This window comes from Roseibium denhamense, from assembly GCF_009711415.1.
Classification (GTDB): domain Bacteria; phylum Pseudomonadota; class Alphaproteobacteria; order Rhizobiales; family Stappiaceae; genus Roseibium; species Roseibium denhamense.
In genome coordinates this window covers 113,280-170,320 of sequence record NZ_SMLZ01000107.1, presented here as the reverse complement: position 1 = coordinate 170,320, position 57,041 = coordinate 113,280, and the positions used below count along the sequence as shown (strand labels likewise).

Sequence of the window (57,041 nt, the reverse complement as noted above, 5' to 3'; positions counted from 1 at the left end):
ACTGGATGTGATGCTTGCCCGCCGGAAAATGCGGTCCAAGGAGCTCTCTGAGCGGATCGGTATTACCGAGCAGAATGTGTCTTTGCTCAAATCGGGCAAAGTAAAGGGTGTCCGGTTTGAAACGCTAGAAAAGATCTGCGAAGTGCTGGAGTGCCAGCCAGGTGACATCCTGATTTACCAGGAAGACAAGGATTAGTGGCTGCAATCGCGTTACCTAGGGTAACGCCTGAAAATCTTGAAATATTTAAACTTTTCATGATCGGCGAAACATCCGCAAAAGTTTTTGGCCTTATGACTCATTGGTCTTTTTGACAATGAGAGCGCACAAGAAAGCCGAGGCCAGAAGCGATGGCAAAGCCGAGAACACTTTTGGAGGCCCGCCCGGCCCCAGCAAGCCGGACCCGTCTGCGCGAGGGGCTTCTGCTCGACCTGAAGGAAGCGGAACTCACCCAGTGTACTTTATATGATCTGGATGACGGCCTTGTTGGTATTGTGCTGCCCGAAGCCAATACCCCTGTTCCGAACACGCTTTTTGTTCAAGACCCCAAAAGCAAGGTTCAAACGCTCGCGCAGATCAAATGGCGCATGGGACCTCATCTGGGGGCTGCCTACATCGACGATCCTATCTTGTTGGCTGGTGCGAAAAAATTCGGGCCCGACCTCAGCCAAATCCCAAGTATTATCTGAGCATTGCGGATTTAGCAGGTTGTCAGCAGCATAGCTGACACATGAAACTGCTCCCGGCGAGCACAATTGACGTCGACATGCCGGCGTTTGCCAGTGATGGACAGATTTTTCCGGCAGAACCAGCCCCAAGTAAGCTCCAGCAGCTACCTAACTGACAATTAATTCAATGTAATTTTTGTCAGCAAGAGGTGCGCATCAAGATGGTCGAACACGCGCTGGGAGACAAACCCATTCCCGCGAACCGGACGCGGATGAGAGCGGGACGTTTCACTGACCTTCGCGGCACACTCATCACCGAAGCAACGCTCTTTGATTTGCAAAATGGCGACCTGGGGTCCGTGATCCCGGATGAGGACATGACACTGCCGGACCTCTTTCTGGTTTGGGACACCCGGGAGGTCACGGTTACAACGGTTAAAATCTACTGGCGCCAAGGCAACTACTTGGGCCTCAGTTATGCTGAAACGCCGCGCCCCCTCCATCTTGCAACGGACTCTCTGTCTGATCCCGGTGAGCAGGAAATGGAAAGCCCCGCAGCAGAAGCTGTCTGACACCGCCATTTGCGCCAATCTGCAGCGGGACGTGGTCTTTATTCTGCGGCTTCCGCAGGACTGTATCCAAGCTGATCGTTCAACTTCCCGATCAGGCCCACAGCCGCCTCGGCAATTACCGTTCCGGGCGGGAAGATGGCAGCCGCGCCCGACCTGTACAGCTCATCATAGTCCTGTGGCGGAACGACCCCGCCAACCACAATCATGATGTCTTCACGCCCCTCTTCGGCCAAGGCCGCTTTCAGCGCCGGGACTAAGGTCAGGTGCCCGGCAGCCAAAGACGACACGCCAACCACGTGCACGTCGTTCTCCACCGCCTGCCGCGCAGCTTCTTCTGGGGTCTGGAACAACGGACCAATGTCCACGTCAAAGCCGAGATCGGCAAAGGCGGACGCGATCACCTTCTGGCCGCGGTCATGGCCATCCTGACCCATCTTCGCAACCAGAAGACGCGGGCGCCGGCCGTCGTTGTCTTCAAAGGCTTCAACGAGTTTTTGAACCTTTTCGATGGTGCCGGACATTGCGCCAGCCTCCCGCTTGTAAACGCCGGAAATCGATTTGATTTCTGCTTTGTGGCGGTCGAAGACCTTTTCCATCGCGAACGAAATTTCGCCGACGGTCGCCATGGCCCGCGCTGCCTTTACCGACAGATCCAGAAGGTTGCCCTCCCCGGTCTTTGCGCACTGTGTGAGTGCGTCGAGTGCGGCTTGGGTCTCGGGCTCGTTGCGCTCTTCGCGCAGGCGTTTCAGCTTGTCGATCTGGGCTGCCCGCACGGTTGCGTTATCGACTTTCAGAACGTCGATGGCTTGTTCACTGTCCGGCTTGAACTTGTTCACTCCGACAACCGTTTGCGCGCCGCTGTCGATCCGGGCCTGGGTTTTTGCCGCCGCCTCTTCGATCCGGAGCTTCGGAATGCCCTTCTCAATAGCCTTGGCCATACCGCCAAGGTCTTCGACCTCGCGAATGTGGGCCATGGCCTTTTCGGCGAGATCCGCAGTCAGTTTCTCGACATAGAAGGAACCGCCCCAAGGGTCGATGACCTTGGTTGTTCCGCTTTCCTGCTGCAGGAAAAGCTGGGTGTTGCGGGCAATTCGGGCAGAAAAATCGGTAGGCAATGCCAGTGCTTCATCAAGCGCATTCGTGTGTAGGGATTGGGTATGGCCCTGCGTTGCCGCCATGGCTTCAACGCAAGTGCGGATCACGTTGTTGAACACATCCTGCGCAGTCAGCGACCATCCCGAAGTCTGCGAATGCGTGCGCAGCGACAAGGATTTCGGATTTTTGGGCTGGAAATTCTCCTCCATCAGGACGGCCCATATCAACCGGGCAGCGCGCAGCTTGGCGACTTCCATGAAGAAGTTCATGCCGATCGCCCAGAAGAAGGAAAGGCGCGGTGCGAACTGGTCAATATCCATGCCGGCGGCCACACCGGCGCGGGCATATTCAATGCCGTCCGCAATCGTATAAGCAAGCTCCAGATCCGCCGTCGCGCCCGCTTCCTGCATGTGGTAGCCGGAAATCGAAATGGAGTTGAACCGCGGCATGTTCTGCGAGGTGTAGGCGAAGATGTCGGAGATGATCTTCATCGACGACTTCGGAGGATAGATATATGTATTGCGGACCATGAACTCCTTCAGAATGTCATTCTGAATGGTTCCGGAAAGATCCTTCTGATCAACGCCCTGCTCCTCGGCCGCCACAATGTAAAGCGCCAGCACCGGCAAAACGGCACCGTTCATGGTCATGGACACACTCATCTTGTCCAGCGGAATGCCGGAGAAAAGCGTGCGCATGTCATAGATCGAATCGATCGCAACACCGGCCATGCCGACATCACCCGAGACACGCGGATGATCGCTATCATAGCCCCGGTGCGTGGCGAGGTCGAAGGCGACAGACAAGCCCTTTTGCCCAGCAGCAAGGTTCCGCCGGTAAAACGCATTTGAATCCTCAGCCGTCGAAAACCCGGCATATTGGCGTACAGTCCAGGGCTGCTGGACATACATGGTTGGATAGGGCCCCCGCATGAACGGTGGTAGACCGGGCCAGGTGCCGGTGTGTTTCAGATCGGCAACGTCATCCGCTGTATAGACAGGGGCAACGTCAATCCCCTCAGGCGTCGTCCAGGGTGCCTGATCCACTTTACCTGCGGCACCGAGGGCGTCCTGAAAGGGGACCTTGGAGAAATTTGGAACCTTGCTCATGCGTGGTCCTCCAGATCTGCTGCACCTTGCGCGATTTCAACCCCCAACCGGGCATGCGTCTCCCGCAGCAGCGCAAGTATATCACAGCCGGCAAACACAAAGGTCCCAATACCGGCGGCTTTATAAGCTGCCTCTTGCGCGCCCGGCTTGCCCGCCAGGTAGATATGCTCGGCGCCAGCATCCAACAGGGCCTTGGCAGCCTCTTCCGCCTGGCCCTCATAAACAGGATCGGACGAGACGATACAGGCAATGCGTGCGCCGCTGTTTTTGAATGCCTCAATCATGTCGCCAAGTGAGCTGTAAACAGCCGCCTCACTTGCCTTAATACCGCCGGCGGCAAACGCATTGGCGATCCAGGTCGCCCGGGCCGTGAACTGTGCCAAGGAACCAAGGCTTGCAAGAAAGAGAGCGGGCGCCCGGCCCGTCACGCTTTCACGGTCATCCGCCGCATCCCGCAAGGCCTCAAAAGGTTCGGCGTAGCGCCATCCGGTTCCGGCAGGCGTTGCGGTGGAAAGAACTGCCACCGGTTTCTCACCGAGATTTGGAAACTCGCTGACACCCGTCACCGGCCGCTTGCGGCGCGCAATGTCGGTTGCCGTTTTGGTCCGCGTTTCCGCGATTTTTTCATCGATCAGGCCAGCCTTACGAGCCTCGAGCAGCCCCCCAGAGGCTTCAATGGCCTGGAAAAACGCCCAAGCGGACTCACACAACTGATCTGTTCGTGCTTCTATCGCACCAGCCCCTGTGGATGGGTCCATCACCTTGGCAAGACTGCTTTCTTCCAGCAGCATCGACTGCGTGTTGCGTGCAAGACGGCGGGCAAACCCATCCGGCAAGCCGATTGCCTGGGTGTGTGGCAGCACACAGACACCGTCAGCACCGCCAATACCAGCTGCAAAAGAAGCAACCGTATTGCGCAAGAGGTTCACCCACGGGTCCCGGCGGGTCAGCATGCGCTGTGATGTCACCATATGAAGATCGGCAGGGTCTTGCGGCAAACCAGCACCTGCCAGAACCGACGCCCACAGTTTGCGGACTGCGCGGGCCTTGGAAATGGTGCCAAACTGGTCTGCATCGGCAGCAAGGCTAAGTGATATACGGCCAGCCCAGGTTTCAGGCGCCAAGCCAGCCTTTTCCAGCATCCGCAAGTGCGCAACGCCGGAGGCCAAAACAAGTGCAAGCTCCTGCGCCTCGCTGGCGCCGGAATTGTGCCAAAAGGTACCGTCGGCTGTTAGCAACCGCGCCTGAGGACCGATCGCTTCGCACAAGCTGGCCAAAACCTGAGGCATCGTTTCCAGTGTACCCGGGTCATCGCCTTGATTGGGATCATAAGCAGCGGTCACAGTGACCGACGCCGGATCAAGCCCTGCGGTTTCGATGTATTTAAAGAACTGCGAAACCGTATGATGGGTGTTTTTGTCGGAGTTAATGCGCGTTTCGATCAGGTCCGGCTGAACATCCTTGTAAAGGATTGCCCAGTCGGAGGCGCTTTCTAACCGAATGCCGTACCCGGACGCTTCATCTTCGCCGTCTATGACCAGGTCGAGAGCACTGGCTCCTCCGGTCAGATCTTCTAAGATCTGAAGATTGGCGGCTTCCGGGTCCGGCAAATCGATGCGCTGTACGATATGCCAGCCGCCGTGATGCTGACGAAGTGACCGGGCCACCGCGTCGGCACGGCCGGAATAAAGCGGAGCGATCTCAAGACCGTCATCTGTTCGTGTGTAAAGCCGGTCCCGCGCAGCACCTTTAAGTGCAGCGTCAACTGCGGCCCACCAATCCTCATCTTTGGCAGTGTAGAATGTGTCGGGTCCGGTAAAGCTCAACGGCATGGCGATAGTCTCCCTTGCGCATTGTTTTAGTCCGGCCGCTCCGGCCAAAGCAACTTAGCAGATGGAGTAAAGGGCGTCGTAGCGAGTTGGCTGGCCTGCGCGCAGGAACGGCGCCTTCCCGGCAAATGCTCCGATTTGGACCGCCCTACTCGCCTCATGAGCGAACAAAGGGCAGTAATCGTAATTATTACCAATATTCTCAGGGCTTAAGGCGACTGTCGCTCTAAGTGGTCCTTTTGATTTCTTACGGAATTATACGGCTATTTGCCAACATTCTGGCACATTGAGCAAACTTTGCCAGTTTTCCCTATTGGTACCTTCATCAATTGTATTGTAGCTTTATGGAGCTGACGCATGGGAATTTCTACCCTCATAAGAAGTGCGCGGCAATCGGTGTGGGATTGGTTCCAAATTACCAAGACCAACAGCGGATTTAACCCATCAGCGCGGGCTGAAGACCTAACAGTCTGAAGTCTTCGCAAAAATGCGGCGTTTAAGCTGCAAAGGATGTGCACAATGCTTGATCAGACCGAATTGAAGAATAAGCTCAGAGCAATCTCGGAAGCCAATGCCGCCCATCACGTTCTGGATATTTTAGAATCAAACCTTCGGCGGATGGGGGCCACACATATCCTTATCACTGGGTTGCCGATGCCCAATCGCCCCATCGACAACCTTGTTCAGCGGTTCCGCTGGCCCGACCAGCGCAACGATGGCATCGAGAGCACGTCTCTATCGGCCAATGACAGCGCACTTATGCTGGGCCTCGGCTCCAACCGCGCCAGGGTCTGGACAATCACGGCAGGTGACATGGAGCACTCCGACCTGTTGGCATCCGCTGGCGAGGGGAGCCAGATTGTGGTGGTGCCGGTGACCGAACTGTATCCCTTCCAGGCATTCGTATTTGCAAGCGGACCAGCGCTTCAGGTCAACAAGTACGACCTTTCCAACCTGGAATCTTTGGCGGCAGCAGCATTCTCCCGCCTGCGCGATCTCGGAGTTGTATCAGGCCAGCGTCCAGGCGCTCTGTCGACGCGCGAGCGCCGAGTGCTTGAATTGACCGCCTACGGTAAGACGGCCGGTGAAATTGCGGACGTGCTGGATATCTCGCAACGGACTGTCCATGCACATTTGCAAAATGCCAGTGTTAAGCTGAACGCTTCCAACAAAACCCACACCGTCGTGGAGGCTCTCCGTTACGGTCAAATTAGCGTGTAACGCTGGCAGAAGAGTATTTTCCCGATCCGGGGAATTATTTAGGCGCGCTCGCAAGCGCGCCTTTTTTTAATCGAAGGCCAAATCAATAGGTCATCATCGGAGGAAGCTCTTTGGCTTGATCCACCCACTTTGTGACCTGAGTTTCGCTGGGAACCTGGCGAACAAGTTTCTTTTCCTCGTTCACTTCCTTCATCTTTTCCGCAAGGTTTGAAGCATTCCTGTGCTTCAGCTCCTTGACCGTATCCACGCCAGCCGCCTCAAGAAGCTCCGAATACTCTTCCCCCACACCACTGATGCGCATCAAGTCCGCCATGTTGGCCCATTTCAGAATGCGCTTTCCATCAATACCGGTTTTTTCTTCAAGGGCTTTGCGCCCCTTCGGATCCTTTGCCTGCTCAAGATACGCCTCAGTCGTCTTAATGCCGATTTCGCCAAGTTTCTCAGCGTAAGCTGGACCAATTCCCTCGATCTCATCAATAGCGTAAGACATGCGCAGCGAACTCCCGTATTGTCCGGAACCCAAACCCTGGGGCACTCAGATGATCTGGCTCAGGCCCGGAATCTGTGAAACAACATCATCAACAACTTCGTCCCCCGCTTTTTCCTTAGCATAGGAAATCAGTTCTTTGACCACACTTTGAATTTCGCCCATGTCCAACCCAACACCCTTGAGTTCATTCAAGGTTGCCATGGCCCCCATCATGCCGCCCATCATGTTTCCAAGACCGCCCAGAAGACCGCCGCCGGACTTTGCCTGCTCGCGGGCCTCCACGAGGGCCTGCGCGCCCGGCAGAGCGTCGAAAATCTGCTGCATCTTTTCTTCACCACCCTCCTTTTTGAGAAACTCCAGGATGATGGCGATGGCCTGTTCAGCGGTATCGGCGGCAATATCGGCTTTCGCTGAAATCCGGTTTGTCAATTCTTCCATTGTGAACTCCAAATGAGGAAGCCGGCAGCAGCCAGCGCAATCAGACTGGCCATTTCATATGCGGCTGCCGCCGATCCGTCGATGGTCTATTTGGCCAAGGCGCGCATTTTCGGCAGGGCTGCGTTAAGCTGCGGCCCGGACATGGGATTCGGGGGATGAAGTGACGGCAGATAACAGCATTTTTATCGGCAAAAGCGGAAAAGACGAAAGTCTGATGCTGAAGCTGGCGAACAGGCATGGACTGATTGCCGGGGCCACCGGAACGGGAAAGACGGTCTCCCTTCAAATCCTTGCGGAGGGCTTCTCGAAAGCGGGTGTCCCGGTGTTTTGTGCCGATATCAAGGGGGACCTGTCCGGTCTGGGGGCTGCCGGATCGCATAAGGATTTTCTTGAAGAAAGAGCGAAAGAAGTCGGGATCTCGAAAACATATGAGTATGAAGCATTCCCGATAGCGTTCTGGGATCTTCTCGGAGAGCAAGGACATCCGATCAGAACGACCCTGTCCGAAATAGGCCCCCTTCTCCTCGCCCGTCTGCTTGAGCTTAACGACACCCAAGAGGGTGTTTTGAACGTCCTTTTTGAGCTCGCGGATGACGAAGGCTTGCTGCTGCTCGATTTCAAGGACCTCAGGGCCATGCTGAGCCATGTCGCGGAACGGTCTTCGGAGCTGTCGACGGTCTATGGAAATGTCTCCAAGGCCTCCATTGGCGCCATACAAAGACGTCTTCTCGTTCTTGAAAGACAGGGCGGTGAGCAGTTCTTCGGCGAACCAGCGCTCGATATCCGCGATTTTATGCGCACGGCTCCGGACGGCCGCGGTATGGTCAATATTCTGGCTGCCGACAAGCTCATGACCTCGCCGCGGCTATACGCGGTGTTTCTGCTATGGCTTCTGTCAGAGCTGTTCGAAGAATTGCCGGAAGTGGGGGACCCCGACAAACCCAAGCTGGTGTTCTTCTTCGATGAAGCACATCTTTTGTTTTCCGATGCCCCCAAAGCCCTGGTCGAAAAGATCGAGCAGGTCGTCCGGTTGATCCGGTCGAAGGGTGTCGGCGTTTACTTCGTCACACAAAACCCTCTGGACGTCCCCGAAACGGTCCTGTCCCAGCTTGGCAACCGCATCCAGCACGCGCTCAGAGCCTTTACCCCAAGAGACCAGAAGGCTGTCAGGGCCGCTGCCGAGACGTTCAGGCCAAATCCGGATCTCGACACGGAGCGAACGATCACGGAACTTGGAGTGGGCGAAGCGCTGGTCTCGACGCTGGAGGGCAAGGGCATTCCTTCGGTTGTCCAGCGCACCTTGATCCGCCCGCCCTGTTCGCGGCTTGGCCCCATCAACCAGTCCGAACGGCGCAGCATTATCCAGTCGAGTGCGATTTTTGGAACTTATGAACGCGCCAAGGACAGGACATCTGCCTATGAAATCCTGATGAACCGGGCTGCCGAAACCCAGAGGCTCGAGCAAAAACACCGGGACAAGGAAGACCGATACGCAGACAAGCACGGGGAGCCAAGGAAGGGCCGCTCCGGTTTCCAGCTTCCGGATTTTGGACGGGACGACCGGTCCCGCCGGGACAGCCGCGAACGCCGGTCCCGGCGCCGCAGCCAAAGGGACACGGTCTTGGAAGCTGGCTTGAAATCGGCCGCCAGAAGTCTTGGAACCTCTCTTGGACGGGCACTTGTCCGCGGGCTGATGGGATCTTTGAAGCGCGGAAACTAGGGTCAGGCCCTATTAAGTTAGGTGAAATGGTAGAGATGAATTTGTTCGGATACGAGGAGCAAAGCTGCAGAAAACCTTCTGGTTTTCGAAGTTTTGCAACACTGTTGCCGGGCAAATTCACTCTATCGCGAAGGGACGCAAAAACGACTTTGATCTGCTGCGTCAAACCGCTCAGACGGGCAACCAGCCCGCCTTGCGCGTTCTTCCTTGCTGCTCTTGGCCGTTTATTGCGCCATTTCATCAAATTTAATAGGTCCTGACCCTAGAGCCTCTCCCGGTTTCAAATGACGAGCAATGCTTCCGCGCTAGGAAAAGTCCCGAAGGAAATCCAAATTTGAAGACCACACGAGATCAGCTGGCAGGACTTCCGGCGGCATTCAGTTTGAGGTGACTGGCGGCGCAATGACCGACACCCCGGCTTTGAACATTGAAAAACGCGCGCTGAACGCCGGAAAATGGGCCAATCTGGTGATGGCTGTTGCCGGCTTCCTGACGGCCTGGCTGTCACGTTCGGATGCCATGCTGGTAGACGGTCTATATTCGGCCGTGAATTTTATTTCGGCGATCGCCGCAGCCCGGATCGGTGCGCGTGTCGGATTGCCTCCAACCCGCAGCCGGCCTTGGGGGCATGACTTTGACGAGGTGCTGTATGTCACCTTCCGCAGTCTGATCCTGATCGGCGTTCTGATCTTCGCCGCCATCATTGCGGGCAGCAAGATCTGGACATTTGCGGCCGGCGGCGAAGTGCCGGAACTGGTTTTCGGCCCGATTGCTGTCTATGCAGTCACTATTATCATCATTTGTCTGGCGCTGGCCTTCAACTACCATCGCGCCTACCGCAAATCAGGCAAGCGAAGCGCCGTTTTGAAAATGGAAGCGCGCGCCGCCCTGATTGATGGCGCCTTGAGCCTGGGGTCAGGTGCCGCGCTCCTGTCGCTCCCCTTTCTGACCGGCACGCCGCTCGGGCCATTTGTTCCCATCGGCGACGCTGTGATTGTTCTGGTCCTGATTCTCGCCATCATCTGGCAGCCGCTGGGATCGTTCCGCAGCACGCTTGCCGATCTTGCGGGCGTCAGCGCCCCTGGCACAACGGTCGGAAAAGCTTCGCGGATCGCACGCAAACTTGCGAAGGAAAACGGGTACAAGTTTCATCGCGCAGCCGTGCTTCAGGCCGGCCGCATGCATTTCGCGGCAGTTTACATTAATCCCCAAAAGCCCGTCACAGCCGCTGAGATGGACCGGTTTCAAGACCTTTTGTCCGCCCGCCTCGAAGATGTAATCGGGCCGACCCGGGTTGAAGTGATGATTACCGCAAGAGACGCGCTGGCGCCCCCCGCTGCCACCGAAACAAACACCGGCGTTTCATAGAACCTGCAAAAACACTGGCCTTTCGGCATGTCTTGCGAATTGGTTCCAGCCCACCGATGGCAAATTGAACCAAAACAAATTGCACTCAACTGAATCTTGTGGCCTTTTAAGCGCTTCTGACGGGAAGCGGCTGCACCCTCCCGACCACCCCAATCACGTTTCAAGGATCCGTTATGAGTTCCATCGAAAAGGTCTTGTCACGCATTGATTCCAATCTCGATGACAGCCTGGGCCGGTTGTTTGACCTATTGAAAATCAAGAGCATCTCAACCGATCCGGCATTCAAGGCACCCTGCCGGGAGGCCGCCGAGTGGCTGGCGAAAGAACTGACGGCAATCGGCATCGAAGCCAGTGTCCGAGACACATCCGGGCACCCAATGGTTGTCGGTCATCGCAAGTCCGGAAAGCCCGGACCTCATGTTCTCTTCTATGGCCACTATGACGTACAGCCGGTCGACCCACTGGAACTTTGGCACCAGGATCCATTCGAGCCGAGCCTGAAGACCAAGGAAGACGGCACCAAGATCATCGTTGCGCGCGGAGCTGCGGACGACAAAGGCCAGCTCATGACCTTTGTAGAGGCGGCCCGGGCCTTCATCGAAGAAACCGGCGACCTTCCAATCGATGTCTCCATCCTGTTTGAGGGCGAGGAAGAATCCGGTTCCCCGTCCCTTCACCCATTCCTGGAAGCCAACAAGGAAGAGCTCTCCTGCGACTTGGCCCTCGTGTGTGACACCGGCATGTGGGATCCGGAAACGCCTGCGATATCCGTCATGCTGCGCGGCATGGTCGGCGATGAAATCATCGTAAAGGCAGCGAGCCGGGACCTTCACTCCGGATCCTATGGCGGATCCGCACAGAACCCGAACCACATCGTTGCCTCGATCATCGCTGGCCTTCATGACGAGAACGGCAAGATCACCCTGCCCGGCTTCTATGACGGTGTGATCGAGGTTCCGGAAGACGTTATGGCCATGTGGAATACGCTTGGCTTTTCCGTCGAGGAGTTTCTTGGCGAAGTCGGATTGAAGTATCCGCGCGGCGAAAACGACCGGACCCCGCTTGAGCATCTTTGGACGCGCCCGACCGTGGAAGTGAACGGCATGTGGGGCGGCTATCAGGGCGCTGGCAGCAAAACCGTCATTCCGGCAGAAGCCCATGCGAAGTTCACCTTCCGCCTTGTTGGAGATCAGGATCCGGACAAGATCCAGGAGGCTTTCCGGAACTATGTAAAATCGAAGATCCCTGAAGATTGCTCGGTTGAATTCATCGCAAAGGAGGGCAGTCCTGCCCTGCGTCTGGACTTTGCAATGCCCGTTCTAGAGAAGGGCAAAACAGCGCTGAAAGCCGAATGGGGCAAGGATGCTGCGCTGGTCGGCATGGGCGGATCGATCCCGATTGTCGGAGACTTCAAGCGGATGCTTGGAATGGATTCCATGATGATCGGGTTTGGGCTTGAAGACGACCAAATCCACTCCCCCAACGAAAAGTACAACCTGACCAGTTTTCACAAAGGCATCCGCTCGTGGGCGCGTGTACTGGATGAATTGGCGAAATAGAACGCCCCAGGCCCGGACTGCATAACCGCAAACCGGGCCGACCATTCATCGGGTCTTTTACGGAGAAGTTCATGAAATCCGTCTGTGTGTTTTGTGGCTCCAGTTTCGGAACCAAGCCTCATTATGAAGCCGCCGCCCGGGAGACCGGTGCAAGAATTGCGTCCGCTGGCTACCGGCTCGTCTATGGCGGCGCCAATGTCGGCCTGATGGGGGCGGTCGCGGACAGCGCGCTGGCGGCAGGCGGAGAGGTTATCGGTGTCCTCCCGAAAGCCCTTGAGGAAAAAGAAATTGCACATACCGGTTTGACCGAGCTCCATCTCGTTGGCTCCATGCACGAGCGCAAAGCAATGATGGCGGACTTGTCGGACGCTTTCATTGCACTTCCCGGAGGTGTTGGAACACTCGAGGAAATCTTTGAAATATGGACATGGGGGCAACTCGGGTATCATCAAAAACCGTGCGGCTTTCTGAACATCACCGGGTACTACGATCAGCTTATCGCCTTTCTGGACACACAGACATCGGAAGGGTTCACAAAACCGGAGATGCGGGCAATGGCGCAGATCGCCGGAACACCGGAAGAGCTGCTCGAAAAGTTCATCGCGTATACGCCGCCTTCAACACCCAAATGGATCAAGAAGAACGAGACGTGAGTCCCGTGAGCTTAATGACAAAGCTCCAGACAACCGCGGTCATCCCGGTCAAGCGCAGCACGAACCGGGATCGAAGAGCCACAAAACTAAAAATGATGTGATAATTACACTAGTCTTCCGAGGTCCACCGATCCCGGATCGCAGCGATGCTGCGTCCGGGAAGACGAACGGAGAGTTTGTCAGCAGTCTGACGAGACGTGAGTCCCGTATGTGCTGCAAACCCAGCACGCCGCTGCGGAAGGGGTTCACACCTGTTCACAAGCTCTGTGCACACCCTTTGCAGGGGCATCGATAATTGGTAAATCAACCGAGCAACATGCCGTTGAGCATGCCCGGAAATCATCAATAATGTGTCGTACATGCGTTTGAAATATTTGGCGTTTTCTCTTCTGACGGCGGCAATCGCCTCTGCCTGTTCACCAAGTGCTGATCTTGAGCGGAGTCCGGCCTCTGCGCAGCTTGCGCGAACCTCCAACGTCACTCTGGTCCACATCACCGAAGATCAGGTCGGCGGCATTACCAACGACACCCAATACGGTCAGAAGGCCATCGAATCCGCCTTGCCCGGCTTCACCACAGAGGGCATTCAGACCGCGGTTGAAGACAATACTGAATGGGCGCTCGCAGCCTTCAACACAGACGGCTTTCAGGTCCTGCAGGTCTTCAAGGGAAATGATGGAAAAGTACGGACGGTCCACGGGGTCACGCACCATCTCCAAGGACCGAATGGCGAGCGGATCGGCATGACATTTGCCGAAATAGGTTCAGCCCGGGCCAATTGCCGGGTGGGCCGGAACTTGTGGCGCGGTATGGCGATTTGCCAGTCCCAAGGGCATCCGAATGTGGAACTTGTGTACGCCATTCCCGGTTACCAGGGCCCGTTTGATCGCTTGCCGGTCGCGCAGGAACTCTTCGATGCGGAATTGCAGCGTATCCTCTGGACACCGAAATCCTGACGAAGCCGCTGCACCGTCCCCTTAAATCTGGGCCGGTGCACGCACGTCGACGGATCCGACCGGCCGCCAGATATTGCGCTGGTTGAACTTTGCTTCGGCAAAATCGGCCAGTGACATGAAAAGGGGCATTTCACGCCCTTTCACAAAGGGCAGCGATTTCACATCCAGACCGGTCCAAGGCAGGAACGGATTCCGGCGCATATGCCAGTGAATTTCAGAACGGACGGTTGGTTTTGCTGAAGGGGTCCGCCCGTGAAAGGCGAAGGTGTCGGCCACGATCAACGTATTTTCCGGAACGGCCATCTTCACCGGTTGCGGCAGACCAAGACCGGACAATTCCTCTCTTCTTATCCGGAATGAGCCGCTGGCATGGTGCGAGCGCGGGTCACTCGCGGCAGTCAGAGAGCATTCATATTCCCAGTTCAAGCGCTCGGGCGTCAGCTTGTGTGACCCGGGCACAAAGAAAAACGGTCCATCCTCCTCGCCAACATCCTGCAAGAAGAGCCATGCCTTGGATGTGGCATGAAACGTGTCTGCATGGGCATCCGACTGGGGATCTTTTTTCTGAATTTTCTGGGGTTCTGCGAGAACCGTTTGAATGAAGCTGACTGGGTTCCCCCCTCTGGAGGACGCATACCGGATCATGGCGAGAGCCCCCGGATCTTGGACGGCCTGTTGAAGCGCGGCGTTCTGCTTGAGCACGGCGGGCGGCAGGAGCGTCATACGGGTGACTGTCTGGCCCTGGCGCATTTCCCGTGTTTCAAACGGCTGGCCGAACACCTCGTCTTTCAGCTGGCCATAAACCGCATCCGGAAGAAAATTCTTTATCAGAAAGTATCCGTTTTCATCAAAGAAGGCCTTGTCGGCCGGATCAAGATAACGGCCCAGCTGCTGGCGCCGCCAAGCGGCCATGGCCGCCGCTGTTTTGACCCGGTGTTTGTGAAGCCCCCATGTATTCAGTGTCTTGCTGCCAAGAATCGGATTTTTGCGCGGTGACTTGTCGGTTCCGGCGAGGCCGAGAACCCACAGAGGCGCTTTGAGATAGGAAACGGGAGACATAAACAATCCAGAACAGCTGATTTAATACCTGAACTCTGGCCCGATCTTATCCGGTTTGCCGGTGCAACTAAAGCGGCATTCGGGCGCAACTCCCCTTGTCTAAACGTTGACCGTGACCTTTGCCGAATCCTGAAGTAAGCCTGTCGGTATGACCACGCCGAAACCACGCCATGACCCCGTCCAACTCTATACTGATCTGACGACGGGAAACCGGGCGGCCCTTGCCCGCGCCATAACGCTGGTGGAATCCAAAAAGCCTGAGCACCGGGCCCTGGCCCGCAGCCTTGTCCAGGAGGTTTTGCCCCTCACCGGTCAGGCGATTCGTATCGGGATCACCGGCGTTCCCGGGGTGGGAAAGTCGACCACCATCGACACTTTGGGATCGAACCTGACAGCCGCTGGCCACAAGGTGGCGGTGTTGGCGGTGGATCCATCATCCACCCGCACGGGCGGCTCCATACTGGGCGACAAGACGCGGATGGCACGTCTTGCCATCGACAAGAATGCCTTCATCCGTCCCTCCCCATCTGCCGGCACACTTGGCGGCGTTGCGGCCAAGACACGGGAAACCATGCTTCTGTGCGAGGCGGCCGGGTTCGATGTGATCCTGGTTGAGACCGTAGGAATCGGCCAATCCGAGACGACCGTTGCTGACATGGTCGATTTTTTCCTTGTGCTCATGCTGCCCGGCGCTGGCGATGAATTGCAGGGCATCAAGAAAGGTGTGCTGGAGATCGCCGACATGATCGCCGTGAATAAGGCCGATGGCGACGGCGCCGTCCGGGCCCGCTCTGCAGCATCCGATTATCGCGCCGCTCTTCATATCCTCGCGCCCAAAAGCCCAACGTGGTCGCCGCCGGTCATCACCGTGTCTGGACTTGCCAATGAAGGACTCGATACCCTTTGGCAACAGGTGGACACCTACCGGTCACGCATGGAGGCAACGGGCGAATGGCAGGAAAAACGCAGCAGCCAGCAAGTTGCCTGGATGTGGGACTTGCTGCAGCAAAGGCTCATGCACGAACTCAAGAACAGTTCTGCGACCGCCGACAGGCTAAAAACATTGGAAAGCAGTGTCCGTAACGGCTCAACGGCCGTCTCCGTGGCTGTAGATGAACTGACCACCTTGATGGGGTTGAATGGATGACCGGACAACGCGCTGAAAAGACAGTTCTGGTCACCGGGTTCGGCCCTTTTCCCGGAGCACCTGTCAACCCGACGCAGCTGCTTATGAAACGGCTTCCGAAACGCCTTGGTGTGCATCAGCATGGCGTTGCCTATCACTTTGACGTTTTGCCAACGACCTGGGAGGCCCGCTCAAGGGTGACGGATACGCTGCGCCGTGAAGTCCGGCCCGATGCTATTGTTCATTTCGGCGTCGATGGCACACGCAAAAGCATCAACATTGAAAACCGTGCGGTCAACAAGGCCATTCAGGTCAGGCTAGACAGTTCAGGCCAAGGGCCTGGATATCCGGAACTCGACCCCAGCGGCGAACGTTCACGCACCGCGACCTTACCAGCCAGACATCTGGTAACCGCGGCCCGTCAGTCAGGTGCGGCAACCAATGTATCGCAGAACGCGGGGACCTATCTTTGCAACGCCACACTGTGGGACTCCATCGGCTCCGGAATTCCGAGCATTTTCGTCCATGTCCCTCCGCTGCCCCGGACGAAACAAGATCCGCGCCCGTCGCTTGCCATGGTTGAAAACGCTGCGGTTAGTCTGCTGCGGGAGCTGGCGCGCAGTTTGCGGTAATACCGGCAATCAGATTGTCGGCCTGTGCGACACAATCCCGCGCCATCCGGCCCGCGAGCCCAGCGCGGCCCAAGACCCGCATGCCGAAATACAGCGCAAGCAGAGCCCGCGCTGTTTCTCCGGCGCGAGCGCTCTCACAATCTGATTGGGGCAGGTCATCCTCCAGGGCCTTTTGAAAGGCCGCCTCCAGCCGATAGGCCATTGCCTGCAGCCGGTGTTCGATCTCCCCGCCCTGCGCGGCCTTGCCTGCCATGGCGTTACACAAAAAGCAGCCAAGCCGGTCGCCGTCTGCCTCGGCCATGTCAGCGATTTTAGTCAAAAGGCTGAGGATCCGGTCACGGCCGGAACCATTTTCGGGGTTGCCCAGAAAGGCTACTGTCGAAGACACAACCTGCCGGTCATAGCGGTCCAGCGTTGCAAAATAGACTGCCTTTTTGTCTTTGAACGCCTTATAGAACGATCCCCTCGTTATCCTCATCGCCTTCAGGAGCCGGGCAAGAGACGCTTCTTCATAACCGAGATCCCAGAACAGGCCCATGGCCCGGTCCAGTGCTGCTTCGGTTTCGAATTCTCTTGGTCTTGCCATCGGCGCGATCAGTCTCCTCTGTCTTCCGACCAAACATCGGCACCTTTCCGGCGGTTTGCAACCATGATGAGGAGCAGAGGCTGCATTCCCATTCATGCTGAGAGTGCATGGTCTCACGATCTCACAAACCACTCACCGCTTCGTGCTTTGCAGATGATCAACCGGGTACCCACTTCTGGGACAGCCGGACAGGGCATATTTTTTTGGCAAATTCGGAACCATTTGGTTCCTTATTTTCCAAACGACAACTCTTGCCGGTTACCCAGTCTTTCTTTGGAGTTCAAAAAAACATGTTTGCTAATCTGATCCGCGGCACTGTTGCTGCAGCTGTTGTTGCCGGCACGCTCGTATCCAGCGCCTTCGCTGCAGGTGTTGATGTCAACGCAACAGTCACGGGCCTTGCCCTGCGCGGCGTTGATCCGGTATCCTATTTCACCAACGGCGCACCGGAGGACGGGGATTTTTCCATCACATCAGTCCACAATGGTGCAACCTACCGGTTCACCTCAGAGGATAACAAAGATCTTTTTGAGCAGAACCCGGAAAAATATCTGCCGCAATATGGCGGGTTTTGTGCATTTGGCACTGCAATGGGTGTGAAGGTCGATGGCGATCCGGATCTTTGGAAAATCGTGGACGGCAAGCTCTACCTGAACCTTTCTGAAAGCATCCAGGAGCGTTGGAAAAAGGACACGGCAGGGTTCATTGCTAAGGGTGATGACCAGTGGACTGAAATCGAAAACGTCGATCCGTCGGAGCTGTAAGATACTACACGAAACCTTGCGACAGGCGGAGATGGCTTCATCTCCGCCTTCCTTTATTTACCGTCGACGATCCGGCCAACTCGCCTTTTTCAGCTTAGCCATGACGCCGTGCGGCTCAGTTCGTCGGCATGCTCATGACGAAAGTGCCGGAGCGCCATGAACAGGTCTTTTGCGTGGGCTCGGTCGCCGCGATCAAGAGCATCACGAATGTCGTCCTCGATCATGCGCACAATCTTGTCGGCCCCTTTCGGCTGATGCAGGAGATAGGCGCCCAGGGCCGCGGCTGCGATTTCGCTGATATGCTCATGTTCGGCAAGCGCAAGGATTTCTGCCTCCTCGAGGCCGGACATGCCGAAGCAGTCTTGAATGGTAATCATCGCTGGATCCTCCACCCATTACAGGCATAGACTATCAAAGTGCACCAAGTGCGTCAAAACTGCCATAGTCAACAAAACTCGGCACGCCGCTTGCTGTTGTGAACTCCGAAACAAGCCGATTTTCCGTTTTGGAGCAGTTCCGTGCCAAAAGACGCCAGAATTTGTCCTGAGCCCGCCCTGACCAGCAGACGGGCGTTTCTCGCTGGCACAGCTTTGTGCCTTTCCGGGACAGCTGCCATGGCTCAAATGAAGATTGCGGACTTGCGCGGCTCAATTGATTCCGCAGAACTGGGCCTGCTGCCCAATGCAGGCAGCGATCAGACCGCGCAATTTCAAAACGCGGTCAATCGCGCCGTTGAGCGTGGGCGCGCTCTGTTTTTGCCCGCCGGAACCTATCCCGTTGCCAATCTCAGGCTTCCCTCAGGCACATTGATCGTGGGTGTGCCGGGCCGGACCCGCCTTGTCTATGAGGGCGGCGGCGGCCAGCTGATCCGCGCGGAAGGTGTGAACAATATCGGCCTCAACGGTGTGACGTTTGACGGCGCGAACCGGTCCATCGGCGATTTTACCGAGGGGCTGCTCCACTTCATCGGCGTTCGCGATCTTGTCCTTGAAAACTGTGAGATCGCCGGCTCAGCCAAAAGCGGGCTTGTCCTTGACCGCTGCTCCGGCCGCGTGACGGAATGCCGTATTTCCGGCGCGGCAGAGACCGCCTTGTGGTCAAATGAGGCAACTGGCCTGTCGATTACCGGAAACACCGTCACGGACTGCGCAAATGGGGGCATCTGGATCTACCGCTGGCGGGAAGGCGAAGACGGTACAATCGTCTCTGGCAACCGGATCGAGCGGATCGGTGCGCGTTTCGGCGGAACGGGTCAATATGGCAACGGAATCAATGTATTTCGGGCAGACGGTGTCATTGTCTCCAACAACCGTGTTGCCGACTGTGCATTTTCCGCCATCCGCTCAAATGCCGGATCAAATGTCCAGATCATCGGCAATTCCTGTTTGAGATCCGGCGAGACCGCGATTTATTCGGAGTTCGGATTCCAGGGCGCCGTTATTTCCAACAACCTGGTCGATGGCGGAACGATTGGCATTTCCATCGCCAACTTCGTCGACGACGGCAGATTGGCCGTTTGTAACGGGAACCTCATTCGCAACATCAAGGACGAGGGTCCCTATCCCCCCGAAGTTGCCGGATTCGGAATTGGTATTGCGGCCGAGGCAGACACCAGCCTGACCGGCAACGTGATTGAAGGTGCTCCCAAATTCGGCCTCATGCTTGGATGGGGGCCCTACATGCGCAACATTGTCGCCTCGCAAAATGTCGTCCGCGATTGCGGGAACGGGATTGCTGTTTCTGTTGTGGACGGTACCGGCAGCGCCGTCATTTCAAACAATGTGGTGCAAGGCTCGAAACGGGGCGCCATTAACGGCTTCCGGTGGCTGGAAAAGGCAACGGACGAATTAAACGGCCAATCCGGCTATCCGAACCTTACCGTCACCGGCAACCAGGTCAGCGCTTGAGCATTGCGCACCGGCCAGCCTGTCACCCAAGACTGAAACGCAGCGACAGGCAGCTCAATCCGCCATCAACCTTGCGCGCTTCATGGGTTGGCACGACCTTTGTCGCGAACCCAGCGGATTTGATGGCCTCGAGCGTTTTGGGATAGCCCTCGGGTACCAGAACGACATCGTTCACTCGGATGACATTAGCCGCATAGTCTTCAACTTCCGGCACAATCACCACTTTGCGATCGCCGAAAAACCCGCTTTCTGCCATCACCTTCGTCGCAAGAATGACACCCTCTCCAAGGGTCGAACAGGCCGTCTTGAAATGAAGGACGCCCGCCGGTGTCTCGCACACCTCGGCCTTATACCCCCACTCCTTCAGGACGGCGGCAAAGGCCTCTGCCCCGGCCCTGTCTGTGCGCTCTGACAACCCGATGAGGATGACATCATCGAGCGTGAGAACATCACCGCCATCCACGTGGCCGCCTTCCGGCAAATCCACAACCGTGCTGAACCTTGCCTCAAGGGCAGCACGGATTTCGCGGCCCTCGCCTTCCCGGCTTTGGGTTCCCGGGCGCAGTTGAATTGCGCCTTCAGGCAAGCAAAAGGCAGGGTCCTCGACGAAGCAACTGTCCGGATAGGCCTCAAGGCTGGGAAGAACATCGACGGTCATCCCCGCCTCTTGCAATGCCTTGATGTAAAGCTCATGTTCGCGGCGGAACGCCGCCCCATCGGGATTGCCCGTGTCGACCGCCCGAAGTCCGTTGGCTACGCTGTCAGCCGGCGTGCGGGTGATGGCATGGGTGAAGCGATAAGAAAGACCGGAACGCGGTGCCATGAATGAGACTCCAATGAAAACTGTACGCGCCGACACAGACATTCGCCAGGCAACTTTGCAAGATGCAGGCGCTATCAAACAGTGTATTGAAGCTGCCTATGCACCAGTAAAACAACGCATTTCCGATTTACCGGACGTTTCTTCCGGCATCAAAGAGGACATAGCCCGGAACACTGTTTTGGTCGCATGCTCCGGCACCAGCATTCAAGGCTGTATCATTTGCGGGCTGGACGGGACAGCCAAAGGCCACATCATGAATCTCGCCGTTGATCCCGTCTTTGCAGGCCGCGGTATCGGCAAGCAGCTGATTAAGGCGGCCGAGGCCCGGCTCACAGAGAACGGCGCACGGTCCATAGACCTTGCCACACATGTGGGGATGCCGGAAAACGTTGACCTTTACAGTCGGCTTGGCTGGACAGAAACATCACGTCAGGACAACAAGGTCACAATGACAAAGCCTGTTTCGGCTTCTAGCCTTTCAAAACGCGATTAAGGCAAAGCGGATTTCAACGCTGCCAAAAACTCCTGGCGCGGGCGGATGCAACCAGCTTGCATCCCCCTGCGGGTCAGGATTGGCGGATTGACCAAACCGTCCAGCAGCCGGGCCTCGTCATCATTCAGCTCCAGCATCACCTCGAGAATTGTCGCCATCATGACATCGGAGGCCCGTGTCGCGCCGTCATCACACTTCAAGGCGATGCCAAATCCCAGCTCCGGGATGGACGCACAAAAAACACCTTCAGCACCTGTTTTGACAAAGACCCTGCCGCGGAAACCTTCCATAACCGTCGTGCATAGCCGCCCCGCGCCCGCGACCATGTACGGATCGTTGATGCAGGCATCGAAAATCCGTTCGCACGCCTCGGCCCGCAGCCGCTCCAGTCCCTCCCCGGTTCCGAAAGCGGCAAATGCCTTTGCAAAATTCTTGAGCGGGGCCGCATAAGTGGGAATGGAACAGCCATCGACCCCGCACGCGTCTTCGGACATCACGGCGCCGGTCATCTGCTCGACAGCCGCGCGGATTTCCTGCTGGACCGGATGCGCGCCGTCCACATATCCCTTGGTCTGAACGCCCATGACCTTGGCAAGCCCGAGGAACGCCGCGTGTTTGCCGGAGCAATTGTTGTGAAGGCCGCAGGGCGTCTCATCTTCAAGAATGAGCTTTGCCGCGTCCTCCATACGCTGCGGCCATTGCGGACCGCATTCAAGGTCGTCTTCGGTCAAACCGGCCTTCAAAAGCACGACGCGCGCGGCGTTGGCATGAACCTCTTCGCCATTGTGAGACGCGCAAGCCAAAGCAACCTCGGCATCAGTCAGGTCTAGTGCATCAGCAGCGCCTGATTCCACGACGGGCAAGGCCTGCAAAGCCTTGATCGCGGACCGCGGAAACACCGGTGCATCCACATCACCAATGGACCAAACCGTTTTGCCGGAAGAATCGACGATCGCAATGCTGCCACGGTGAAGGCTCTCGGTAACGTTGCCTCGGATAACTTCCACTAGGGCAGGATTGCTCATGAAGGGTCTCTTTGAATCGTAAAAGGTAGCGTCAGCCTATGCGGATTCGGCATGTGCCGCAGTCAAAAAGGCGCCCAACCTGGTTAGAGCCTCATCGATGACCTCATTACGCTTGCAAAAGCAAAAGCGCACATAACCGGTCGGCGCGTCACTGCCGTAAAAGGCGGAAACCGGCACGGCCGCGACCCCGGCGTCCCGGACCAAGGTTTCGCAAGCTTCAACATCGGTCGCGCCGAGCCCAAGCCCGTCGATCCCGCAGGTTAGAAAATAGGTCGCCGAACACGGAAGAACGTTAAAGCCGAGAGCCTGAAGCCCGGCGGCCATGCGGTCACGCTTTTGCATCAGCTCATCTGCCAGCCCAGCGTAATACGCGTCCTCCTTGCGCAATCCGTAGGCAACCGCCTTTTGAAGGTTCGGCGGGGTTGTAAAAGTCACCCACTGATGGGCTTTGGAAACCGCATCCAGCATCGTTTCGGGCCCGGTGATGTAGCCAACCTTCCAGCCGGTGAGTGAAAAAGTCTTGCCGGCGGAACCGATCCGCAGCGTCCGCTCCCGCATGCCCTCAAACGCCATTAGAGGGGTGTGCCGGTGCCCATCAAACACAAGATGCTCGTAGACCTCGTCGCAAATCGCATAGGCATCATGCGCCCTGCAGAGCTCAGCGATGAGACCGAGTTCGGCATCTGAAAATACCTTCGCGGTCGGGTTCATCGGATTGTTGAGCAGGATCGCTTTGGTCTTCGATGAGAATGCTGCCCGCAATGCGGCCTCATCAAGCTGCCAGTCCGGCGGCGTGACCCGCACAGTAACCGGCACCCCTCCAGCCTGTTTGACCAAAGGAAGATAGCAATCGTACAGCGGCTCGATCAGGACCACTTCGTCGCCAGGCTCGACCAGTGCGAAAAGACTGTCGGCAAGCGCCTCGGTCGCCCCAGACGTAATCAGAACATTCCGGTTGGGATCAATATCCAGGCCGTAAAACCGCTTATTGGCTTCGGCAACGGCAGCACGGAGGTCCGGTAAACCCAGCATCGGCGGGTACTGGTTCGGCCCCTCCATCAGGGCATCAGCCGCGACTTGCCTGATATCCTCCGGACCATCAACATCCGGAAATCCCTGGCCCAAATTGACAGCGCCATGTGCCATGGCAAGGCGCGACATCGTCTCAAACACGGTTGTGTTGATACCGGTGAATACCGGATTGGTCGGCTTCATAAGTCCTCCCGAGCGCTCTTTTCGGCGGTTCAATCAGCTTTTCTAATCTCCCGGCGTTTAGCCGTCGAGTGTTTTTGCCAAACCATGGCCGGATTAACCGGAACCGCAAGTATACAGCTCCAATCGTCATCGCTCTGTTGTTTGACTCACCTATCGGAAGACACTCTGATAAGGTCTTGACGCAGCTTTCGGGAGACGTGTGATGCTCGGTGTAATTATCGGCCTTGTGGCGATCGTAATAGGAGCCGGAGCTTTTCTTCGCGGCGGCACACCGGCAGCGGGGCCACGCATTGTCCGGATCCTCGGTGGGCGCCTTGTCGGATCTGTCCTGATCGCCATCGGCGGCTTTATGCTGCTGTCGACATCTTTCGTGCTGGTCGATGCCAATAGCGTTGGCCACCTGAAGCGCATCTATGCCTTCAACGAGCTCCCGGAAGGCCGCATTATCGCTTTGGAAGGCGAAAAAGGGCCGCAAGCGGAAATCCTCGGCCCAGGCTTTCATTTCATTCCGCTGGTCCGAGTCCTTTATGACTTTGAGGAATGGGAGGTCGTAACCATTCCGGAAGGCTATTATGGCCAGCTCACCGCCCTTGACGGCAGTGCCATGCCATCAGGCATGTTCATGGCCCCTGCGATCCCGGACGCAGAAGTGGGCGAGATGCTGAAAGCAGAAAGTTTCCTGACCCTAAGCGGTCTCCGCGGGCCACAAGAAACCGTTTTGAAGCCGGGTCAGTACCGCCTGAACCGCTATCTGTTCGATGTGCGCCTGGATGAAAACACAGCAGCGACCATTATCCCGGCCGGTCATGTCGGCGTAGTCAAATCGAATGTGAGCCAGCCCGGTATCAACTGCGTGGAGGAGGAAGTCTCTGCCTCCACCGCCTCGCGCGAGGCGCTCACCGTTCCGCTGGTTCCGCGGGGCTGCGTCGGCATTTGGAAAGACCCTCTGTTCCCCGGCGCCTACTACCTGAACCGCCAGGCATATGAAGTGACATTGGTCGATACACGGGTTCAAACCTGGGAATACAAGGGCGGCTATACAAAGCGGATTATCGACCTGTCCGTCGACCAGCAAGGCAACATCCAGCAAAACGAGCGTTCGGTGCAGGAAGGCGTGCCGGAGGATGCCGCAGACCGCGCCGTCTTCGTCAAGGTTGAAGGCTGGGATATTCCGTTGGAGCTGCGCGCACTCGTCCAGGTCGATCCCGACAATGCACCGGTAGTTGTCGGATCTGTCGGCGGTCTGGGCGAAATCGAAAACAGGATCCTGACGCCGGCCATACGGTCGATTGTGAGGAACGTCGCCGGGGCCTCCATCCGCGTTCAGGACAAGAACCCGGACGGGACTTTGGCCGATCCCCCAAGTTTCACTGTGCGCCCAACCCGTGTGCTCGATTTGATCGAAAACCGCGACGCCCTCGAACAGACCATCGAGCAGCAGATCAAGGTGGAGGGCAACAAGGCCGGTGTCGACATCCGCGAAATACGCCTGGGCGAACCGGCAATCCCGCCGGAACTGCTTGTGTCCCGCCTGCGGGTTCAACTGGCCGACCAGTTATCAACCGCATACGAGCGGGAAACGGATGCGCAGCAAAAGCGGATAGAAACAGAACAAGCCCGGTCGACAGCCGATGAGCAGCCGCGCCTCGTTGAAGCACAGATCGCTGTTCAAGTGGCCAACCAGCGGGAACAGGAGCGGGCAGCGCTTGGCCGGGCGGAGCGGCAGTATCTGGAGGAGCTGGCACGCGGCCAGCGTGCCCAGGTAGATGTTCTCGGACAGGACCGCGTGGCACTTCTTCAAGCGCTTGAAAAGCTGCTGACATCTTTGGAGCGTAAACCGGAACTGGTCGGCTTGGTGGGCAAACTCGTTCCCAACACGGTTGTCGGAGGAGACGGCGCCGGCCTTGCAGGCGCTGCGGCCCTTCTGGGCGCCAGCATTGGCGGGCAGTCTCCAGCGGCGGGTGCCATTCGGCCGCAGGGTCAGTGACGACCGGGGATGTCCGGTATCGACAAACTCGGCACCGCCCCTATTCTCGAGAAGGCAAGCACCTGATCGATCATTGGAAACGGAGGCCATTTGCCAGAGGTCACGCAGTTTGAAGCCGATGCCAGCCGGTCCCGCCGGGACGACACCAATGACCATGAGCTATCCCGTCTTGAAACGGCGGAACGCGCGGGCCTGAAACTCGCCATTCTCTGCCGGACGGCTGTGATTGGAGTGACTGCAGCCTACTGGATTACCGCGAATTTTTTGATTGGCGCAGCCGTATCATCCGCTGCGGCCGGTATTTTGACGGGTCTGACCCTCTATGGCGTGGCGACCTATTTTTTAATCGGTACCCGGCTCGACAGATGGTGGTTGAAGTACACGATCTACACCATTGATATTCTTGCCGTATGTGCCGCGTTCGCACTTGTGCCTTTGCGCCAGGGTCAGGACATTCCGCAAATCATGGCATTCCGGGCCTATGGCATTCACCTCCTGTTTCCGCTCATCGCAATGGCCTGTCTCTCCTTGTCCTGGCGGCTGGTCCTGTGGAGCGGATGTGTTGCCGTCTTTGGCTGGTTCACAGCCTACTGGTGGGTGCTTCAGGATATGCCGCGCCGCCTGGAATGGCGGGATTTTCCAGACAATCCGACCACGGCCGATTACGAAACCCTGTTCTTGTCCGTGGAGTTTGCCGGAACAGGCAACCGGGTTGGGGAAGCTGGAATGGCTTTCCTGGCCTCAGCCATTCTGGCGCTTGCGGTTTACAGGGCGCGGCAGGTCTTCTTCTCGCAGTTACGCGCAGAACAAGCCCGCCAGGATGAACAAGCTGCCCGTGAGCGGGCGACAAGCATCTTGGGAAAATACGTTCCCGAAGCCGTTGCACTGCGCCTTGTAAACGACACGCAAGCAATGGGCCCGCAAGGAGTGCATGGCGTCGTGCTGATCGCGGATATCGCCGGATTCTCGGACTACGCCGCCGGGAAACCGCCAACTGAAGTCATCAGCCGCCTGAACCGTTTCCTGGACCTGGCAGCCAGCAGTGTGTCCGCATGCAACGGTGTTGTCATCCTCTTCACCGGGGATGGATTGCTGGCAACGTTCAACACACCGATATCAATTGATGAGCCGGAAACAGCCGCGCTTCAGTGCGCCCGCGACCTTGTCGGTCACGCCCGTGCGGAAGGCTTTTCTTTAAGGGTAGGCCTGGCCGGTGGGCCACTGGCCGCTGGCAGCGTCGGATCATCGGACCGCCAGGCCTTTACCGTCTATGGCGAGACGGTAAACCGGGCTGCCCGGCTCGAGGCGCTGGGAAAGACACTTGGTGCATCAATCATCGCAGATGAAGCTGTGATGAACAAAGCAACAGCCCCTGAGCTTGAAGCTGCCGGAAGCCATCCGTTGAAGGGCCTCCCAGGCAGCTGGCCTGTTTGGGCATTACGAAACGCTGAACGGCGGTAACTTGTGTTGGCGTCAGCTTTCAGGACCGTAATACATCTCCGCAGACTGCGATACGAAGCCTTCAGCAATCAGCTCCCGGACGACTTCGTTGAAGCGGTCCATATCCTCCGCCCAAGGAGATCTCTTTGAAACGCCGAGAAACAGGTCGACAGAGTTGCCCGGATTGTAGGGGACCTCTTCGATCTGAGCGGACAGCCCTTCGCGCTGGATGATGTAGTCAACCTGACAGTCTGTCCCGATCATGAGAGGGATCCGGCCGTGCACGAGCATGTCAAGCAAAGTGCTCTCCTGCGCGACACCGACCTTGTAAAGCGCGGTATCATTGTCAAACCGGTCGAAGTACGCCGAGTGCAGAACGTAACCGACCGGCACATTCTGCAAATCCTCATAGGTTTTGATCCCCTGGCCTTCGCCTTGGCGGGCGTAGAATGCAGTTGTGCAGTTGTAGTAGGGCGTGTCGGTATATGAAATGAACTCTGCCCGCTCATCCCGGTAGGCAAGTCCGCTCATCACATCCGCGGACCCGTTCTGCATGGAGGTCAGCGCCCGCCCCCATGGCATTTGGACGACTTCAAGATCGCCCGATACGCGTTTTGCGACTGCCTGCATAAAATCAATATCGAGGCCGGTCAATCCGCTTTCGCCCGAAATTCGAAAGGGCGGCCATTCATCGGTCGCAAGTTTAAGCGGTTCTGCTGCAGCCGGAACAGCTATCAAAAACCCCAGGACAACAGTGCACTGCTTAACAATTCCACGCACTATTGTGCCTCCAAATCAGAACCTCACGTATATTAATGCATGGACCTGAACCGGGAAACATAGTGAATTATTACAAATCTCCAACGTTTACTTCGTCACCATGAATACAAATCAAAAGATGTATGCATGCAAATCACCCTGGACTTCGGAGCAGGTAATTTTTCCGAAAATCAACTCAAACCTTCTAGCCACAGACCGCTTTTTTACTCGAAAGCTCAGACTGGATAATCTGCTTGGTTTCACCGGTTTCATAAAGGCGTTTCAGGGCTCCGCCGACTTGCGGTGCCAAGCCCTTATTGCGTTCATGTAACAGGTGGTAGAACTGTACGGCCTCGACCGAACCGCCCAGCGCAACAAGATTATGCGCGCAAAGTTGTGCGACAAGGAGTGTGCCATCAATGGTGTCGCTGATCACCGCATCCAGGCGTCTTTCCTGCAGCATCACAAACAACTCACGTTCAGTCTCACCAGCCCATGTGTTCTCAAATGACTTGGCAATCCGTTCCGAAAGAATGACCCCTTTCTGGTAACCGACATAGGCGTCGTGAGGTAAGCCACGCTCAAAGCGGCCGGCATCTTGCCTGCGCACGAAAATGGCACCTTCTAGGGCAAAGCCAGGGATCTCAATAGGGATCAGCACGGGATGTTTTTCGGGCACGGCCGAAATACGCACCAAGTCCCCGTCTACCGCCCCTTTGACCGCAAGCGTTATGGCCCGTGTGCCCGAGGTTGGATAGATCTCTATGCCAATCCCAAGGGCCTCATAGGCCCGCGATACAATCGCCGCCGCAACAGCAGATACGGTGGAATCTTGAATGGTTGAGAATTTTAGGGGTTCGGCCGCTTTCACCGGCAGCAAGACGGATGGCCAAAGAAGCAAACCGATTGCGAACACCCAACGACGCATGACGTTACTATCCTCCCAACCGGACCGCTATTCGTTATTTTAATCCGATTAGTATAGATAGACACTTTCAAAACTGAGTTAAGATAAAAACACTACGCAGTGATTATTTTAATTTTCACAATTATTGCGCGAAAATACAAATATAAAAACTTTTGATTTACTTGAGACGCCTTCATACAGACCCGTCGAAGATTGCAGAGCATTCATGGCTGGTATTCCAACAGTATCCTTGCTGCAGTGCCGCAATTCAGATAGAACCGCCCGGAGTGATCTGGGTCAAACTCACGTGGATGTGTACGAGGCGCAGGCGATAAACCCAAGAACAAGATCTGGAGACAGACGTGTCCGCACGCCCGGAAGCGGCCGCTTCCGTCCATTCGACCAAAATGGACGCCGCCCGCATCAAAACAGAACTTCTCGCCGGCCTGACGGTCGCCCTCGCCCTTGTGCCGGAGGCGGTCGCCTTTGCATTTGTCGCTGGCGTCAATCCGTTGGTTGGCCTCTACGCAGCCTTTTTCGTCGGCCTGATTACCGCCTGCATCGGTGGCCGGCCCGGCATGATTTCCGGTGCGACCGGCGCCTTGGCAGTGGTCATGGTGTCTCTCGTTGCCCAGCACGGCGTTGAGTATCTGTTTGCGACCGTCGTATTGATGGGCCTGATCCAGCTTCTGGTGGGTGTTCTCCGCTGGGGTAAATTCATCCGGATGGTGCCGCACCCGGTGATGCTCGGCTTCGTGAACGGACTGGCAATCGTGATCTTCCTGGCCCAGATGGGTCAATTCAAGGTGGACGACGGCGCTGGCGGGCTGACTTGGATGAGTGGTTCCCAGCTCTATCTGATGCTTGGCCTGGTCGCATTGACGATGGCCGTCATCTGGTTCCTGCCAAAACTGACAACAGCCTTCCCGGCACCTTTGGCAGGCATTCTTGTGGTGTCGGCCCTCGCTCTCGGATTCAATCTCGACACAAGGTCTGTTGGCAACCTTGCGGATATCTCCGGCGGTTTGCCGCAGTTCCATATCCCGATGGTCCCGCTGAATTTTGAGACTCTCGAGATTATTCTGCCCTACGCCATCATCCTGGCCGCTATTGGCCTGATCGAGTCTCTGCTAACGCTTAACCTCGTAGCGGACATGACCAACACCAAGGGCGGTGCCTCGAAAGAGTGTCTGGCGCAGGGCACAGCCAACGTTGTGACAGGCTTCTTCGGCGGCATGGGCGGCTGCGCCATGATCGGCCAGTCCATGATCAACGTGAAATCGGGGGCCAGAACCCGTCTGTCCGGGATTTCCGCAGCGCTCTTCCTCCTGTCATTTATCATGGTTGCCTCCCCGCTGATCGCGCAGATCCCTGTCGCAGCCTTGGTTGGCGTCATGTTCATGGTCGTGATCGGAACCTTTGCCTGGACCAGCTTGAAGATCATGCACAAGATCCCGCTGACAGATGCGCTCGTCATGATCATAGTGACCGGCGTTACCGTTTATGCGGACCTAGCCGTTGCGGTTGTCGTCGGTGTGATTATTTCGGCGCTCGCCTATGCCTGGAACGCGGCAAGCCGGATCCGCAGCCGGATCGGAACAAGCAAGGAAGGCTGGAAGGTCTATCGGTTGTCAGGCCCGCTTTTCTTCGGATCGACCACCGGCTTTGCGGATCTCTTTAACCCGCAAGAAGACCCGGACGATGTTGTCATCGACTTTATTGACAGCCGCGTGGTGGATCATTCAGGCCTTGAAGCAATCGACGCACTGGCCTCCAAGTATGAGGCCGCCGGAAAACGGCTCCACCTACGGCACCTTTCCCCTGATTGCCAGAAGCTCTTGGCAAAGGCGGGCAATCTCGTCGAAGTCTCGGTTCTTGAAGATCCCGATTATGAAATTGCCGTGGACTATGGCCACAAGTTTGATGAGCCCGGAAAAGCGGTCTGACACGCAATTGGAACGCCCGTCATTTGATAAAAACCGCGGTCCGTTGGATCGCGGTTTTTTTAACTCCAATTCCAGTGGCGCCGAACGGTGGCGCTAAGAGGAAAATCATCTAAAAGTTGCAAATACTATTTACACACCTTATCAATTCTCTCCTGAAGTGAATTGGGTAAGAGGCCGGACATGCCGATTGGCGAGAACAAAAATCATTACTCGGGCAGCAGTGTCTATTTCTATGTCCCCAAGACCGGCGGCGAAGACCAGAACACAGCCAACGATAACAAACTCGGTGCTTTCCTGAGGCTGGGTGAGTTTTCCGATGTGGAAGAAACCGCCGCAGATCAGGCCGATTCTCAAAATCCGGCACAGGACCAGGATAACTATTACCCATTGGAACACATTGCTGATTCCAGATCGCGCCAGGAGGCTCTCGATCAGGCAGCTGGCGGCACACAGGGAAGCAAGGGCATATTGATGTCCTGCGACGGCAGGGTGCTGATCAAGGCGGGCGAGCGGATGTATACTCAGGTGCTCGGCGACAAGCACGACGATGTCGACGGCAACTACACGCTTGCAGTCGAAGACGATATCTCGATCCGCTCCGAATTGGGCGAAGTCACGATCGAAAGCGGGCCGGGGCGCGACATCGTGTTGTCCGCCGGAAATGGAAGCGGAACACTCATTCAACGCATTGAAAACGAAGACAAGATCATCGCTAACGAGGCCGCAGATACAATCCATGGCAACAAGTACTCGAAAGTTATCGGCAAATCGACATCGATTGTCGAAGGATACAAGCACCTCACAACCGGCGGATTGAAGACGGAGTTCAATTATGGAGGCGTGTTCACACTGAATGGAACGGCTGAGTTTTCAATAAAGCCATTCGCACTGGCAGTGACTGCTATGGATGTCGGCATCAAAGTTGGTGCGTTCAACATGAAGAAGTACGACATGGACCTCATAGAGACCGTGAAGCTCAACAAGACGGCGCTCTCGTTAGAGAACGCATTTGCACAGATGCACAATGCGGAGGTCGAAATGAGCCAAAGTGAAGTTCAAAATACGACAAGGCTACTAAGCTCAGCTCAGTCCAACATCGAAACCCGCCTCAGCAGTATCGAGAGCCTTATCAGCCGTTTGCGCATCTACGGTTCGGACGTATTCGCGGTCACATAACTGGACCCGGTTACAAACCGCCCTTGTATGCTAAGAGTGAGCCCATGAACCGGCTCAATCTTCGCATCACCCCAACGCTTGCCAGCACCATCGGCGCATTCGTCGTGGTCACAGCCGCCCTGGTGCTGATGGTACAAACAGTCACCATGGAAGAGATCATCCGGCGCATGGGCGGCGATCTGGTCGACCTGGGCATGGATGGCGCGGAAACCGCATTCATCGAACAACTCCATGCGGTCATCGTCACCGGCGACTACACGGCGAATGCCCTGGACCGCAATACCATTGACCCAGCCGACAGCGCAGATATCGAGGCCTATCTGTTCGGTGCGCTCGCGCCCATGGAACAGGTCTCCTTCATCAGTGTCGTTAACAGCGAAGGCAAAGGTATCGAAGTCGACCGCGGCGACGCTGATGGACGGTTTGAAGGAGGGGATATCGATATTCCAAAAGACCTTCCGCAATTCGCGACCCTACTGAAGCAGGCGGAACAGGACGAAACACCGTTCTGGAGCGATCCGATTTATCTGGCAGAGCGGAACCACACCTATTTTGTCTATGTGCGTCCTTTGCGCCAAAAAGGTAAGCCATCCGGCGCCGCCTTCATAGGCATGTCGCTCCATCGGATGTCCGACATCACCTGGTACATATCAACGGATGACATCACCGTTTTTCTGATGCGGGAAGGTTCAACGGAAATCATTGCGCATCCCGATCTTCACGAAAAATACGAGGATCTGAGTGCAGACACACCCTTGATCGGCGTCTCCAATGCCCCGGATGATTTTCTCGCCGGGTTTCACGATTTGCGGGACGAGCAGAGCCATCTCTTTGACATTGCCCAAGACCTCGACCTGATGTCGGGCTACACCAGCGATGATGAGAAACGCTTCTTGATTGTCGAACGCAAGAATGAAGAGCTCAAGGGCCTCCCGGTCCGGATCGGCGTTCATTTTCCTGCAGAGTTCCTTGACCAGCCCGTGCACCAGCTCTTTGTCGCGCTTGCGATTGCAACCGCCCTGCTGCTGATGTCGCTAATCGGCTCGGTTGTTCTCGCGCGCCGAATTGCTCTGCCAATCCAAAGAGCTGCCACTTCAGCAAAGGACGTTGCGCGGCTCAATCTTGGCACCGTCAAGCCGCTTCCCAAAAGCAGGATCCGGGAGCTGGACGATCTCGCCACCGGGTTCAATGCGATGGTCGGGGGGCTTGCGGCCTTCAACCGCTATGTTCCAACGTCGCTGGTGAAACGGCTTATGACGGAGGGACGAACCGAGAGCCCGCCGGAGGAGCGGGATGTTGCCGTGCTGTTCACGGATATTGCCGGCTACACCGCCGTTTCAGAAGGAATGACGGCAAGTGAAACAGCCGCCTTTGTAAATCACCACCTCTCTTTGATCGGAGCGGAGATCACCCGGCAAAACGGCACGATCGACAAGTATATTGGTGATGCGGTCATGGCTTTTTGGGGGGCTCCGGAAACCCTTGATGCTCCAGCCGTTCCAGCAGCAAAGGCGGCCGTTGCAATCTCGGCAGCAGTGCGCGCCGACAATTTGATCCGCAGGCAAAATGGAAAGCCGCCCGTCCGTATCCGCGTCGGAATCCATGTCGGACCGCTTGTTGTTGGCGATATCGGGGCCCCAGAACGGGTCAACTATACGGTCATTGGCGACACGGTGAACGTCGCGGCACGGCTGGAAAGCCTCGGAAAAGAGATTGATCCCTCTGCCGAGGTCATCATTCTGGCTTCAAAGGAAGTCGAGGAAGGCTTGCCAGAGACCTTTGGCCGCCAGGAGATCGGTCCGCACCATGTGAAGGGGCGGACCGAGCCGGTTGAAGTCATCCGCCTGAGCGAATGATAGACCGTTGCCAGGTTGACGGCTATTGCGCGCGCCTGAAAACCGGCATGGTACCGCCCGTTGGATGGGATACATGAACCGAATCCAGGCAGCCATTGGCAGACAGCTCACCCTTGAGCGGAGCCAGATGCCCTGGTGAGAGCTCGATCCCTAGAAACCGGCCATAGTCCACCGGCCCAGGCAGTTCGACCTTGCCGAGTTTGTCCGGTTCAAATCCGAAGCGGGCATAATAAGGCGCATCAACCGACAAGAATAACCGATCCATGTCCGTGGATAACCGCCTGGTTCAGCGCATGGCGCATCAGACGGTCACCAACCTTTTGCCCCCGGCACCCCTGCGCAACCGCCAAAGGCCCCAGCAACAAGGTTTGACGTCCGTTCGGATCGGCAACAGACCAAAGCCGGACCGTCCCGACCAGCATTCCGGTCTCGTCCAAGGCCGCGAATGCAAAGACAGGAAGGCGGCCTGTCCGAAGGCGTTCCGATGTCTTCAGCCGCCGGTCAGGTCCAAAGCTTGCGTCAAGCAGGCGCTCCCGGGCGCTGGCATGCTCCAGCGCCTCGTCCACAATGTCGATCATGGATCGATGCCTCAGATGACGTAGGACGCCAGAGGCGCGAAACCGTTGAAGCCGACGGACGAATAGGTCGTTGTATAGGCACCGGTTGCCTCGATGAGTACCTTGTCCCCAATGGAAAGGCTCACTGGCAGCTCATATGGCGTCTTTTCATATAGAACGTCGACACTGTCGCAGGTCGGTCCGGCCAACACGCAAGGAGCCGTTACGTCTCCGTCGTGACCGGTCTTGATCGGATAGCGGATTGCCTCGTCCATTGTTTCGGCGAGACCGTTGAACATACCGATGTCCAGATAGACCCAGCGCACTTCATCGGCATCAGACTTTTTCGAAATCAGAACCACTTCGGCTTCGATCATGCCGGCGTTGCCGACCATACCGCGGCCCGGCTCGATGATGGTCGACGGCAACCGGTTGCCGAAGTGCTTTTTCAATGCTCCGAAGATCGCCTCGCCATAGGTCGGAACACCTGGAACGTCTTTCAGATAGCGGGTCGGGAACCCGCCACCCATATTGACCATCTTCAGTTCGATGCCGCGAAGCGCCATTTCTTGGAAGACGCCGGCTGCCATGGCGAGAGCGAAATCCCACGCTGAGAGGTTGGCTTGCTGAGAGCCGACATGGAAGGAGACGCCATAGGCCTGGAGGCCGAGCCGGTGGGCATGTTCGAGCACATCCGGGGCCATTGCAGGGTCACATCCGAATTTGCGGGAGAGCGGCCATTCTGCGCCGACGCCGTCGCACAGGACACGGCAGAAGACGCGGGCGCCAGGGGCAACGCGGGCGATTTTTTCCACTTCTTCGACGCAGTCGACGGCGAAAAGACGGACACCGTGTTGGTATGCTCGCGCAATGTCCTTCTCCTTCTTGATGGTGTTGCCATAGGAAATGCGGTCAGCCGAGGCGCCAGTTGCCAGAACCATCTCGATTTCGCCGACTGAGGCGCAATCGAACGACGAGCCAAGGGTTTCCAAAAGCGACAGGATTTCCGGAGCCGGGTTGGCTTTGACTGCGTAATAGACGGAGGTGTCCGGCAAGGACTTTGCGAAGGCCTCGAAATTGTCACGGACGATATCAAGGTCAACAACAACACAAGGTCCGTCTTCGTCACGGCGGCGCAGGAATTCGCGGATACGGTCGCTCATTGGGGAAGCCCCCTCTCAAATCTGGCTGCAGGCCCTCAAAGTGGCTTGGACGCTGCAGTGTCACGTCGCAGGATGCTGCATATGTGCGCCCGTCTCGCCCCGGGATGGAACCGGAGGGCGGATGCTTCATAACAGCGACGGTTGGGCTATGCGTCTGCCAAATATGCAGCGATCGCAGAGCTTTCCCGCGTCGGGATGCCGTTGATTGGATCGGGAAGACCGAACCGCACGTCGGGCAAGGATGTAACAAGTGCCTCTTCTGTTACCCCGGAGGTTGGAAACCCCGGCAGAGACCAAAAGGGCCCTCTTACGTCGTTGCTTTAAGCCGTCCGGATTTACTGCCCCGCCCCTTGGCGGTTTTTTGCGGCAGCTACCCCTTAAGAGATTTCAGTGAAACCCCATGAACGACCACGGGCACGTGCGAATTTGGGCACGGAGTATATGCGCCGATTTGCCATCAGGTGCAACAGGAAATTTTTGCTTATCTGCCACTTGGTAAACCCGCAGCTGCGCGGAATGAACCGCCGCTTTGTGAGATGTGCTTGCCGTGCCCGCGAAGAGCATTACATCCACAACCTAGGAACACCGCTCCAAGTGCAACCCATGAGGATCTCCATGCTGCCACGTCAAAGCTTGCCGTTTCTTCTGGCTGGTCTCGCCCTTCCCTTGTATACACTGACGGCGGCAGCGGAGCCGCACCAATATGAACTGGATCCGGAACACACAACGATCTCGTTCATGGTCGACCACCTCGGATACGCAGATACGCTCGGCTTGTTTCTCGAGTTTGACGGCACATTCACCTATGACATGGAAACACAGGAACTGTCGGACCTTTCGGTGACAGTCCAGACAGCCAGCGTGGAATCCTTCAATGAAGCGCGGGACAACCACGTCAAAAACGCTGATTTTCTGAACGTCGAAACCTATCCCGTCATGACGTTTACAGGTGTCAGCGCATCGCCCGAAAGCGAAACCTCTGGCACGGTTACGGGTGATTTGACGCTTCTTGGGGTCACCAAGCCGGTGACGCTGGATGTCACCTTGAACAAGGCGGCCGACTATCCGTTCGGGCACAGCCGGTTCACGCTCGGCATCAGTGCAACCGGCACAGTGAAACGCAGCGATTTCGGAATGATGTATGCCGTGGAGAACGGCTTCGTCGGCGATGATGTCCGGATAACCATCGAGACCGAAGCGATGCGGGTTGAATAACTCCCCGCTATAGCGCCCGGTCCATCAACGGTCTGAGAGCCGGATGAATGTCCGGGCTCTCCTGCTGGATGAAGCGCAACAGCGCTTTCTCGTTTTCGTGCAAAAGCCCATCCCGGCCGATCCGGTCAATCAGCCAACCGGCCTCTACAGCAGTCACGACTTCATTGGCGGCAATTTCCGCGCTCATGGCAGCGCCGCGGTCCGCGAACGGATCTGAAGATACGGCTTCATCTGGTCCGCCGCCAAACATGGATTTGAAGAAACCTGCAATCCCCCCCTGAAAGCCGCCAGGCTGGGCAAGCCAGTCTTCTCTCGCAAGCGCCACGTCGCGGGGCGGCGGCGTGTAGCCGGACATGGCCATCATGTAATTCGCAACGGCTTTTGCAAATAATTCCGACCAGGCCGGTGAATTCTCAGCTTCAATGGTCGCATCGTTGAGGTCGAATAGCACTTCGGCTTCTGCTTTCGAAACAGCGATCCCGCCGCATCCGGCGCCCGCATACAGAACACGGCGCAGCAGTTCAACTTCGGCGTCAGATATCACGCCGGGCTTAAGGGCCTTGCCATGCCGGGTCGGTCCGTCGCCGCTGATCACAGACGAGGCAACGGTTTGCAGAGCGAATTGTTCCAGGCTTGCCGGCGCTTGACGTGCCTTCTCCAGAACCTTGAGCACCGCTTCCAGTTCGTTGGCCGTGCAGATATGGCCATCCGCAGTGACCTGACCGATAAGCCAGGCAGCGTTTTCCTCCGAGACATACCCTTCGGGGCGCACCTGATTGACCAATATGTCGCCAATGGCCTCAGGGAAAAGGTGGTGCCAGCTGTCAGTTGCCGGCAGTTTGGCGTTGTTCAAACGAAATAGCGCTGAGGCCTCATCGGCCGACACAACCATATCGCCATAGATGTATCGTCTCAGGGTGAGGACATCATCATCCTCAATCCTCTCCCCCGCCGAAATCTTCGCAGCAACAAAGTCTTTCAGAGTTGGCTTGGCCATGGGTCCCCCGCGCTCGCTTGTCATTGTCAGCCTCGCCCAAAAGTGTTGCGATCCCGTAACGGGAGATAGTCGAACAAAAAAGGGAGCTGCAGGGCAGCTCCCTCAAGGTGATCTCCGGGATTAAGACAGGGGATGCCCAGAGATCGTACAGCGCTCCGGCTTTTTCGCCAGGCGCGGCAAGCATTAGCCGCGCTTGTGATCCCCGCCTTTGCCGTGGCCGCCATGTTTGCCTTTTCCGCTGCGGGAAAAATCGGCTTTGCTGATGACACCGTCCTTGTTGCGGTCAGCCCGCTCCATCAGGTGATCGGCCTGGCGTCCATGTTCCTCAGCTGTGAGGCCAAGACTTCCGTCCGCATCGGCGCGCTGGAACATCTTGACGATCCGCTGCTCGTTTAACGCTGTCCACAGCGGGCCGAACTCTTCCAGCGTGAAGGACCCGGACCCTGATGTATCGGCCAGTGCAAACAACTCGGCGCGTTTTGCATCAAACTCCTCGCGGCTGACCGATCCATTTCCGTCTGCATCGAACAACCCCATGAACATGGCGCCCTGTCCACCGCGCCGGCCGCGGCGCTCACCGCGATCCTCACCACCCGCAGAGCGGACGGATTCAACGATCCCGTTACCGTCCCGGTCCAGACGGTTGAACATGCGGTTCGCAGCAGCATCGGCTTCAGCCTGTGTGATCGTTCCGTCGCCATCGCGGTCCATGCGCTGGAAGGCCCGGATCATCCGGTCATTGGATCGGTTCAGGAACTCTGCCTTGAACTCATCGAGCGTAATGACCCCATCGCCATCGGTATCTGCAGAAGTAAAGGCGTCAGATCGCACGCTTTCGATCTCAGCGGCCGTGATCGAGCCGTCCTGATCCGCGTCGAAGCGCTCGAACAGCCTCTCAACGCGTTCAGAACCGCCCCGGCCATGTCCGCGGCCCCAGCTGTCGTCTCCACGGCCTTTTTTATGAGCCATACGCAGCTGATCAGTCTGTTGAACATTCTGCCCCCCGTCCCTATCTGCACCGCCGTTCTGGGCGGAGGCCGGGACACCTGCCATGAGCGCAGTGCCTGCGACACTTGCAGCCAGAGCAGCGATTGCAATTTTCTTGAACGGTTTCATTCCAACAACTCCTTCGTTTGTCGATGACTGGAAGGTAGGAGGCAAATGTCGCAGAAATACCCGTTGAAACGGCCCAGTGTGTCGCGACCTGTCGCGATATCGCCTGTCGATACAGTTTGTTACAAACCCGTCTCGTACCGCTGTTTTCAGCAGGCTATTTATATGAACAAGAGACGCAGCCCACATGGGGCCGAGCATCCGATCTTGTTTAGGAGACGAGCGTGACCGACACGAGCCCGCATATCCTTGTGGTGGATGACCATCGCGACATCCGCGAAACGCTTGCCCGTTACCTGATCAAGAACGGCATGCGGGCAACGACTGCCGAAAATGCAGCTCAAGCCCGCAAAACCTTGAAGGCGGCTGCCATCGACCTTGTGGTTCTCGACATCATGATGCCAGGCGAGGACGGTTTGTCGCTGTGCCGGCATCTGGTGGAAACCGGATCCATGCCAGTCATTCTTCTGACAGCCATGGCTGATGATACAGACCGTGTCATAGGACTGGAAATCGGCGCCGATGACTATGTCACCAAACCCTTCAATCCCCGCGAGCTGCTGGCCCGTATCAAGGCGGTTCTGCGGCGGACCTCCCTGGCCCCCAAGGAGCGGGACCCGATTTCTCAGGACATGCTCTATTTCGACGGCTGGGCTTTGAACGTTTCCCGCCGCGAGCTGGCGGATCCGGACGGTCAGGAGGTCGATCTGTCGAGTGGCGAGTTTCAGCTGTTATGCGCATTCTTGAAGCGGCCGAAGATGGTTTTGAACAGGGACCAGCTCATGGATCTGACCACCGGGCGCTCCCCGGCCATGTTCGACCGCTCCATTGACAATCAGGTCTCGCGGCTGCGCCGGAAAATCGAAGCCGACCCGAAAGACCCGAAACTGATCAAGACAGTTTGGGGCGGTGGCTACATGTTCACCGCCGACGTGAAAGAAGCCGCCGGATGACGTTTTTGAAGCGCGTTACGCGGTTTGCTGCGATTCTTTGGCCCCAAAAGCTTGCCACGCAATTGGTCTTGCTGCTCCTTGCCGCGATCATCGCGGCACAAGCCATCAGCATCCTGATCTTTCAGGACCAGCGCCGGATTGCCATGGTTGCTCTCGCCCGGGACAATATTCTGTCGCGGGCAGTTTCCCTGGCCGAGCTGGTCAGGGACACACCGCCGGACCTCCAGACACGTATTTTAGACGCCAGCAGTAGCCAGTTTGCCGTCTTCTGGCTGGGCGACACGCCAATTGCACCAGAGCCGGGCCAATCCCGCTTCGAAAGGCGTCTCCAAGATTTTCTGGAGGAACAGCTGGCGAGTGGCCAACTGGTCCATCTCAACATACACGCCGATGAAAAGCGGGGTCCCTCCCGGACAAAGGACAAGGATCGCGAGAGCTGGCGGTCCGTTCCCAAGGATGAACGTCCCAAACAATTGCGCCGGATCATGAACCGTCCGGAGGACCTGTCGCTTTCCATTAAACTGGCGGATGATCAATGGCTGAACCTGGCGACCAGTTACCGCCCTCCCCCAGCGGCCTTTCTTCCTTTGCTGGTCCAACTGGCTCTGACCGCGCTGGCCATCATCGTGATCATTGCATTCGCGGTGCGCCGGGTGACACGGCCGCTAAACGATCTTTCGGAGGCTGCCGAACGGCTGGGCCGCGGTGAAGACATCGATACCCTCCCGCAAACCGGTCCTCAGGAGGTCCGGGCGGTCACCAACGCGTTCAACAATATGCAGGAACGGCTGACGCGATTTGTCCGCGACCGGACCCGCATGCTGGCGGCGATCAGCCATGACTTGAGGACCCCGATCACGTCGCTCCGCCTGCGTGCGGAATTTATTGACGACGATGAAAACCGCGAAAAGATGATCGAAACCCTCGACGACATGGCCGCGATGACGGAGGCGACGCTCAAATTTGCCAAGGAAGATGCTTTTTCCGAACCGGCGGAAGAGGTGAACATTGCCGCCATGCTCGATGCAATAGCCCAGGATCAGAGGGATCTCGGGTTTTCATGTGATCTTCAGGACAAGGAACCATTGCTGCTTGTCTGCCGGCCTGTGTCTCTCAAACGCGCCTTCAGAAACCTCATAGAAAACGGGAACCGGTATGGCGGTCCGGTTGAGGTTAAAGTGTCGCGGGAAGCCGATCACATCCTCGTCCGGATCTCAGACCAGGGTCCGGGCGTTCCCGAGGACCGGTTGCAGGACATATTCGAGCCATTTGTCAGACTGGACGAATCGCGCAACGAGGACACGGGCGGTATCGGTCTGGGTTTGGCGATCACGCGGTCTATTGTTCACGCCCATGGCGGTACCATAACGCTGGAAAATCTGCCGGAAAGAGGACTTCGCGTGACCGTCTCCCTTCCAGGCATTGCCTGAGCCCCTTGAAAATCTTGCGCTTGATCAGCTCTCGGACGCCTGCTGAGGTTTTGTAAGGTCGAGCGCCATCAGAATTTCGTCGACATACTGCCCGTCAATCTTGAGGGCGCGGCGCTCGAGACCGTATTGCTCGAACCCAAGGCTTTGGTAGAGCTTCTTCGCAGGCTCGTTCTCAGAACCGACAGTGATCTGGATTTGCTCGACCTTGTCTTGCACAGCATCGATCATGACTTTCAGGAGAGATCGCGTCACACCCTTGCCCCGAACCTCGGGCCGGGCATAGACACCCCATATGATCGCCTTGTGCTTCACTTTTTCTTGTCCCGACGCAGCCAGGCCTGCAATGGCAGTGAAGTCTTCGGTCTCCAAGCCGCCACCGACAATCAGGTTGGTTTGAAGTTTCTCTTCGAAATAGGACGATGGCAGCTGGGCGGCCTCGTCATACCCCATCCCGAAAGCCTCTGGGTGGTTCTGAAGAGCCTCCAGCCGCAGGGTCCGGAAGATCTCGACGTCAGCTTCGGAGAGCCGCCTTACATAGACCTCCATTGCCTAGCGCCTCGCTTCCAGCTCACCGCCATATGTCTGGTCGTCAACCGGTTCCAGCCAGTCAGCGACACTGCCCTCCATCTCTTCGTGGATGGCAAGATGGACCAGGGAAACGTGACGGGCCGCGCCGTGCCAGTGTTTCACGTTCGGCGGTATCCAGATCACGTCTCCCGGCAAGATGGAAAGCTTCTCCTGCCCCCAGAGATGCACAAACCCCGCCCCGGATTCCACAACAAGGGTTTGACCGAGCGGGTGTGTGTGCCAATGGGTGCGCGCCCCGGGCTCGAACGTGACTTTGACAGCACGGACGCGCGCCGGGCCCGGTGCTTCGATTACGGGATCTTGCCAGACCTTTCCGGTGAAATAGTCCGGGTTGGCTTGTTTGGTTGGCCGGGACCCGGCCTCATAAACCGTCAACACACTCATGAAGAGTTCTCCTGCACCGCCTTGTTTGGCGTTGGCTGCAAAGGCCGCCTCCAGTTGATCAGAACAACACCGAAAATGGCAAGGCAAATCCCGGCAAACGTCTCCAGGTTCAAAACCTCATTCAAGAACACAATACCCAAGACGACGCCGATGCCCGACCGCAGGTAGGCCTGGCTCGACGTTCCCATCGGACCGATCGTGTTGATGAGGCGGAAGTAGATCAGGAACGCAAGGGCGGTACAAAAGACACTCAAAATGCAAGCGGCCGCCAGGCTTTCGCCCGACATTTGCAATGTCCAGGGCCGGTCGATAACGAGGCTGAGCGGCAAAAGCGTCGCAGTCGAACAAATCAGCGTCCCCGCGGCCGTTGCGAGCGGTGGCAAATGCGAGAACATCCGCCCCCAGATCGCAGCAATCCCGTAGAGCGCGGCCCCGGCAAGCACTGCGATCTGGGGAATGAAAGCACCGCCCAGACTTTCCAGCGCCCCCGTGCCGACAATCAGGACAATCCCCGCCATTCCTGCAAGCGCTCCAAGAAACTGCTGCAAAGCAGGCCGTTCGCTCCCGGACATCAAGAACAGCGAAAAGAAAAAGACGAATAGCGGTGACGTGGAATTCAAAACACTGGCCACGGCGCTGTCGACGGATTGCTGCCCCCAGGCCAAAAGGAGCCAAGGCCCCGTGCTGTTGACGATAGATTGAACAAACAAAAGCCGCCACATCCGGCTGTCCGTTGGCAGCTTCAATCCGCGCACACTTAAAATGCCAAGCAGAACCAGCGAGGCCAAACCGACGCGCAAGGCAATCAAGGTCATGGGAGGAATGGTTTGCAGCGCCAGGCTGATCCACATGTAGGAGGAGCCCCATAAAAGCGCGAGCACCCCCAAAAGAACGAACTCAAACCGCCGCCCTGCCATCAGGCTTCCTTGTCATGCAGGTTACGGCTGTCGCTTGGCGCTTCGGCCCGCTCCGTCATGCCGTAGTCGCGCAGGACATGCGCAACACGCAGCCGGTAATCCTTGAAGTAACTCTTCCGCCCGACGGATTGCGCCTTGCGGTGCTGGGTCAGCTGACGCCATTGATCCAGCGCTGCCTCATCACGGAAAAACGAGACGGATAAAAGTTTTTCCGGATTGGTCAGGCTTTGAAACCGCTCGACCGACAAGAACCCATCAATTTCTTCGACCAGGGGCCGCATCTCTGCTGCCATATCGAGGTAATCCTGTTTCTTGTCCCCGTGCGGTATGACCTCGAAAATGACTGCGATCATTTGTGTTCTCCCTCAAACCCGATCAATTTGCCATGCGGAGTTGAGGCCAGTTTCAGAAAGGTACGGTCTTCTCTCAAGATGAATTTTTCGCGCATGGCAAAAGCATAGTTTTCCCGGCCGAGCGGATCGGCGGAAAGCCGGGCACGATAAGCCTCATAGGCGGCAAGATTTTCGACCGAATAAACACCATATGCGAGGGTCGTGGACCCTTCGTGAGGCGCATAGTATCCAAAGAGGTCGGCGCCGCAGCGCGGAATCGCTTGCCCCCAGTTGCGGGCATAGTCCTCAAACTGCGCTTTCTTGGTTGGATCGATTTGATAGCGGATAAAGCAGGTGATCATGGCAATGCTCCTCTCGTGTCAGATCGCCAATGCATGTGCCACATCACACAGCCCGAATGCTTCGACACAGATCGAAGCGTTGTGACTGGCCCCGGCGTCCGTCCCATGGCAAGATAACCAGCACACTTCGACAAAGGCCGAACCATGAAAGACGGACCGGACATTGCCCGCATCGGGGCCCTGATTGGAGACCCCGCCCGCGCAAACATCTTGAGCGCGCTTTTGAGCGGCAAGGCCCTCACGGCAAGCGAGCTCGCGGCAGAAGCCGGAATTACCGGCCAGACGGCCAGTTCCCATCTGAAGAAGCTCATGGAAGGCGGACTTCTGGCACAAGCCAAACAGGGCCGGCACCGGTACTTCACCCTCGCGGACGCCGATGTCGGCGCGACGCTGGAAGCCCTTATGGGACTGGCCGCGAGAAAAGGACATTTGCGCACACGGACCGGGCCGAAAGATCCCGCGATGCGGGCTGCACGCGTCTGCTACGATCATCTTGCCGGTCATATGGCCGTGCGCATGTTCGACAGTCTGCAGAGCCGTGGATTTCTTGAGGTCACCACCGAACCGGGCGGCCTCGGTCTGACAGCATCCGGCGAAGCGTTCGTAACCGGGTTCGGAATAGACCTATCGGACCTCCGGTCGAAGCGCCGCCCCTTATGCCGGGCTTGCCTTGATTGGAGTGAGCGGCGCGACCATCTCGCCGGGGCATTGGGAGCGGCTCTTCTTGTCCAGTTCCAAAAACACGACTGGGTGAAACGCGAGACCGGCAGCAGGGTCGTGCATATCTCGCCCAAGGGCGAGCGGGACCTCAAGGCCCTGTTTCCAATTCACTCCTGAGTATCGGCGCCGGTAAGCCCGCCCTTATCCGGCCAACATTTGCCGAAACCGGCCGGTCCACTCTTCGCTTTGAGGGTCTGCAAGTTTTGCAACAGACGGCTTGACGCCGTCTGCCTTCTTGGGATCTTGACCAAGCCTCTTGAGGACGTCTTGAAGGCATGCGTCCGGCGCACTGGACAATTCATCATATGTCAGGCGCAACGGAACGATACCTTGGGTATGGAACCAGGTGGTCCAGTCGCGATCAGCAAGGACAAACTGCTCATACGCCGTTTGAATTTCTTTCGGATCGAAGACCGGGTCTTTGTGAGGTGACAAACGTTCAAGTTCAAATCCGTCTGCCGCCCTGTGCCAAAGCCCTGACTGCTGGGCCTTCACATAAGACACCGCCTGTTCAACCTTGTCGGGCCGTGTCAAGTGAATGAACAAGATGCGCCCAAATGCGCGCTCCATTCGTTGAAGATCCGTTCGGTCATCCGGAAACAGTACGGCAAGGTTCCGGGTAAAAAACTCAAAACTGTGCCTCTGTAAACGAAGCCCGAACACACCCGTATCGCCGCGGCCCATGCATACGGCGCTCTCTAAGATCCGGGTCAGTGTGTCCTTTTCCGCCTCTCCCGCAAGTGCCGGCAACTTGTGATACTCGAGCCAATCCTCAATGGATGGCTTGTGGAAATAGGATTTGGGAACACCAGCCACGCCGGTTTCCGCCAGCATCCTGCATAACAAGGTGCTGCCACTGCGTGGGCTGGTGCATAAAACGTAAGACTTAAAAACACTCAAGGCTGCAAGCTCGCCAAGTCCAGGAAACAGGCGGCGATATCAACACGATGCCGCGTGATCGCAAAGCCCGAAATCTCGGTTGAAGTGCTCCAAACGCTCTAAATCAAGCGCCGGGCACCTTGAGTTGGAACACCCACCGGCCATTCCCGTATCTTCATGCCCCGAAGAACGAGCACCCGTTTTGCAAATGACAGTTGAATAAATCTTTCACACCACTGATGACATCCTTTTCCGCAAAAAACAAAACCCGGCGAAAGCCGGGTCTTCAGTGTTTCAGTTTCCGAGGTGTTTTCTTGGTTGTTCCGCTCGGTGCGGATGGCAGTGGGGCCGTGAACTCCGGTGTTAACCCGCTTTGCGGCCCTTCCGGGCCTCAAACAGTGTCCGGTAGAGACGGGAAGGCAACCACGGCAAGCGGTCACGGTTGTAATCCTGTCGATGGTTGACCAGGAAGGTCCTGGCGACTTGCACAATCATATTATCTCCTTCGCCCGACCATTGGGTCGGGCATCTTTGTTATAGGAAATAATATAGCGCACATTGCGCACTTTTACAATGCGCACAATGTGCACTTTTTTCGAATTTTCCCAAATTTTATAAGCCAACAACGATACAAGACCTCAGCGGATTTTTGTTAGCCGAATTAGCAATAGGCGTCAAAAAAAATCCCGCTACGTCAGCGCGGGATTTGTATTGTTTGTAACCTACTGAACGCTGTGGCTTACTCCGCCGCTTGCAAACGGGCAGGATCATAATTGAGGATCGGTGCAAGCCATCGCTCGGCAAACTCGACATCCCAGCCTTTTCGCTTTGCATAATCCACAACTTGATCCTTTTCGATCTTGCCGACGCCGAAATAGTAACTATCCGGGTGCGCAAAATAGAGACCCGATACGGATGATCCCGGGAACATTGCACGGCTCTCGGTCAACTTGATGCCGGTGTGGCGCTCGGCATCCAGGAGATCGAACAAAGTATCTTTTTCGGTGTGATCAGGCTGTGCCGGATACCCGGGAGCCGGACGGATACCCTGGTATTTTTCTGCAATCAGCTCTTCGTTTGTCAGGCCTTCTTCGGCGCCGTATCCCCAAAGATCTTTGCGCACGATCTGGTGCAGTTTTTCCGCAAAAGCCTCCGCCAAACGGTCTGCAATCGCCTGAGACATGATCTTGTTGTAGTCATCACCCTCACGGTTGTACCGCTCGGCAAGTTCACTTTCGCCATGCCCGGCGGTGACAGCAAACCCGCCAATCCAGTCGTTTATGCCGCTCTCCAAAGGCGCGACAAAATCGCTGAGCGCGACATTTGCCCGCCCGCCTGATGTCCGGCTCATCTGCTGTCGGATGCTATGGAATGTGGCCCGGGTCTCCGACCGGCTTTCGTCTGAGAACACACGGATATCATCGCCAACACTGTTGGCGGGCCAAAGCGCGGCCATGCCCTTGGCTGTCAGCAGTTTTTTCTCAACGATCTCGTCGAGCATACGGCGTGCATCATCAAACAGCGCCGTTGCGGCGGGTCCGTATCTGTTATCGGTCAGAACCGCAGGGTAACGCCCCTTGATTTCCCAGGTGGCAAAGAAGGGCGTCCAGTCGATAACCGGGACAAGCTCTTCCAGCGGAAATTCCTCAAAAAACCTGGGGTCCAGCTGTTTTGGCGCGACCGGACGCTGGCCTTCGAAATCAGCCTTGAATGCGTTTTTCCGGGCAGCCTCAATGGACAGGCGCTGCTGATTGCCCCGGCTGGCCGCATGCTTTTCGGCAATGTCGAGATACTCAGTCCGCACATCCTTATAGTAGGGATCCCGCCCGCCTTCGCTCATCAGTTTCGAAGCGACCCCGACTGCACGGCCCGCATCCGTGACATAAATCGCCTGACCCTTTTCGTAGTTGGGATTGATCTTGACCGCCGTGTGGATTTTGGAGGTTGTTGCGCCACCAATCAAAAGAGGAATATCAAGACCTTCGCGTTCCATCTCTGCAGCTACATGGCACATTTCGTCCAGAGAGGGCGTGATCAAGCCGGAGAGCCCGATAATGTCGACTTTCTCCTGCTTTGCCGTTTCCAGGATTTTGGCCGCAGGCACCATGACACCGAGGTCGATCACCTCGAAATTGTTACATTGAAGGACCACACCGACGATGTTCTTGCCGATATCGTGAACATCACCCTTTACGGTCGCCATTAGGATCTTGCCTTGCGAAGAGTGTCCGGTAATGCCCTTTTCTTCCTTTTCCTTCTCCATGAAAGGCATCAGGTAGGCGACGGCCTTTTTCATGACACGAGCGGATTTGACCACCTGCGGCAGGAACATCTGTCCTGAGCCGAACAGATCACCAACAACGTTCATGCCGTCCATCAACGGGCCTTCGATCACATGAAGCGGGCGGTCGAAGGCCTGACGGGCCTCTTCGGTGTCGTCCTCCACATAGTCGGCAATCCCATGAACGAGGGCATGCTCCAAACGCTTGGCAACACCCCACGTCCGCCACGTCAGGTCAGCTTCCTTCTTCTTGCCGCCCTCGCCTTTCCAGCGTTCGGCCGCCTCCAGCATCCGGTCGGTTGAATCTGCGCGCTTGTTCAGGACAACGTCCTCGCAAAGCTCACGCAACTCCGCATCCAGATCGTTGTAGACGGCCAGCTGGCCGGCGTTGACGATCCCCATATCCATACCCTGCTTGATACAGTGGTACAGAAAGACGGAATGCATCGCTTCACGGACGGCCTCGTTGCCGCGGAACGAGAAGGACAAGTTTGAAACACCGCCGGAAACATGGGCATGGGGCAGGTTTTTACGGATCCAGCCCGTCGCCTCGATGAAGTCGACACCGTAATTGTTGTGTTCTTCAATACCGGTTGCCACAGCAAAGATGTTCGGATCGAAAATGATGTCGGCCGGATCGAACCCGACTTTCTCCGTCAAGACCTTGTAGGAACGCTCACAGATTTCGATCTTCCGCTCGAACGTATCCGCCTGGCCCTTTTCATCAAACGCCATGACAACCACCGCAGCACCATATCGCCGGACAAGCTTGGCCTGTTCGATGAAGGCGTCCTCTCCTTCTTTCAAGGAGATCGAGTTGACAACGCCCTTGCCCTGAATGCACTTCAAGCCCGCCTCAATGACCGTCCATTTTGAGCTGTCGATCATCACCGGGACTTTCGCGATATCCGGCTCAGCGGCAACCAGATTGAGGAAGGTGACCATGGCCTCTTCAGAATCGAGAAGCCCTTCATCCATGTTGATGTCGATGATCTGGGCACCGTTTTCCACCTGCTGGCGGGCCACTTCAAGCGCGGTCGCGTAATCGCCTTCCTTGATCAGTTTGCGGAACCTGGCAGACCCGGTGACATTGGTCCGCTCCCCGACATTGACGAAATTCACTTCCGGGGTCAGCGTGAATGGCTCCAGACCCGAAAGGCGCATGAACCGCTCGACTTCCGGAACTTCGCGTGGCGCCTTGTCCCGGACAACATCGGCAATGGCCCTGATATGATCTGGTGTCGTTCCGCAACAGCCACCGACAACATTGACCAGTCCGGCAGCCGCAAATTCTTCAATGAGCCCGGCCATGTGCTCAGGGCTTTCATCATATTCGCCGAACTCATTCGGGAGGCCCGCATTCGGATAGGCACACACAAGCGTGTCCGCAACCCGGCCGAGCTCAACGATATGGGCCCGCATTTCCTTGGCGCCCAGCGCACAATTGAGGCCGATTGTCAGCGGATTTGTATGCCGCACCGAGTTCCAGAACGCTTCCGGTGTCTGACCGGACAAGGTCCGCCCGGAGAGGTCGGTGATCGTGCCGGAGATCATGATCGGAAGCGTTTGGCCGGTCTCCTCAAAGACTTCCTCAATGGCAAAAAGAGCTGCCTTGGCATTCAAAGTGTCGAAAATCGTTTCAACCAGAATGATGTCAGACCCACCCGCGATGAGGCCGCGTGTGGCCTCGGCATAGGCAATCCGCAGATCGTCAAAGGAAACAGCGCGATACCCCGGATTGTTTACATCCGGGGAAATGGAAGCGGTCCTGTTGGTTGGTCCGAGCGCGCCCGCAACAAAACACTGTCTATCCGGATCTTCCGCCTGTTTTTGAAGGCACGCTTCGCGCGCCAGCTTCGCGCTCTCATAGTTCAGCTCATAGGCGAGCCCCTCCATACCATAATCAGCCTGAGCAATGGTCGTGGAAGAAAACGTGTTCGTTTCCAGAATGTCCGCACCGGCATCCAGATAAGCCTTGTGGATCGCGCGGATTGCATCGGGCTGGGTGAGACTTAGAAGGTCATTGTTCCCCTTCACGTCGCTCGGCCAGTCCTTGAACCGCTCCCCGCGATACGCCGCCTCGTCCAGCTTCAGCTCCTGGATTGCCGTCCCCATAGCACCGTCGAGGATCAAAATTCTGGACTTGGCAAGATCGTAGAGGCGCTTGAAAGCGTCAGAGGTTGTCACGGTATTTCCTTCCAGACAATCTGGTTTGGCGTCAATTTAAGCCGTCCCGCCGCATTGCCGAACTGGCATTGTCAGCGGGCCGTTTAAAGGCCAGCACGGGCTGTGCTGGTCACAATTCTAAGCTCAACCGGCCCCGGCAGACCGCCGGGACAGCAAAAGTTCAGGGTCACGCCGCCGCTTTTTCCGGCGCATGCTGTCCGAGGCCGAGCATGTGACAGATGGCGTATGTCAGATCCGCCCGGTTCATCGTGTAAAAATGGAAGTCGTTGATCCCGCGATCTACGAGATCCATGACCTGTTCGCAGGCAACGGAAACACCAACCAGCTTACGGGTTTCCGGATCGTTGCTCAGACCGGAGAAACGGCGGGCCAGCCAATGCGGTATGGACGAGCCGCACTTGGCTGAAAATGTCATGGTTTGCTCGAAATTGTGGATCGGCAGTATGCCCGGAACCACCGGAACGTTGATACCGGCAGCGGCAATGCGCTCCAGATAAGCATCGAAAGTATCGTTATCGAAGAAATACTGGGTGATGATCCGGTCAGCCCCGGCATCGACCTTGCGCTTCAGGTTGTCGATTTCCTGCTGCCAGTTCCCGCTCTCAGGATGCTTTTCCGGATATCCAGACACGGAGATATCAAAATTGGCGATCTTCTTGATGCCGGCGACCAGATCGGACGCATACGCATAACCGTCCGGATGCGGTTTATAGACAGCGCCGATCCCTTCAAGAGGATCCCCGCGCAAAGCAACCAAATGGCGGACACCGAGCTCCCAATAGTCGCGCAGAATTTCATCAACTTCGGATTTGGGAGAGCCGACGCAGGTCAGATGCGCGGCAGGCGCAAGAACCGTTTCCTTCAAGATCCGCTCCACGGTCTTGTGTGTGCGTTCCCGGGTCGAGCCGCCCGCACCGTAGGTGACGGACACGAATGCGGGCTCAAGGGGCTCCAGGCGCTTCACCGTTGACCAAAGTGTTTCCGCCATTTTGTCGGACTTCGGCGGGAAAAACTCAAACGAAGCGGTGATCGGCTCGGCCGACTGGCCACGGGATCTGCGTGACGTGAATTCGGTCATCTCAAGCAACCTCTCGGGAAGGATTTCTGGCAGGCAAGTCGGTAATGACGCGGCGGTCCCGTGCGAGCCAAAGCGTGACGGTCAAAAGCGTACCGTCGGTTTGTGAAGGAACCAGGTCCGTGACCTGTTCCAAGTCCAGTTCGTTCGCGTGGAGCCAGCGCTCCATCTGCTCATGAGCAAATCCCAGCCGGCGGTGAGCATGCTTGTCGCGCAGGAACTCCAGCTCATGCGGTGCAAAATCCGCAATAAGCAGCCTTCCGCCCGGACGCAGCGCGCGGGCTGCCTCTGCCAGGGCTCTTGCCGGGTCATCCAAAAAGTGCAGAACCTGATGGATAACAATCACATCAAACGACCGTGGTGGCACGTTAAGCGCGTAAACATCGCCGTGGCGAACCTGAGCGTTGGCAAGGCCCGCTTCCGCCAAATTTGCGCGGGCAACCGCAAGCATGTCATGGGACGCATCTATTCCAAGCGCATTTGAATACCGGTCGGAAAACACTTCAAGCAACCGCCCGGTTCCCGTCCCCAGGTCGAGAAACGAATGGATTGGAGTATCCCCAAGCGCGGCCCGCATGGCGGCTTCCACATCGTGTTCAGGAATATGAAGAGCACGCTCCTTGTCCCAGGACAGAGCGCGCGCCGCAAAATAGGCAGCTGCCTCTTCCGCTTTCGCCTTGCGAATGGACTTAAAGCGTTCCTGATCCGCCGCCAGAACGGGATCGTCGGAGGCAATCCGGTCAACTAAGCCGCGTGCCAGCTGGCCTTCCGGCCCATCTGCCAGGCGATAGTAGACCCAGGACCCTTCCGGGAAACGCTGGATGACATCCGCTTCGGCAAGAAGCTTCAGGTGGCGGGAAATGCGTGGCTGGCTCTGGCCGAGAATTGCCGTCGCATCTTTCACAGTCAGCTCGGCTTCTGCGAGCAAGGCAATGAGCCGCAAACGCGTCGTCTCACCAACCGCACGCAAAGCCGCCAGCGTCTCATCTACAGATAGGGTCAAGTCCTCGGTCATTCAGCCCGCCATCAATGTCGATATAAAGATATCTTTATATGAAATTGGCAGGCATGGCAAGACCACTGTTCTTTTGCGGCGTCGATTTGTCGGGATGCGTCATTCAGAGTGGGGTCAGCGCTGCCTCTTCCCGGACCCAATCCACAAAAGCGTTGGCGAGCGACCTAGTGCGGCTGCGTTTTGAGCGGATTGCGCCAAAGCCATTAACAATTCGGAAAAACCCGAACGGCGCCAATAGACGCTTGTCAGCTAGCTCTTCTTCAACCAACCGGCGCTCAACAAGCGCGGCACCAAAGCCCGCCAATGCCGCCTCGATTACAAGAAAGGTGTGCGGATAGGCTAGCGTCCTTTCAGCCCTAACCGAACGACATGTCATTTTTTCGTAGGCTTCCCAAACCGCGCCAGGGAGTTCTTGGACACAACGTGTTGGAACGCGCAGCTCATTGCCTCGTATTTCAACTTCCAGCGCTGGAGAAACAACGATGCCGAATGCAACATCACCAAGAATGTCAATGTCTGAGCGCTCTTCAAAGCCCCACCTTAATCTGTCCCAGGTAAGGGTCGCGTCCATCTCCTCCTCCGGGAGCCATTGCCGACCCGTCATCCGAAAATTCACCTGCGCTTCAGGGTACCGTTTATAAAACCGAGGCAGCCTTGGCATAAGCCAGCGCATGGCAAATGTGGCACTGATACCAATCTCTAGCACCGGACTTCCGGAGCGATTTTTTAAGTCTTTCCAGGCATGAGAGATTTGTGCCATCGCTGGCCGCACAGCGGCCGCGAACGCCTCGCCCTCTTGTGTTAAGACAACCCGCACACCTTCTCTGCGAAACAATGCAGCGCCAGCCTGCTCATTCAGATGGGCAATCTGCTTGCTGATTGCGCCATGCGTGCGTCCCAACTCCTCCGCAGCCGCGCTCATGGATCCCAGCCGAGCTGTCGCCTCGAAGGCAGGCAGAGTATTCAATGGCGGCATTTTCAATCTCATGTTTCGGTCCTGATGAGTCCTATTGTGAGAACTGCTCACATAATAAGGAAGCCTTCTCCTTCGCCAGCCACCTGTAACACCGTATATTTTGAAGGGCATGCTAGACCAATATTAGGAAAAAACCATGAATTTTCAAAATATTCTGGAATACCCATGTCCTAAGCAGCCAACAATCAGAAAGCTCAGAGGCCAGAAATCTGATCAAACGACGACGATATATATGCAATTTTGGAACATAAGAACTTGGTTGGATGGTATTGTTGTCACGTTCAAGGCGTGGCGCATCCGACAAGCCCTTAAAAAGGAAGCAAGGCAGCTCTACTGGCTGGAGAATGAGTCTGTCTTGCAGGATCTCGGACTGTCACGGGAAGACCTGGCCTCACCGGCATTCCTGCCCGAAGTCAGCTTGGACTACAAAGAGCGTTCTGATAGCAAAGGTCCGGTTACTCCGGTGTCGCCTGATCAACCGAAGACGCCAGCATGTGATCGAAGTCCCCGTCTTGCACACATTGGGGCAGGCTGTCGTGCGCAATGAGTTCGGTTCCTGCAAGTTCGCGATCATACAGCTTCTGGATATCACTAGTATCGACAGTCTGGCCGTGGACGACGGATTCCAGTTTTGTTTGGAACGCAGAAAGCCCACCCATAGAGGAGAAGTGCCACCCTGCATTTGGTATAATTCGGACTGGCTGGCTGATCCCGGACAGATTGCGGTTACGATGCCGCAGCAGAGGTTGAGAGACAAAATTTGGCACATACCTCTTTTTGGTCATGCGGGCTTTCGTCCGGCGCAGTTGCTGTGGCGTTGTAAAGTACCTCTTCTCAATCATCCGGGAACCAAGCAACCACATCTTGCCTGGCGCAATACGGTCAAGATGGTGCTTATGCAGGCTTTGCTCGAAAACCAATAGCCGGTTGCGGTAAACTTGGCGTTCGAGCACACGCTCGAGCACGGAAGCCCGCACGATTTCATCGACGTCAGACAGGAGGATGAGGTCATCCTGCGAGCAGCGGCCGAGTGCATCAGTGATCGCATTGCGCTGATAATTTTCCCGTTCCCAGTCTTTTTTTCGTCGATGTTTGTAAACGCCCAAAGCTGGCGGCAGAACATCAGGGAACGTCACTTGAATATCGATAATCTTGTCAGCCCAGCGCGCAAAACGCTGCCGGTTCTCGGCAAAATAATATGGCTTCTCGCCACCGCGCTGGGTTTGATTGGCTTCTACCAAAACAAAGTGATCGACATAGTCCCCCATTTCCCGGAGGCGGATTTCCAGAAGATCGAACTCGTTATGAAAGACGAAACAGTCGAACAGACGCATAAATGATCCCTAAAGGCTCTTCCAGACGCGGAACTTTGCCCGCATGGCCTTTTCTTCAAGATACCGTGTCAGTTTAAACAGACGTCCTACAGAAAGATCGTCGGCACAGTAACCACCTGACAGAAACACTTTCTCAAACTGGCGCATTACAGGATCAGGCCGATAGCACTCCACCGAGCGCCGTGCCTGGTCCATATCATCCGCCGACGGCCTATAACTGGTCAAAAGCCGCGAAAGGTCATGACGGGTGCGGTAGAGCCATTCAGACTTAGGGCTCATGTGTACGTGGTTCTGATCCATGCCGCCGGCCCAACTGAAAACCGGCTTTCCAAGCATCAAAAACTCAGCAATTGCGAGACCGAAACTCTCTCCGATCTTCTTTGCGTTCAAGCCAACATCACAGGCCGCAATAAACCGGACCTTATCGGGCACATTGACTATTGGCGGAAGGAACAATGCGCGTTCGTGGTCCAGGAATTTTTCCGTGTTTACAAATACAAAGTAGAGATACCGGCGTTTTTCAATGGCCTCGCGGACGGCCTTTCGGGCAAAGGGAACATTGAATTGATCAAACCCACCGTACCGGCCAACCACAAAGGCGTCTTTTGGGATATTGAGTTCTTCGCGCATCGTTCCTGAAGGTTCAGGCAAATCAACAATATGCGGTACAGCCGGGGCGCGGCCACCGGACATCCAGTTTGCGAGCCATTGGGAAACATAGGCATAGACATCCCCATGGGGCTCAAAATGCCGGAAAACTGCGTGAATACCGGTTCGATCAGCAGCAATATCGAAAGACCCTTTCCGACCCTCACGGATTGAATAGGCAAAATCCAGCAGATAAGGCTCACTAACGGTCCGCAAATCGCTGCCAGCAGGCACCGGAACCAGGTTGAGCTTATCTTTAAACTTCTCTACCACCGCCGGGACGCTCTTTTCTTCAGAATAGAACACCACGGATTCGTGACCCAAAACTTCCTGTGCGCTCATCGCATAATCAAATAGCGCGACGCTCATTCCGCGCTCGTTGATTGCTCCAGCCTGAAATCCAATCCGCATCCCGTGTCCGTCCATCTGTTCGCCGGGACCGATATAGGATATCCGGGCCAACGTCCATGGAGTTGGCCGATAAATGCAGTCCGGACAATGGAACAGCCCTGACGGACGACCTATTGGATGGAAAATGGCATTTCGACCTTAACGGACTCGCCTCCATTCTCGTCGTTGACAGTTAGAACCAGGACGTAGTCACCCGCCGGAGCTCCGCTGACATTTAAGGTGAGGTTGGCCATATACTCGGTGTTGGGAACGCGGCTCTTGAAATCAAACCGTCCAAAGCCCTTTTGCCCAGCGAGAACCTTTCCATCTGGAGAGGTCAGATCAAAATCAACAGTCAGCAGAGACGTGTATAAATCGCCCTGCCGTTTCCACAGGAAGCCGACAGGCTCAAGATAAACAAGGATCGGTTCACCGCCGTTAAAGACCGTGCCGTCCTTAGCAGTGTAAATGCCGAAGCCATCGGCTGGAGCTGCAACGAAGATCGCCGTCTGGACGGACATCGGTGCCTGTGCCCACACATCGACCAGAGCTTCACGCATGAGGGTTATTGCTTTACTGGCGTTCCCTTCACTCAAGGCCGTTTCGGCTTGGCTCGCCTTGTCCTGCAGGGCACCGGCAACAGCTGCGCTGGTCCCCGCAAAGATGAAAATTGCCGCAATACTTACCCATTTGAGCATCAATTCGTCCTCTTAAGAGCATGATCGCACGACTGCCTTTCATACAACTCTACAGGAAGACGCTACGACCCGGTCAAAGTTGATCATTTGGCCCGTCGTCTGCCTGCCCCGCCTCGGCGTCATGGATCATTCCGGAGGCTGCAGCTCCCGCTGCGGCAGCAGCCCTGGCGGCCGCCCCCGGAGCCTGGTCATCATCGTCTCCATCAGACCCCGCAACCCGGACGGTCACCTGACGATGGGCGAACTTGATGCCGTTTTTCTCAAATAGATCTCTAAGGCCCGCATAGACCACTTTGCGCAACTCAAATTGCTTGCCGGGTTTGGTCGTGAATTTGACGCGGGCAATCATGGCCGAATCCTCCATCGACAAAATTCCTTGCGATTTCAGAGGCGCCAGGAACATCGGACCGTAATACTCATCATCCAGAAGCTCTTTACCGAAATTCTTGATGATCTTGCGCATCTTCTCCACGTCCGTGTCGTAAGTGACCCGGAAGGCCAATTTCATGACGGCCCAATCGCGCGAAAAGTTCTCGACCTGCTGGATCTCGCCGAATGGCACAGTGGTTAGTGCACCCCGATGGTGGCGGAGTTGCATTGAGCGGATCGAAATCTTTTCGACCACCCCTTTGGCGCTGCCGATATCAATGTACTCGCCTTTCCGGAAAGCATCATCAATAAGGTAGAACGCACCGGAAAAGATATCCCGGATAAGCGTCTGCGCACCGAAGCCAATGGCAAGGCCAACAACACCTGCGCCAGCAAACAACGGTGCGATGTTGACGCCAAGTTCCGCCAGAACCACCATTGCCGCGATCACGACAATCGTAATCAGCAAGAAGTTCCGGAAGATGGGCAAAAGGGTCGCAATACGGCTTTCACCGGCCCCTCCAACTTCGGCCTCCTCGTCTTTTTCCGCCGGGGCTTCCTTCTCGATTTGGCGGTCGATCAGGATCTTGACGGCCTCATAGGCCATGTAACCCAGGAAGACGACCAGGATCACTTCGATAAAGGAGCCGATCAGAGATCCGCTTCCGGCAAGCGGGACACCCCACCAGTTGGCGAGGAGGTCAATGGCCCCAAAACCGACTACAATTGCCGCGCCGCGATCGAGAAGCTGGCGGAACGGTGAGCGCTGCTCCTCCCGTTCTGCAGCCTCCGCCCTTGCCTGAGATAAGAGGCTGTCGCGGTCCTGCACTTCCCCTTCGCTGTCCTCAGCCCGTTCGATGTCTTCCGCGATCTGCGCTTGCGCCTTGGGTGTATCGAGGCGGGGCAGAAGAAGTTTATCAATCAGAAGAATGAGGAGACCGTAGACAACGGCCGCGAGCAGGAGGACTTCAAGCGGCGCAGCAACAAGTCCGGTGGCATCAGGCATATCCAGGAGAATCCGGATGGACGAGATACTCCACGCCACTACAAAATAGATGATCGCAATGAAATGCCAGACATT

The 57,041-nt window shown here is 56.6% G+C and carries 55 protein-coding genes (2 of these 55 cut by a window edge); 23 read left to right on the top strand and 32 right to left on the bottom strand.

The genetic code is table 11. The annotated features are described in order from the left end of the window. The 3 genes from E1180_RS11265 to E1180_RS11255 form a co-directional block, all read left to right on the top strand. On the top strand, positions 1-196 hold the 3' portion of the coding sequence (locus tag E1180_RS11265) for a helix-turn-helix domain-containing protein (protein ID WP_155191270.1). The gene continues 17 nt to the left of window position 1, outside the view; the window shows 196 of its 213 coding nt (coding positions 18-213); the start codon falls outside the window, past its left edge; it ends in the stop codon at positions 194-196. Between the two features lie 152 nt (positions 197-348). Continuing rightward, positions 349-687, top strand: coding sequence for a hypothetical protein (locus E1180_RS11260; RefSeq protein WP_155191269.1), 339 nt, complete (start codon positions 349-351; stop codon positions 685-687). A gap of 200 nt (positions 688-887) precedes the next feature. After that, positions 888-1,238, top strand: coding sequence for a hypothetical protein (locus E1180_RS11255; protein WP_155191268.1), 351 nt, complete (start codon positions 888-890; stop codon positions 1,236-1,238). A gap of 38 nt (positions 1,239-1,276) precedes the next feature. Here E1180_RS11255 and scpA read toward each other — a convergent pair whose 3' ends face one another. Both scpA and E1180_RS11245 read right to left on the bottom strand, forming a co-directional pair. Next, the gene (gene scpA, locus E1180_RS11250) at positions 1,277-3,442 is read right to left on the bottom strand and encodes a methylmalonyl-CoA mutase (protein WP_155191267.1); all 2,166 of its coding nucleotides are present in this window, start codon (positions 3,440-3,442) and stop codon (positions 1,277-1,279) included. Beyond that, a complete protein-coding gene (locus tag E1180_RS11245) occupies positions 3,439-5,274 on the bottom strand; it encodes a methylmalonyl-CoA mutase family protein (protein WP_155191266.1) in 1,836 nt (611 codons plus the stop codon). Before E1180_RS11245 ends, scpA begins: the two co-directional genes overlap by 4 nt. Positions 5,275-5,790: 516 nt before the next feature. Here E1180_RS11245 and E1180_RS22455 point away from each other — a divergent pair. After that, positions 5,791-6,492, top strand: coding sequence for a helix-turn-helix transcriptional regulator (locus E1180_RS22455; protein WP_155191265.1), 702 nt, complete (start codon positions 5,791-5,793; stop codon positions 6,490-6,492). Between the two features lie 82 nt (positions 6,493-6,574). Here the strand turns inward: E1180_RS22455 and E1180_RS11235 are convergent, their stop codons facing one another. Next, positions 6,575-6,982, bottom strand: a complete 408-nt coding sequence (locus E1180_RS11235; protein WP_155191264.1) for a DUF4332 domain-containing protein — start codon at positions 6,980-6,982, stop codon at positions 6,575-6,577. A 45-nt stretch (positions 6,983-7,027) separates the two neighbouring features. Then, complete coding sequence (locus tag E1180_RS11230) at positions 7,028-7,420, bottom strand: DUF2780 domain-containing protein (protein ID WP_155191263.1); 393 nt, start codon at positions 7,418-7,420, stop codon at positions 7,028-7,030. 160 nt (positions 7,421-7,580) lie between these two features. On the opposite strand from E1180_RS11230, the gene E1180_RS11225 reads away from it, so the two are divergent. From E1180_RS11225 to E1180_RS11205, 5 genes are all read left to right on the top strand, one after another. Continuing rightward, on the top strand, positions 7,581-9,140 hold the full coding sequence (locus E1180_RS11225; protein WP_283404350.1) for a helicase HerA-like domain-containing protein: 1,560 nt from the start codon (positions 7,581-7,583) through the stop codon (positions 9,138-9,140). Between the two features lie 402 nt (positions 9,141-9,542). Continuing rightward, complete coding sequence (locus E1180_RS11220; RefSeq protein ID WP_155191262.1) at positions 9,543-10,508, top strand: cation transporter; 966 nt, start codon at positions 9,543-9,545, stop codon at positions 10,506-10,508. A 173-nt stretch (positions 10,509-10,681) separates the two neighbouring features. Continuing rightward, positions 10,682-12,067 carry a dipeptidase gene (locus E1180_RS11215; protein WP_155191261.1) on the top strand — a complete coding sequence of 462 codons (1,386 nt, stop codon included), beginning with the start codon at positions 10,682-10,684 and terminating at the stop codon, positions 12,065-12,067. Between the two features lie 71 nt (positions 12,068-12,138). Beyond that, a complete protein-coding gene (locus tag E1180_RS11210) occupies positions 12,139-12,720 on the top strand; it encodes an LOG family protein (RefSeq protein ID WP_155191260.1) in 582 nt (193 codons plus the stop codon). A gap of 359 nt (positions 12,721-13,079) precedes the next feature. Beyond that, entirely contained in the window at positions 13,080-13,676 is a 597-nt protein-coding gene (locus E1180_RS11205; RefSeq protein WP_155191259.1) for a DUF1131 family protein, read from the top strand. A 21-nt stretch (positions 13,677-13,697) separates the two neighbouring features. On the opposite strand, the gene E1180_RS11200 is transcribed toward E1180_RS11205, so the two are convergent. Next, the gene (locus E1180_RS11200) at positions 13,698-14,735 is read right to left on the bottom strand and encodes a phytanoyl-CoA dioxygenase family protein (protein WP_155191258.1); all 1,038 of its coding nucleotides are present in this window, start codon (positions 14,733-14,735) and stop codon (positions 13,698-13,700) included. Positions 14,736-14,883: 148 nt separating this feature from the next. Here E1180_RS11200 and meaB point away from each other — a divergent pair, with 148 nt between their 5' ends. Further along, positions 14,884-15,882 (top strand): methylmalonyl Co-A mutase-associated GTPase MeaB, encoded by a 999-nt coding sequence (meaB, locus tag E1180_RS11195; protein ID WP_155191257.1) that lies wholly within the window; start codon positions 14,884-14,886, stop codon positions 15,880-15,882. After that, entirely contained in the window at positions 15,879-16,493 is a 615-nt protein-coding gene (locus tag E1180_RS11190; protein WP_155191256.1) for a pyroglutamyl-peptidase I, read from the top strand. The genes meaB and E1180_RS11190 overlap by 4 nt, the downstream gene beginning before the upstream one ends. Here E1180_RS11190 and E1180_RS11185 read toward each other — a convergent pair. Then, positions 16,456-17,079 (bottom strand): TetR/AcrR family transcriptional regulator, encoded by a 624-nt coding sequence (locus tag E1180_RS11185; protein WP_155191255.1) that lies wholly within the window; start codon positions 17,077-17,079, stop codon positions 16,456-16,458. The two genes, E1180_RS11190 and E1180_RS11185, sit on opposite strands and share 38 nt — an antisense overlap. A gap of 290 nt (positions 17,080-17,369) precedes the next feature. Between E1180_RS11185 and E1180_RS11180 the strand changes: the two genes are divergently transcribed. Then, positions 17,370-17,843 (top strand): YHS domain-containing (seleno)protein, encoded by a 474-nt coding sequence (locus E1180_RS11180; RefSeq protein ID WP_155191254.1) that lies wholly within the window; start codon positions 17,370-17,372, stop codon positions 17,841-17,843. An 89-nt stretch (positions 17,844-17,932) separates the two neighbouring features. Here E1180_RS11180 and E1180_RS11175 read toward each other — a convergent pair whose 3' ends face one another. Next, positions 17,933-18,220 (bottom strand): hypothetical protein, encoded by a 288-nt coding sequence (locus E1180_RS11175; protein WP_155191253.1) that lies wholly within the window; start codon positions 18,218-18,220, stop codon positions 17,933-17,935. A gap of 177 nt (positions 18,221-18,397) precedes the next feature. On the opposite strand from E1180_RS11175, the gene E1180_RS11170 reads away from it, so the two are divergent. Then, positions 18,398-19,750 carry a TIGR03808 family TAT-translocated repetitive protein gene (locus tag E1180_RS11170; protein ID WP_155191312.1) on the top strand — a complete coding sequence of 451 codons (1,353 nt, stop codon included), beginning with the start codon at positions 18,398-18,400 and terminating at the stop codon, positions 19,748-19,750. A 22-nt stretch (positions 19,751-19,772) separates the two neighbouring features. On the opposite strand, the gene E1180_RS11165 is transcribed toward E1180_RS11170, so the two are convergent. Then, the gene (locus E1180_RS11165) at positions 19,773-20,573 is read right to left on the bottom strand and encodes a dimethylarginine dimethylaminohydrolase family protein (protein WP_155191252.1); all 801 of its coding nucleotides are present in this window, start codon (positions 20,571-20,573) and stop codon (positions 19,773-19,775) included. Between the two features lie 13 nt (positions 20,574-20,586). Here E1180_RS11165 and E1180_RS11160 point away from each other — a divergent pair, with 13 nt between their 5' ends. Further along, on the top strand, positions 20,587-21,066 hold the full coding sequence (locus tag E1180_RS11160) for a GNAT family N-acetyltransferase (protein ID WP_208997078.1): 480 nt from the start codon (positions 20,587-20,589) through the stop codon (positions 21,064-21,066). On the opposite strand, the gene E1180_RS11155 is transcribed toward E1180_RS11160, so the two are convergent. Together E1180_RS11155 and E1180_RS11150 are read right to left on the bottom strand one after the other, a co-directional pair. Then, positions 21,063-22,091, bottom strand: a complete 1,029-nt coding sequence (locus tag E1180_RS11155; RefSeq protein WP_155191251.1) for an asparaginase — start codon at positions 22,089-22,091, stop codon at positions 21,063-21,065. The genes E1180_RS11160 and E1180_RS11155 overlap by 4 nt on opposite strands. Positions 22,092-22,127: 36 nt before the next feature. Then, complete coding sequence (locus tag E1180_RS11150) at positions 22,128-23,306, bottom strand: aminotransferase (RefSeq protein ID WP_155191250.1); 1,179 nt, start codon at positions 23,304-23,306, stop codon at positions 22,128-22,130. 202 nt (positions 23,307-23,508) lie between these two features. Here E1180_RS11150 and E1180_RS11145 point away from each other — a divergent pair, with 202 nt between their 5' ends. Together E1180_RS11145 and E1180_RS11140 are read left to right on the top strand one after the other, a co-directional pair. Next, positions 23,509-25,293 carry an SPFH domain-containing protein gene (locus E1180_RS11145; RefSeq protein WP_155191249.1) on the top strand — a complete coding sequence of 595 codons (1,785 nt, stop codon included), beginning with the start codon at positions 23,509-23,511 and terminating at the stop codon, positions 25,291-25,293. A 90-nt stretch (positions 25,294-25,383) separates the two neighbouring features. After that, a complete protein-coding gene (locus tag E1180_RS11140; RefSeq protein WP_155191248.1) occupies positions 25,384-26,754 on the top strand; it encodes an adenylate/guanylate cyclase domain-containing protein in 1,371 nt (456 codons plus the stop codon). A 12-nt stretch (positions 26,755-26,766) separates the two neighbouring features. Here the strand turns inward: E1180_RS11140 and E1180_RS11135 are convergent, their stop codons facing one another. Both E1180_RS11135 and E1180_RS11130 read right to left on the bottom strand, forming a co-directional pair. After that, the gene (locus tag E1180_RS11135) at positions 26,767-27,513 is read right to left on the bottom strand and encodes a substrate-binding periplasmic protein (protein ID WP_208997077.1); all 747 of its coding nucleotides are present in this window, start codon (positions 27,511-27,513) and stop codon (positions 26,767-26,769) included. A gap of 184 nt (positions 27,514-27,697) precedes the next feature. Further along, positions 27,698-28,420, bottom strand: coding sequence for a transporter substrate-binding domain-containing protein (locus E1180_RS11130; RefSeq protein ID WP_155191247.1), 723 nt, complete (start codon positions 28,418-28,420; stop codon positions 27,698-27,700). Positions 28,421-28,806: 386 nt separating this feature from the next. Between E1180_RS11130 and E1180_RS11125 the strand changes: the two genes are divergently transcribed. From E1180_RS11125 to E1180_RS11115, 3 genes are all read left to right on the top strand, one after another. Further along, the gene (locus E1180_RS11125) at positions 28,807-30,345 is read left to right on the top strand and encodes a SulP family inorganic anion transporter (protein WP_155191309.1); all 1,539 of its coding nucleotides are present in this window, start codon (positions 28,807-28,809) and stop codon (positions 30,343-30,345) included. A 180-nt stretch (positions 30,346-30,525) separates the two neighbouring features. After that, positions 30,526-31,521: a hypothetical protein gene (locus E1180_RS11120; protein ID WP_155191246.1), complete on the top strand. Its 996-nt coding sequence runs from the start codon at positions 30,526-30,528 to the stop codon at positions 31,519-31,521. Between the two features lie 44 nt (positions 31,522-31,565). Then, a complete protein-coding gene (locus E1180_RS11115; protein ID WP_155191245.1) occupies positions 31,566-33,377 on the top strand; it encodes an adenylate/guanylate cyclase domain-containing protein in 1,812 nt (603 codons plus the stop codon). 22 nt (positions 33,378-33,399) lie between these two features. On the opposite strand, the gene E1180_RS22450 is transcribed toward E1180_RS11115, so the two are convergent. Genes E1180_RS22450 through E1180_RS11105 form a run of 3 tightly spaced genes read right to left on the bottom strand, consistent with a single transcriptional unit; the run spans position 33,400 to position 35,097 of the window. Then, positions 33,400-33,642, bottom strand: coding sequence for a hypothetical protein (locus E1180_RS22450; RefSeq protein ID WP_244314036.1), 243 nt, complete (start codon positions 33,640-33,642; stop codon positions 33,400-33,402). Then, a complete protein-coding gene (locus tag E1180_RS22445) occupies positions 33,617-33,955 on the bottom strand; it encodes a GNAT family N-acetyltransferase (RefSeq protein ID WP_244314035.1) in 339 nt (112 codons plus the stop codon). The genes E1180_RS22450 and E1180_RS22445 overlap by 26 nt, the downstream gene beginning before the upstream one ends. Before the next feature lie 11 nt (positions 33,956-33,966). After that, a complete protein-coding gene (locus tag E1180_RS11105) occupies positions 33,967-35,097 on the bottom strand; it encodes a type III PLP-dependent enzyme (protein WP_155191244.1) in 1,131 nt (376 codons plus the stop codon). A 615-nt stretch (positions 35,098-35,712) separates the two neighbouring features. Between E1180_RS11105 and E1180_RS11100 the strand changes: the two genes are divergently transcribed. Continuing rightward, positions 35,713-36,312, top strand: a complete 600-nt coding sequence (locus tag E1180_RS11100) for a YceI family protein (RefSeq protein WP_155191243.1) — start codon at positions 35,713-35,715, stop codon at positions 36,310-36,312. Between the two features lie 7 nt (positions 36,313-36,319). On the opposite strand, the gene E1180_RS11095 is transcribed toward E1180_RS11100, so the two are convergent. Together E1180_RS11095 and E1180_RS11090 are read right to left on the bottom strand one after the other, a co-directional pair. After that, positions 36,320-37,309: a hypothetical protein gene (locus E1180_RS11095; RefSeq protein ID WP_155191242.1), complete on the bottom strand. Its 990-nt coding sequence runs from the start codon at positions 37,307-37,309 to the stop codon at positions 36,320-36,322. A gap of 183 nt (positions 37,310-37,492) precedes the next feature. Continuing rightward, on the bottom strand, positions 37,493-38,425 hold the full coding sequence (locus E1180_RS11090) for an EF-hand domain-containing protein (protein ID WP_155191241.1): 933 nt from the start codon (positions 38,423-38,425) through the stop codon (positions 37,493-37,495). A gap of 221 nt (positions 38,426-38,646) precedes the next feature. On the opposite strand from E1180_RS11090, the gene E1180_RS11085 reads away from it, so the two are divergent. Together E1180_RS11085 and E1180_RS11080 are read left to right on the top strand one after the other, a co-directional pair. Then, a complete protein-coding gene (locus E1180_RS11085) occupies positions 38,647-39,375 on the top strand; it encodes a response regulator (protein ID WP_283404353.1) in 729 nt (242 codons plus the stop codon). Further along, positions 39,372-40,805 carry an ATP-binding protein gene (locus E1180_RS11080; RefSeq protein ID WP_155191240.1) on the top strand — a complete coding sequence of 478 codons (1,434 nt, stop codon included), beginning with the start codon at positions 39,372-39,374 and terminating at the stop codon, positions 40,803-40,805. Before E1180_RS11085 ends, E1180_RS11080 begins: the two co-directional genes overlap by 4 nt. A gap of 24 nt (positions 40,806-40,829) precedes the next feature. Here E1180_RS11080 and E1180_RS11075 read toward each other — a convergent pair whose 3' ends face one another. Genes E1180_RS11075 through E1180_RS11055 form a run of 5 tightly spaced genes read right to left on the bottom strand, consistent with a single transcriptional unit; the run spans position 40,830 to position 43,388 of the window. Then, on the bottom strand, positions 40,830-41,351 hold the full coding sequence (locus E1180_RS11075; RefSeq protein ID WP_155191239.1) for a GNAT family N-acetyltransferase: 522 nt from the start codon (positions 41,349-41,351) through the stop codon (positions 40,830-40,832). Between the two features lie 3 nt (positions 41,352-41,354). Beyond that, positions 41,355-41,777: a (R)-mandelonitrile lyase gene (locus E1180_RS11070; protein WP_155191238.1), complete on the bottom strand. Its 423-nt coding sequence runs from the start codon at positions 41,775-41,777 to the stop codon at positions 41,355-41,357. Next, the gene (locus E1180_RS11065) at positions 41,774-42,694 is read right to left on the bottom strand and encodes a DMT family transporter (protein ID WP_155191237.1); all 921 of its coding nucleotides are present in this window, start codon (positions 42,692-42,694) and stop codon (positions 41,774-41,776) included. The genes E1180_RS11070 and E1180_RS11065 overlap by 4 nt, the downstream gene beginning before the upstream one ends. Further along, positions 42,694-43,047 carry an antibiotic biosynthesis monooxygenase family protein gene (locus E1180_RS11060; RefSeq protein WP_155191236.1) on the bottom strand — a complete coding sequence of 118 codons (354 nt, stop codon included), beginning with the start codon at positions 43,045-43,047 and terminating at the stop codon, positions 42,694-42,696. Before E1180_RS11060 ends, E1180_RS11065 begins: the two co-directional genes overlap by 1 nt. Beyond that, a complete protein-coding gene (locus tag E1180_RS11055) occupies positions 43,044-43,388 on the bottom strand; it encodes an NIPSNAP family protein (protein ID WP_155191235.1) in 345 nt (114 codons plus the stop codon). The genes E1180_RS11060 and E1180_RS11055 overlap by 4 nt, the downstream gene beginning before the upstream one ends. Positions 43,389-43,532: 144 nt before the next feature. Here E1180_RS11055 and E1180_RS11050 point away from each other — a divergent pair, with 144 nt between their 5' ends. Beyond that, entirely contained in the window at positions 43,533-44,225 is a 693-nt protein-coding gene (locus E1180_RS11050) for an ArsR/SmtB family transcription factor (protein WP_155191234.1), read from the top strand. A gap of 24 nt (positions 44,226-44,249) precedes the next feature. Here the strand turns inward: E1180_RS11050 and E1180_RS11045 are convergent, their stop codons facing one another. The 10 genes from E1180_RS11045 to E1180_RS11005 form a co-directional block, all read right to left on the bottom strand. Further along, a complete protein-coding gene (locus tag E1180_RS11045) occupies positions 44,250-45,008 on the bottom strand; it encodes a Stf0 family sulfotransferase (RefSeq protein ID WP_155191233.1) in 759 nt (252 codons plus the stop codon). Positions 45,009-45,350: 342 nt separating this feature from the next. Beyond that, positions 45,351-45,482: a hypothetical protein gene (locus E1180_RS22630; protein WP_280115242.1), complete on the bottom strand. Its 132-nt coding sequence runs from the start codon at positions 45,480-45,482 to the stop codon at positions 45,351-45,353. Positions 45,483-45,726: 244 nt separating this feature from the next. Then, a complete protein-coding gene (gene metH, locus E1180_RS11040) occupies positions 45,727-49,455 on the bottom strand; it encodes a methionine synthase (RefSeq protein ID WP_283404354.1) in 3,729 nt (1,242 codons plus the stop codon). Between the two features lie 166 nt (positions 49,456-49,621). Continuing rightward, on the bottom strand, positions 49,622-50,533 hold the full coding sequence (gene metF / locus E1180_RS11035; RefSeq protein ID WP_155191231.1) for a methylenetetrahydrofolate reductase [NAD(P)H]: 912 nt from the start codon (positions 50,531-50,533) through the stop codon (positions 49,622-49,624). A 1-nt stretch (position 50,534) separates the two neighbouring features. Next, positions 50,535-51,545: an ArsR/SmtB family transcription factor gene (locus tag E1180_RS11030; RefSeq protein ID WP_196220580.1), complete on the bottom strand. Its 1,011-nt coding sequence runs from the start codon at positions 51,543-51,545 to the stop codon at positions 50,535-50,537. A 103-nt stretch (positions 51,546-51,648) separates the two neighbouring features. Beyond that, positions 51,649-52,533: a LysR substrate-binding domain-containing protein gene (locus E1180_RS11025; protein ID WP_155191307.1), complete on the bottom strand. Its 885-nt coding sequence runs from the start codon at positions 52,531-52,533 to the stop codon at positions 51,649-51,651. A 443-nt stretch (positions 52,534-52,976) separates the two neighbouring features. Beyond that, positions 52,977-53,855 (bottom strand): glycosyltransferase family 17 protein, encoded by an 879-nt coding sequence (locus E1180_RS11020; protein ID WP_155191230.1) that lies wholly within the window; start codon positions 53,853-53,855, stop codon positions 52,977-52,979. Positions 53,856-53,864: 9 nt separating this feature from the next. After that, positions 53,865-54,872 carry a glycosyltransferase family protein gene (locus E1180_RS11015; RefSeq protein ID WP_155191229.1) on the bottom strand — a complete coding sequence of 336 codons (1,008 nt, stop codon included), beginning with the start codon at positions 54,870-54,872 and terminating at the stop codon, positions 53,865-53,867. Positions 54,873-55,024: 152 nt separating this feature from the next. Next, positions 55,025-55,591, bottom strand: coding sequence for a hypothetical protein (locus E1180_RS11010; protein ID WP_155191228.1), 567 nt, complete (start codon positions 55,589-55,591; stop codon positions 55,025-55,027). A gap of 73 nt (positions 55,592-55,664) precedes the next feature. Beyond that, positions 55,665-57,041 carry the 3' portion of a mechanosensitive ion channel family protein gene (locus E1180_RS11005; RefSeq protein WP_155191227.1) on the bottom strand. 1,011 nt of this gene lie beyond the right edge of the window, so the window shows 1,377 of its 2,388 coding nt (coding positions 1,012-2,388); the start codon falls outside the window, past its right edge; its stop codon occupies positions 55,665-55,667.

Excerpts from the sequence above, each read along its gene's own strand:
- E1180_RS11260 (WP_155191269.1), top strand. The coding sequence starts at position 349 with ATGGCAAAGCCGAGAACACTTTTGGAGGCCCGCCCGGCCCCAGCAAGC.
- E1180_RS11255 (WP_155191268.1), top strand. The coding sequence starts at position 888 with ATGGTCGAACACGCGCTGGGAGACAAACCCATTCCCGCGAACCGGACG.
- scpA (WP_155191267.1), bottom strand. The coding sequence starts at position 3,442 with ATGAGCAAGGTTCCAAATTTCTCCAAGGTCCCCTTTCAGGACGCCCTC.
- E1180_RS11245 (WP_155191266.1), bottom strand. The coding sequence starts at position 5,274 with ATGCCGTTGAGCTTTACCGGACCCGACACATTCTACACTGCCAAAGAT.
- E1180_RS22455 (WP_155191265.1), top strand. The coding sequence starts at position 5,791 with ATGCTTGATCAGACCGAATTGAAGAATAAGCTCAGAGCAATCTCGGAA.
- E1180_RS11235 (WP_155191264.1), bottom strand. The coding sequence starts at position 6,982 with ATGTCTTACGCTATTGATGAGATCGAGGGAATTGGTCCAGCTTACGCT.
- E1180_RS11230 (WP_155191263.1), bottom strand. The coding sequence starts at position 7,420 with ATGGAAGAATTGACAAACCGGATTTCAGCGAAAGCCGATATTGCCGCC.
- E1180_RS11220 (WP_155191262.1), top strand. The coding sequence starts at position 9,543 with ATGACCGACACCCCGGCTTTGAACATTGAAAAACGCGCGCTGAACGCC.
- E1180_RS11215 (WP_155191261.1), top strand. The coding sequence starts at position 10,682 with ATGAGTTCCATCGAAAAGGTCTTGTCACGCATTGATTCCAATCTCGAT.
- E1180_RS11210 (WP_155191260.1), top strand. The coding sequence starts at position 12,139 with ATGAAATCCGTCTGTGTGTTTTGTGGCTCCAGTTTCGGAACCAAGCCT.
- E1180_RS11205 (WP_155191259.1), top strand. The coding sequence starts at position 13,080 with ATGCGTTTGAAATATTTGGCGTTTTCTCTTCTGACGGCGGCAATCGCC.
- E1180_RS11200 (WP_155191258.1), bottom strand. The coding sequence starts at position 14,735 with ATGTCTCCCGTTTCCTATCTCAAAGCGCCTCTGTGGGTTCTCGGCCTC.
- meaB (WP_155191257.1), top strand. The coding sequence starts at position 14,884 with ATGACCACGCCGAAACCACGCCATGACCCCGTCCAACTCTATACTGAT.
- E1180_RS11190 (WP_155191256.1), top strand. The coding sequence starts at position 15,879 with ATGACCGGACAACGCGCTGAAAAGACAGTTCTGGTCACCGGGTTCGGC.
- E1180_RS11185 (WP_155191255.1), bottom strand. The coding sequence starts at position 17,079 with ATGGCAAGACCAAGAGAATTCGAAACCGAAGCAGCACTGGACCGGGCC.
- E1180_RS11180 (WP_155191254.1), top strand. The coding sequence starts at position 17,370 with ATGTTTGCTAATCTGATCCGCGGCACTGTTGCTGCAGCTGTTGTTGCC.
- E1180_RS11175 (WP_155191253.1), bottom strand. The coding sequence starts at position 18,220 with ATGATTACCATTCAAGACTGCTTCGGCATGTCCGGCCTCGAGGAGGCA.
- E1180_RS11165 (WP_155191252.1), bottom strand. The coding sequence starts at position 20,573 with ATGGCACCGCGTTCCGGTCTTTCTTATCGCTTCACCCATGCCATCACC.
- E1180_RS11160 (WP_208997078.1), top strand. The coding sequence starts at position 20,587 with ATGAAAACTGTACGCGCCGACACAGACATTCGCCAGGCAACTTTGCAA.
- E1180_RS11155 (WP_155191251.1), bottom strand. The coding sequence starts at position 22,091 with ATGAGCAATCCTGCCCTAGTGGAAGTTATCCGAGGCAACGTTACCGAG.
- E1180_RS11150 (WP_155191250.1), bottom strand. The coding sequence starts at position 23,306 with ATGAAGCCGACCAATCCGGTATTCACCGGTATCAACACAACCGTGTTT.
- E1180_RS11145 (WP_155191249.1), top strand. The coding sequence starts at position 23,509 with ATGCTCGGTGTAATTATCGGCCTTGTGGCGATCGTAATAGGAGCCGGA.
- E1180_RS11130 (WP_155191247.1), bottom strand. The coding sequence starts at position 28,420 with ATGCGTCGTTGGGTGTTCGCAATCGGTTTGCTTCTTTGGCCATCCGTC.
- E1180_RS11125 (WP_155191309.1), top strand. The coding sequence starts at position 28,807 with ATGGACGCCGCCCGCATCAAAACAGAACTTCTCGCCGGCCTGACGGTC.
- E1180_RS11120 (WP_155191246.1), top strand. The coding sequence starts at position 30,526 with ATGCCGATTGGCGAGAACAAAAATCATTACTCGGGCAGCAGTGTCTAT.
- E1180_RS11115 (WP_155191245.1), top strand. The coding sequence starts at position 31,566 with ATGAACCGGCTCAATCTTCGCATCACCCCAACGCTTGCCAGCACCATC.
- E1180_RS22450 (WP_244314036.1), bottom strand. The coding sequence starts at position 33,642 with ATGGATCGGTTATTCTTGTCGGTTGATGCGCCTTATTATGCCCGCTTC.
- E1180_RS22445 (WP_244314035.1), bottom strand. The coding sequence starts at position 33,955 with ATGATCGACATTGTGGACGAGGCGCTGGAGCATGCCAGCGCCCGGGAG.
- E1180_RS11105 (WP_155191244.1), bottom strand. The coding sequence starts at position 35,097 with ATGAGCGACCGTATCCGCGAATTCCTGCGCCGCCGTGACGAAGACGGA.
- E1180_RS11100 (WP_155191243.1), top strand. The coding sequence starts at position 35,713 with ATGCTGCCACGTCAAAGCTTGCCGTTTCTTCTGGCTGGTCTCGCCCTT.
- E1180_RS11095 (WP_155191242.1), bottom strand. The coding sequence starts at position 37,309 with ATGGCCAAGCCAACTCTGAAAGACTTTGTTGCTGCGAAGATTTCGGCG.
- E1180_RS11090 (WP_155191241.1), bottom strand. The coding sequence starts at position 38,425 with ATGAAACCGTTCAAGAAAATTGCAATCGCTGCTCTGGCTGCAAGTGTC.
- E1180_RS11080 (WP_155191240.1), top strand. The coding sequence starts at position 39,372 with ATGACGTTTTTGAAGCGCGTTACGCGGTTTGCTGCGATTCTTTGGCCC.
- E1180_RS11075 (WP_155191239.1), bottom strand. The coding sequence starts at position 41,351 with ATGGAGGTCTATGTAAGGCGGCTCTCCGAAGCTGACGTCGAGATCTTC.
- E1180_RS11070 (WP_155191238.1), bottom strand. The coding sequence starts at position 41,777 with ATGAGTGTGTTGACGGTTTATGAGGCCGGGTCCCGGCCAACCAAACAA.
- E1180_RS11065 (WP_155191237.1), bottom strand. The coding sequence starts at position 42,694 with ATGGCAGGGCGGCGGTTTGAGTTCGTTCTTTTGGGGGTGCTCGCGCTT.
- E1180_RS11060 (WP_155191236.1), bottom strand. The coding sequence starts at position 43,047 with ATGATCGCAGTCATTTTCGAGGTCATACCGCACGGGGACAAGAAACAG.
- E1180_RS11055 (WP_155191235.1), bottom strand. The coding sequence starts at position 43,388 with ATGATCACCTGCTTTATCCGCTATCAAATCGATCCAACCAAGAAAGCG.
- E1180_RS11050 (WP_155191234.1), top strand. The coding sequence starts at position 43,533 with ATGAAAGACGGACCGGACATTGCCCGCATCGGGGCCCTGATTGGAGAC.
- E1180_RS22630 (WP_280115242.1), bottom strand. The coding sequence starts at position 45,482 with ATGATTGTGCAAGTCGCCAGGACCTTCCTGGTCAACCATCGACAGGAT.
- metF (WP_155191231.1), bottom strand. The coding sequence starts at position 50,533 with ATGACCGAATTCACGTCACGCAGATCCCGTGGCCAGTCGGCCGAGCCG.
- E1180_RS11030 (WP_196220580.1), bottom strand. The coding sequence starts at position 51,545 with ATGACCGAGGACTTGACCCTATCTGTAGATGAGACGCTGGCGGCTTTG.
- E1180_RS11025 (WP_155191307.1), bottom strand. The coding sequence starts at position 52,533 with ATGAGATTGAAAATGCCGCCATTGAATACTCTGCCTGCCTTCGAGGCG.
- E1180_RS11020 (WP_155191230.1), bottom strand. The coding sequence starts at position 53,855 with ATGCGTCTGTTCGACTGTTTCGTCTTTCATAACGAGTTCGATCTTCTG.
- E1180_RS11015 (WP_155191229.1), bottom strand. The coding sequence starts at position 54,872 with ATGAGCGTCGCGCTATTTGATTATGCGATGAGCGCACAGGAAGTTTTG.
- E1180_RS11010 (WP_155191228.1), bottom strand. The coding sequence starts at position 55,591 with ATGCTCAAATGGGTAAGTATTGCGGCAATTTTCATCTTTGCGGGGACC.